The sequence below is a fragment of the Embleya sp. NPDC025285 genome (assembly GCF_055558835.1).
Window position 1 is genome coordinate 1 of record NZ_JBVHLU010000046.1, and the last position, 57,671, is coordinate 57,671.

Consider the following 57,671-nt stretch of genomic DNA (forward strand, 5'->3'; position numbering starts at 1 on the left):
GCTTTTTTTTGTGAAGCTCGCCCCTCCCCCCCCACCCCCGGCACCCCCCCCCCCCCCCCCCGCCGGATCGGGCACCGGGCGGGCCTGGTGCCCGGGCCCGGTCACGCCCCGCGAATCAGCATCACCAGTACTGCCGCGCCGAGCAGGAACGGGCCGAACGGGACTACGCTGCCCCGACCCGCGCGCCGGGTCGCGGCGAGGGCGATCGCGTACAGGCCCACGCAGACGTACGCCAGGACCAGCCCCTGGACGAGCGCGGCCCAGGACAGCCAGCCGAGCACCAGGCCGACCAGGCCGGCCGCCTTGGCGTCGCCGAGGCCGATGCCCAGACCGCAGAGCGCGAGCACGAGGTGCAGGGCGTACGCCGCGGCCATCGCGAACAGCGCGCGCAGGTAGGCGTCCCCGTCGAGCGGGGCGAGCAACAGCGCGGCGAGCACGGGATAGCCGGGCAGGGTCAGCGGATCGGGGAGCCGCATCAGCCTGGCGTCGCACACCACGAGTGCCGAGGCGAGCAACACGAAGGCCAGAAAGGCGGGCAGCACCGCCTGGATGCCCACCCGCCACGACAACGCGCCGGCGGTGAGCACGAACGCGCCCGCGATCACGAGTCGGTCGCGACGCAGCACGCCGGCGGTGTCCGCGTCGAGATGAATCGGAGATATCCGCACGGCATCGGATCCTGTCAGACAGACGACGGACTCGGCACCGGGCCCGCGGGACTCGGACGCCGCCGCAGTGCCATCCGGGTGGACTCCCCACGCCGTCCCCGCACCGGATCGACCGGCGCGCCGGGACGGATCGGGCCGGATCGGGGTCGAATCCGGATCGAACCGGGAGCCAACCGCGATCGGGTCGCACCCGCTTGTGCCGGAATCCGTACCGAGGCAGCCGGTCGGGCGGCACACTGGGGACGTGTCCAAAACCATGGCGTTCGACCCGTTCCGGCAGCCTCCTCTCGCGTCCGCACCGGAGTTCGGAGCCGGCGGTACGACGTCGGACGACGGCGTGTACGTGTTCGACGACGAGCGCATCGTGCTGGCGGTCAACGTGGCGCTGGCGACTCGGCGGCCGTTGCTGGTCTTCGGGCCTCCGGGGTCGGGCAAGTCCACGCTCGCGCCGAACGTCGCGCGTCACCTGGGGCGGGTCTGCCACACCGAGGTGATCACCGCGCGCACCGAACCCGAGGACCTGCTGTGGCGGTTCGACGCGCTCCGTCGGCTCAACGACGCGCAGGTCCGCGAGGTCGCGCCGACCATCGGCGCGTACTGCGCGCAGGGCGTGTTGTGGAAGGCATTCGATCCATATCGCACCATGTCCGGTCGGGCCGCGCAGGCGCCGGAGGACGGGCCGGTGTACGGCCGGCACACCGGTCCCGCTCCGCTGTCCGTGGTGCTGATCGACGAGATCGACAAGGCCGATCCGGACCTGCCGAACAGCCTGCTGGTACCGCTCGACACGCTGCGCTTCACCGGCCCGGACGGCGAGGAGGTGCGCGCGCGCCCGGGGGCCGAGCCGCTGGTGGTGATCACCAGCAACAACGAACGGGAGTTGCCCGCGCCCTTCGTGCGCCGCTGCATCCTGCTCTCCCTCGAAGCCCCGGATCGCACACATCTGTTGAAGGTGGCGAGCGGTCATCTCGGGGCCGCCTACGACGAATCCATGGCCGAGCAGGTCGCCGACCATCTGCTGAAGATCGCCAACGAATCCGAGTCGGCTCCGGGGCCGAGCACGGCCGAGTTCCTCGACACGCTGCGCGCGTGCCACGAACTGGGCGTCACCGCGGGCAGCCGCACCTGGGACCTGGTCGTGGAGGTCGCACTGAGCAAGGGACGAGGGAGCGCGAGGCCACGCGGGTGAGCGCCGGACGGGGACAGGTCCATCTCGGCGACCTGGTCCGGGCGATCGTCGCGCTGGAGGTCACCGAGGTCGATACGGCGATGGAGATCGCCCGGGTGCTGGGCTTGTCCACGGCGGCCGACTCGGGCCAGCCGGAGGGCACTTCGGCCCGGACTCCGCCGGCGGCGGACCCCGACGAGCCGGGCGGGACGCGGGACGAGTCGCCTGCCGTCGTGAGCGCGCCCGTGCCGCCGCCGCGGGAGGCAGACGGGGGCTGCTCGTTGCTGGTGCTGCGTGAACCGAGCCCGGGTTCCGGCCTGGTCGTGGCGGCCGAATCGGATGGGGTCGACGTACAACGGTTGCTGGACTCCGGTTCGCGCGATGGCGCGCCCGAGCCGGTGTGGCCGGAGCGCTGGGCGCCGGGGGTGATGTTCGCGGCGACGTCGACCGACGTGATCGGCCGCGTATTGGACGAACGTGCGCTGGTGCGCGGGGTGGCCGATCGCGGGCTGGTCCGAACGCTGCCCTTCCGAGCGCGGCCGACCACCCGGCTGGGCATACAACTCCTGTTGGATGGGGGCGAGTCCATGCGGCCGTTCCGGTTCGACCAGCGGTGGTTGCGCCAACTCGCGGATGCGGTGGTCGGGCGGGACCGGGTCGAGGTGCTGCGCTTTCAGGGCACCCCGTGGCGCGGCGTGCGTGCGGTCGGGCGCCGTGTGCCGGTGGCCTACCGGGCGCCGGCGGCGGGTACGCCTGTGGTGCTGGTGTCGGATCTGGGGCTGCGCAGACTGCCGTTCAGTGCCGCCGCCGCGGCCGGTTCGACCGAGTGGCGGGATTGGATCGACGCGGTACGCCGTGCCGGATGTCCGGTGGTGTGCCTGACGCCGTACGAGGCGCGGGCGCATCCGTGGGCGCTGCGCCGGCGCGTGGCGATGGTGCCGCTGGATCGGCGGACCTCGATTCGCGCGGCGCGGCGGGAGACTCGGCGGGCGGGGGAGGGGGTGCGGCGATGACAGGTCCACGCGAGCCCCTCGACGCGCGCCCGGCACCCGCCCGCGACGCGCGGCCGGACGAGGATGCCCCGCCGGACCTCGACAGCCCGCCGGACGGCGTCGAACCCGACGGATCGGCGGAGCTGCGCTATCTGCGGTGGCTGGCCGAGACTGATCCGCCGTTGTACACGCTGGCCCGGGCCCTGTGCCTGGCCCCGCACGCCGCGCCGGCGTTCGTTCGGCGGGCGCGCCTGACATTCGTCCCGGACAGTGCGGCGGGGCTGGAGGCGGACCTCTGGTTCTCGCCGCTGATCGAGTCCGCCGACGCGCGGGCCGTGGTGCTCGATCCGCTGATCGCGGCCGGGTTGCGGCACGATTTGTCGCGGGACCGGCGGCAGTGGAAGGCGGTGCTCTCCCTGACCGAGGACATGCAGCGCGAGGCACCGGAGTTGGTCCGGCGCTACACGCGACTCGCGCTGGCCGACGCCGGTGAGCGGTGGGTGGACACAGAGGCCGAACTGGCGGGCTTTGCCGCCGGGATCTCAGCCGGTGCTCCCGACGGCGCGTCGGCCGACGATCTCTCCCGTTGGCTCGTGCACTTCCTGCCCAGGCTGCCCCGAGTGCTCGAGGACGCCGCACCGGCCCGCACGCTGCTGATCTCGGCGGCGGCCCGGCTGGCGGTCGATCCGCCGGGCTGGGTGGTCGATCGGCACGGAACGGCCCGGGTCGCGGCGGCACGGGCGGCCGCGACCCGGATGCCGGTGCGGGGCCGCGCGGAACTCGGGGTGCGGCTGGACGATGCCGGCCTGACCCTCAGCCGCCCGCCGGCACCGGGGTCGCGGGTGCTGGAAGTCCCGGACGGGGAACGGGTACGGGTCGAGTTGGCGGGACCGGGGGAGGCTACGACCCAGGGCCACGTGGTGGAGCTGGGGACCGACGAGTCGGTGCGGGTGCCGGTCGCGGTGTTCGCCGAACTCGGCGTGAAGTCCACCGATCGGGACCCGCTGACGGGCCGCCGCCTCATGAACACGGAGACGGTCTTCGGGGCCACGGGCGCGTCGGCGGACGGCCGGCTCCGAGCGGCGCTGCGTTCGGCGGGTGAGGGGACGGAATTGCTGCTGTGGCAGGGAAAGCTGCGCCGGACCGTACCGCTCCAGGGAACTCCGCGCCTGCTGCGGGTAGATGACCGGACCGGGACGGTTCTGCTGGTGGCCGAGGATCGGTTGCTCGTCGTGCGGACCGAAGGGGCCGAGACGGTGTCCATCGGCGGCCTGGGGGAGATCCGTGACGCGGTCGTCGCCACGCCCGACCGCTTGTCGCCGACGCGGTGGGTGGTCGTGGCCAACGAGCATGGCGTGTGTATGGTCCGGCCGGACGCACCGATGGATCCGCCGACGTACCTGTCCCGGTCGGCCGAAGTGGGTCTGCGGATCTGGGTCGGGGCCGAGTCGTCGGAGCTGGTGATCGTGCGTGGTGGTGTGGAACCGGAGTTCGTCGACCTCGCGGGAGGCGGTGCGATCCGGTCCGAGGCACGCGCCGACGTGCTGCCGGTGACCGCGATCACCAGCGCGCACGGCGGCCGTCCGCTGCTCTTCGCGCAGACCGGCCCGCAACTCGTGCTGATGCCGACCCCCGACACGACCCATGTCGTCCGGGGCGGCGGCCTGAGCACGGACATCGTGTCCGTCGCGATCAGCCGCGGCGGAGCCGGGACCGCGGCCGTGGACCGGGCGGGCCGGTTGCTGAGATGGGACGGTACGACGATGTCGGGTCGCATGCGCGAAGCGCCGCTGCCGTTCCCGGCGGTGAGCATCTCGGCGGCGAGTCCGCGGGAGTTCACCGTGGTCGGCCGAGGCGGCCCGGTCGAACTGCGGGCCGAGGACGGCCGGACCGTGCTGCTCACGCCGGCCCGGAACGCGGACCCGGAAACGGGTTGGCTGCTGGACACCCTGGTCGCCACGATGCCCGTGCGTGCCGCAGACCTGGAGTCCGTCGTGCGCTCGGGCATCGGCTGCGTATGCCTACCCGTGCCGATACGGGAATCGACCCCCGGGCGTCCCGGCTCGGTGGCCGCCGGGGAGATCCTGCGCGCGGCCGGGGCGGCCGGCATCAGGATGCTGGTCGATGTGCAGGTCGCGCCCGGTTCGGACGCGGTCCGGAGCGGCCGCGGACCCCGATTGTTGCGCTACTGCGCCGAGTTGCTGGCGGCGGGCGCCGCAGGCGTACGGGTGTTGCCGTCGCGTCCGGTTTCCGGCGGCGACACCTCGACCGGCCGGGGCGACCCGACGGTGGAATTCCTGCGGGCGCTGCGGCGGTTGGTGGACGAGCATCCGGGGCGGGTGCTCGTGCTCGATCGCGGCGCGGTCGGCGAGTCGGCGCCGCGTGCGGGTGACGAGTGTTGCCATCTCGTGCTCGCCCAGGGCACCCGATCGGTGCCGCAGGCGCTGGCGCTCATGGAGACCGGGCAACCGTTCGCGGGCGCCGTACCGGATTGGACCCTGTCGCTGTCGACCGGGATCGGGAGGGAACCGACGCGTGCGGGGGCGATGGCCTCGGTCGCGCTCGCGCTACCGGGACTTCGGGCCGTGGCCGGGCTGCCTGTCGGTCCCCCGGACGACGCCGTCGCGGCGCTGCTGCGGGTGCGCGGACGGGAGCGGGCACTTGCCCGGGGCACCGCGACCCGACTGGGCTCCGGCGACTCGGACGTGGTTGTGCTGTCGCGGCGCTACGAGGACGACATCGTGGTCTGCGTGGCGAACCTCGGTACACGGCGAGGCACCGTCGCGCTGACCACGCCCAGTCTGCCGCCCGGCAGGCTCGTGGACCTGCTGGACCTCTCGGGGCCGCAACCGACGCGCACGCTCGGCGACAGGTCGCCGGCGATGGTCACCCTCGCCGCCCACGAATACCGCTGGTTCCGGCTGCTGACGTCCAACGAGCTCTACGCGAGCCGCTCGTGACGGCCCATCACGCCTTCGACCGGCCGGGTGCCGCCCCGACACCTCGTCCGCGGATCTTCGTCAGCCACAGCACGCGGGCGAAGCCGGGACAGGTCTGTTGTCGATGCCTGGAAGCGCGCGACGCGTTGGTCGAACGGTTGAGCGCCGAGGGCTTCGAGGCCGTGTACGACAAGGACTTCCTGCGCAGCGGCGACGGATGGCAGCAGGAGATCGCGCTGGAACTGCACGGCAGTCAGGCCACCGTGCTGCTGCTGTCCCGGCACGCGCTGGAGTCGGCGAACGTCGGCTACGAGGCCGGCATCGCGGACGGCAGGCGGCGGGTCGACGCCCGATATCGCTTCATCGCGCTGAAGTTGCCGGACGTGCGCCGCGTCGATCTCGCCGCGAGCGCGCTCAAGGCGATCCATCTCGGCGAGGTGGACATGTGCGACTGGGCCGACGACGAGATCGCCGGCGGTCGGCTGCCCGCCAAGCTGTGTGCGGATCTGGCGCAGATCCGGCTTTGGCACCTGGACCGCTCCTCGCCCACGCGCAACGCGGTGACCTCCGCGCTGGGCGAGGCGTACGAGGGACCGCTTCGGGCCGCCGCGGAGGTGCTGGGGGTGCGTGAGCGACTCGACCGCGAAGTGCTCCGTGAACGGCTCAGCGAGGCGTTGTTGACCGAGCGCGCTCCTGCGCCCCGGCGCGAACCCGACCCGCTGGTGCGGGCGCTGGGCGAGGTGCTGCCGGTGCTGCGGTCGGAGCCGGCGGGCACGGTGGCCGACCTCAGTGTGGTGTACGCGCGGGTGCCCACGCTGGCCGCCGCGCAACTGGGCGAGTTGCGCGGGCGCGAGGACGGGCGGGTCGCCGTGCTCACCGCGACGCGCGACGGGACCCTGCGGGCGTACCTGCTCCGGGCCAGCGGACATCCGCGTCCGTGGCCGCATGTGGAGGTCACGGTGCCGGCCGGCGCCCGGATGGCGGCGGGTCTGGTCGCCGCGATCCGGGACGCGGTGGCGGGGTACATGGACTACGACGGCTACGACGACCCGGAGTTGGAGGGCGAGGTCGGGTTCCGTGAGGTGATCGAGGCGCACGCACTGGAGACCGGACCGATCGTGGTGGTCATCCGGCACCTGCCGGACGCGGCGTTGGTGCGTGAGCTGCGGGTGGCCTTCCCGTGCCTGCTGTTGTTGTTCCTCACCGACCGGGTCGGCGCGTGCGGACCGGTGGAGGCGATCGAACTGGCGCCGTTGACACCTTCCGGTGAAGGGGAGTTGAGGCGTACGCACGGCCGGGCGATGCATCTGGCCGGACTTCCGGAACGACCCGATCCGCCCAGGAGGCCCGCGTGACCGTCGGTACGGATCCGGTGCTCGAACAGACCTGGCACGCGCAGCGTCGCTGGTCGCTCGCCGCGTCGGCGGCCAAGGCGTCGGTGCAGCGATGGCGGCTGGTCCGGCTGATGTTGGGGGTTGCCGGCGCGGTATCGGTCACGGCGAGTACGCAGGTGTCCGGTGATCCGGGCAAGGTGCTGTCGCTGATCGGCGCGCTGTGTGTGGGACTGGTTCCGCTGGTGACTTCGCTGCGGCTGCCACCGGCCCGGATCGAGGCCTGGACGCGGCTGCGTTCGGTCAGCGAGGGGCTCAAGAGCGAGGTCTACCTCTACCTGACGGTGAGTGATCCGTACGCGGGCGCGGTGGCCGAGCGTCGGGCGCGATTGTCCGCACGGCGTGCCTCTTTCGAGGACGAGGCGGGCGAACTGCTCGGCCTGCTACCGGTGTTGGCTCCGGCGGAACAGCCGGCGCCGCCGGCCGTGCACGATGTGGACGGCTATGTGCGCGAGCGGATCGACGTCCAGGCGGACGGCTACTACCGGACGCAGGTGTCGCGGATGCGGCGGGGGTTGGCCCGGATCCAGTTCGCCGAGTTCGTGTTGGCGCTCACCGGCATGGCGCTCGCGGCGGTGGCGGGCACGGTGGGTGGCGGTCGGCTCGGGGCATGGGTGCCGGTGGTTACGACGGTCTCGGCGTCGGTGATGTTGTACGGATACGGCGTTCGGTACCAAGAGAACCTCATCTCGTTCGCCCGGACCGCCGAGCAGTTACGCCGGTTGCGCGACGATCGGGTGGCGCGGATGCCGCTGGATCCGGCCGAGGAGGCGCGGTTCGTGGAGCGGTGCGAGAACGTCATCTCGATCGAGACGCAGGGGTGGATGGCGCGGGCGGCGCACGCGGATCCGGGGCCGCCGCAGTAGGCGCCGCGGACGCGGGGGTTGGTCGACCGCGTCGCGAAGTGGCCATCTGTGTGTGGTACTTCCGACGCGCAGTCAGGCCGTCCGCGTGCGCAGGTGGGTGGCGGCCGGGTTGTGCGGGTCGTCGGCGTAGCCGTGCGCGGGTTCGTCCGGGACGACGTCGGGCACGGTGTAGGGGGCGGATCGCAGGCCCCAGTCGTAGTAGCCGCGGATCCAGTTGCGCATCCCCTCGACGCTCATCTCGACGGCGATGCGTTCGGTCGTGCCCAGACCGAGTTCGCCGCAGATCTGCGGCATGTACGCCTGGAGCGTCATGAACGTGTCGAGCTGCTCGTACGTCATCCTGGTCGCCTCGCGCAGGGCGACGTCGTGTGAGCAGTCCAGCCGGTCGCGCAGGACCATGACCAGGTTGTGCGACGCGACCCGGCGGCCGCGGCGGCCCGGTGACTGGATGTCGTTGATGTAGGCGATCGTGTCGGTCGCGGCCTCGCGCAGCCTGCGCATGAGCGGGTGGGCCTGGATCTGGGCGGGCACCTCGAACCTGCGGCTGCGTTCTATCGCGTCGAGCGAGTGCGGTATGCCGGCGGTGTTGCGGCGCATCACGCGATAGCTGTCCAGATCGGGTACCGCCCGGGAGGCGCTCATCCGCAGCTCGGACGCGTGCGAGGCGAGGAATCGGGCCCAGCTTGCCGCGAACCGGTTCTGCCAGGTCACCGAGGTGCCGTCGGACATCGAGGCCCAGACCTCGGACCAGGCCAGGGTGATCGGGGAGACCAGGTCGGGCGGGGTGCCGGGTTCGCGGAACGGGATGGTGATCAGTTCGCGGGCGATCTCGGCGACGCGGTCCGGGCGTTCGGGGGACCGCGGGCGGGCGGCGGGGCTGCCGAGAGGGGTGCTGTCGGTGCCGGACCGGGCCCTGGTGCGGGCGTCGGCGTCCGGGTCGGCGTCGCAGTCGTCGTCGAACAGGAAGGCGAGCGCGAACCAGTTCATCAACATGAACTGGTCGTCGGGCGACGCGTGCGGGTAGGTGCGGCCGACGGCTTCCGGCAGGTCCCACGAGGTGTATTCGCGCAGACCCGCGTCGGTGCGGATCAGGCCGCGGTTGCGGACCCAGTCGAGGTGGCGGCTCCGGGCTTGGTCCAGGTACGGACTGATCGGGGCCTCGAACGGAATCGAGAACAGCACATCCTGCGGCACCTGGTCTCCCACCCGTTGCGTGATCATTGTTATGCCGCATCGGCGTCGCCGGCGCAAGATCCTTTGCGTGTGCGGAGAGTGACGTCGACGGGCGCTTCGGCACGTGCGGTGATGCTTGTGCGGGCACGTGCGGTGATGCGTGTGCGGGCCGTGTCGTGGTGCTGCGTGCACGAGGCTCTCGCGGACGGGCTCGGGGGTCAGGCCGCGATGTGAGCGGTGCTCTCGGTGGAGAGCAGTGCTTTCAGATCGTGCACGGCGGCGCGGCCGGCCCGGTTGGCACCGATCGTGCTTGCCGAAGGACCGTACCCCACAAGGTGGATGCGCGGGTCGCGCGCGGTGTGCGTACCGTCCATCCTGATGCCGCCGCCGGGCTCGCGCAGGTCCAGCGGCGCCAAATGCCGCAGTGCAGCGCGGAATCCGGTCGCCCACACGATGGCGTCGGCGCGCACCGACGAGCCGTCGGCCCATTCCACTCCGAGAGCGGTGATCCGATCGAAGATCGGCAGTCGCGTCAGCACTCCGTGCTCTCGCGCGGCGCGCACCGCGGCCGTCGGCGGCAGCCCCGTCACCGCCACCACACTCTCCGGCGGCAGCCCCGCACGAACACGCTCCTCCACCCGGGCGACCACGGACCGACCGACCTCGGCACTGAACTCCCCGTCGCGGAACACCGGCGGCCGACGGGTCACCCACGTGGTGGTGCCGACCTCGGCGATCTCGGCGAGCGCGTGGATGGCGGACGTACCGCCACCGACCACGACCACATGCCGTCCGGCGAACTCGGCCGGCCCGCGATAGTCCGCCATGTGCAACTGCCGACCGCGGAACTCGCCGGCGCCCGGGTAGTACGGGATGAACGGGTGGCGCCACGTCCCGGTCGCATTGACCAGGGCTCGGGCGGTCCAGGTGCCCCGGTCGGTCTCGATGGTCAACAGGTCGGCGGAGGCGCGGGGTTGCGTCGTGGTGATCGCGTTGGGCGAGTGTGCGGCGTGCGAGTCGGTGGCGTGCGAGTCGGTGGTGTGCGGGCCGTTGTCGAGGGGAGGCGTGCCGGGGGTGGGAGTCGGGCGGGACGCCGTGCCGGGGCCGGGCGTCGCGTCCGGGGCAGGCGTCGACCGCACCGCCGTCACGGCTACGGGGCGCACGATGTGCAGGTCGAAGGTGCGCTCGTAGGTCGCGAAGTATTCGGGCAGTGCCTCGAAGGCGGGCCGGGCCGGCTCGATCTGCGGTACCGGCAGGCCGGGAAGCTCGTGGATCCCGTGTACGGCTTCCATCCGCAGCGTGGGCCACCGGTGCCGCCAGGCTCCACCCGGGCCCTCGTCGGCGTCGAGTACGACGAACGACAGTCCGGAGCGGCGCAGATGGTAGGCGGCGGACAGCCCGGCCTGCCCGGCGCCGATGACCACGACGTCGAGGACGCCTTCGTGGGCGGGGGAGTCGGAAGTTGTCCCGGGCCGGCGGGCGCCTCCCGGCTCGATGCCTTCGGTGGTCCGCGGGTCGCGTCCGGCTTCGGGGCGTGTGCGGGGCGGACCGGTGCTCGCGGCCGTGGTCGACGTCCCGGTCCCTGTCGTCGTCACGCTCACCATCTCGCTCACACGAGCGAGAACAGGTGGACCCGGGAGATCCTTCCCGATCACCCCGTGGCGTCGACCACCGTCGCGACGCCGATCAGTTGGCCCGCCACGGTGACCAGGCCGAGCCATCGCCGTACGCCGCGCAGCCCCGCTCTCGGCAACGCCGTCGAGACCGCGACCAGGAAGAGCGCGAGCAGGCTCGTCCCGAAGGCGAGCAGCGAACCGTCGGCCGGGCCGACCGCCGGTTCGCGGCAACCCCATCGCTCCAGACAGTCGCCGGTGGCGTTCCAGTAGCCGGCGAGTACGACGGTGCAGTCCACCATGACCAGCACGACCGCGCCGAGGAACAGCCCCCAGCCCACCAGCAGCGCACGCGGGCCCGGTGCGTCCTCGCGGGCGCTCATGGGCGGGAACTCATCCCGGGTTCGCCGGGTTCGCCGGGTTCGCTGGGGGCCGGGCTCGCCGGACTCATGGAACCCACGGGATGCATGGGGCCCACGGGTCGGGCGGGACTCAAAGGACGGACAGGACCCACGGGACGGACAGGACCGACCGGATGCACGGGAACCATGGGACCCACAGGGCCCAGAGGGTGCTCACGCCTCACAGGAGCCCCACGACCTACGGCTCTCACGCAGTGTGCAGCGCCCGCCCGCCTCATCGGACCAACCGGCCTCACGGCCCCACGGCCCCAGGGCCCCACCGGACTCATTCGCGGCGGCTCCTTCACGGATCCGATCCGAGCAGCCGACCAAGTTGCTCCTGACAGCGGTCGAGCCGGGCCTGGAGCAGGGTGACCTCGGCGACCAGTTGCGGCACGATCTCGTACTCGCCGCGCACGTACGGACTGGCGTCGGCGGCCACCGGTACCCCGGCGAGGCGGGCGTACGACCCGAACGACAACCCCGCTCGCCCGGACGCACACCCGGTACAACTGCCGACCAGGCCGCGCCGGCCCACCACCCCCGTACCCGCGTCGACCAGCAACTCGGCCGGACTGCCGCACCCGCAGGCCCCGACCCACACCGAGGTGACCCGCTGCCGGCTGTACCGGAAGCCGCGCTCGAAGCGGATATAGCCGCCCAGCACGTCCACCCGCAGCAGCGCGGCGTGCCGATACTCCGTGACGCACATCAGGTCGCGCGCGTCCGATTCGGCATTCAGGCAATAGAACCCGCAGTCGCAGCGCGCCGCCGGCGGCCGATGCCGTCGCCCGTACGCGCAGCGCGCCTCGGCCTCGACCTCGTACGGCTGACCGCGCCCGATCGACACGCCGGCGAAGCTCGCCCGATCACCGTCCACCGACAACAACAGCGCCGCGACCTTGTACCCCACGGGCGCGACGCTCGCCCGCTCCTCGGGCAGCCGCCGCCGGCCGATCATCGCCCGGCGACCACCGGCGGCACCTCCACCGCAGGCACCGCCGGGGCCCGCCCATCCGCCCCCCGACCCTCCTTCGGTTCGGACGCCACCACGTCCCGCTCCCGCTCCTCCTCCCGCGTCACCCGCTCCACGACCACACCCGTCGCCACCGGCCTGCCGAGCTGCATGGGATTCCCCTCCCGATCGACTCCTCCCAGGAATGTTCACCCGCCACGCCCCCACCCACACCCACCACCTGATCCCCACAAAACGCCCACCGGGGCCGGCCAAACCGACCAACAGGTAACCGTGTCGCAAAGCCCTCCCGAACCTTGCTATCCTTGCCAAGCACGCAGGGCACCACCCCTGCGCCCACTCGTCCGGGTGGCGGAATTGGCAGACGCGCTAGCTTGAGGTGCTAGTGCCCGAAAGGGCTTGGGGGTTCAAGTCCCCCCTCGGACACACCTGGGGCCGTTCTTGAGATGGCCTGAGTTCGATTGACGAGATCCCGTTCAGCCCGTGAGGGTGGGCGGGATTTCGGCGTTCAGGGGCTTGTTGAGGGCTCCGAGACCGGCTGGGGCGGGTGCGCGTGGGTGCTGGCGGTGCTCGTGCCGCTGTCGCGGGCATGCGTGTGGGCCTCGGGGCCGGTGGGTGTCGGGGCTGGTTGCCGATGTGTGGTTCGCGGGGCGGATCAGTCGATGTGTGGCGGTGGTCTGCAGTCGGCGAGTGGGGCCCAGTCGGCTCGTCCCGTGTCCATCACATCGTGGTGGTGGTCGAGGTCCGTCGAATCGGTGTTCCGGTCGAGCCGGCGGCCGAGTGTGTCGAGTTGGCGATCATCAGCAGGATCGCGACCAACAGGTGTTGGGCGACGTGTCCGCGCACGGGTCGGTGTTTCTTGTCCCGATGTCGATGGGGATGCCTTTGAGCCAGCCGTTCATGCCTTCCGTGTGGCTGCGGATCGGTTTGTAGGTGGCGTCCCAGGCCGGCGAGAGGGGGGGAAGTCCTGCCGGTATTTCGGGATGGCGGCGTCCGCGTGGACCGTCATCGTGGTCTGCCGGCAGATCGCCGGCAGGCCCTCGACCGCGGGCGGCCTCGCGACTTCGCCCTCGGGGAGGACCACGGTGGGGCGGGCGGCCGGGTGGGCCGCCCGTTGCCGTCGGTCGCTCAGGTCCAGGGCCGCCGACGGGCGAGAGCCCGGGTCGCGAACGGTGGGGTGCAGGCGCTCGCGGCGCCCGCAGTTGACCGTGGGCGAGGGCCCGCAGCGGGGCATTGAAGCCGGATCGCGCCTCGTTCGTCGGCTCCTTCCTTGCGGTGCAGGTAGGAGGGCTCGCACACGGTGATCGACGCCTGGAGCTCGTTGCTGCGGATCCGGATCTGTTTGTCCTTCAAACCAGTTGTGGCTTCGCGCAACGGTTCCGGCATTTGCGGGCAGGCCAGGCATCCATCGATCAGCGGTGCCCCGCGGAAGCTGCCCTGGCGGCCGCGTCCGCCTTCCTTGAAGTCCAGGGCGAGGCGGTAGCCCAGGCGCCTGACGGGCGTCTGAAACACCGTCGCTTTCTGGTCGGTGTAGGCGCGGTCGGCCGCGCATACCCGTGTGGGCAGGCCGAGTTCGGCCAAGGCATCGAGGAGGAGGACGGCGTCGGATCCGATACGTTGCTCAAGGATCGGCCTCTCCGCCCCCGCGACGAAGAGCCGCCGGAGACGACGAAATAGGCCACGCGGCCCCCAAGGCGAGAGTGTTTCCTCTAACCTCGAAGGCACGCGTGAGCCACTGATTGGGGACCACGTCGAAGGCACCGGCGAGGCGGCAATCCTCTAATCGGCGCCGCGGCCCCTCCCTCGGGAGGGGTCGACTTCATATGAGGGCGACTACGTCGGGCGACCCCCTCCTCGTCACGCCCCTGCCAGGCGATCCGGTAGAGCCCGGGCTCGACTTCCACGACCTCACCGCGTGGCGCCAGGCGCTTGCATGTCGTTCGCATGGTCTCGCGGCGGGACCGCGTCTCCTCCCGCCCGAGCGCCTCGTTGAGTTCACGTGCCCGCATCGGGCGGCCCGACCCCGCGAGCACCCGCAGGATTCCCTGGGTAAGCGAACCCCGCCATGTCGTGCGACGCACCGCCGAGACCTCGTCGGACTCCGAAACGCCCGCGTCATCGACAACAGTCGGCTCCTCGACTGCGTCATCGTCCACCCGGTCCTCGGGATCGATCGCTTGGTTGGTCGCGCGAGCATCCAGGACTCTGGTCAGGTCCTCGGAAAGACGCTCGTGCACCTCCCACGCGCGGGACCGCTCGGCCTAGACCCGCTCGATCTCCGCCCGCAGGAACCCGAGCCGCTCGTCGAGTTCTTCGACTCGGTCGTAGTAGAAACCGACAGCCTTCCGGAGCATGGGAACCACGTCCGTGTCCTCCATGACGAACACCTCCAGCACCGCCGGTCACACACGTCCCTGATGTGTCGCCAGTCATCGTCAACAGGGGGGGCACACATCCATCCGGGGAACGGCCAAGTTGCCTCGTGTGCCGTTGCGACACAGCCGCGCACGGGCGAACTCGATGTCTGGACAGGGGAGTTGACCATAATGTGTGTGCCCCGCTTGAGAACGTGAGCGGCCGTCCACAAACGGGGCCGCAGGCAGTCCGACGCGCCTGGAACCGGCCCGCGTGACCGGCCAGTCGCCATCGAAAAGTGCATTGGCCGTGGAGAGTCGGCGGGACAACCGGCCGGCAACGGGAGGTGCACCGCCTGCGCGAGAAATCACTTGCGCGTTCGTTGATTCTTCGCAGGTCAAGCCCGGCTCGTGACGGGCCGTCGACCGCCTCCGCCGGCTGTCGCCGCGGCGATATACGATCTCCGGCGTTCTGACGATCACTCAGGAGAGGCCCCGTGCCCGAACACACAGACGCCCGTTCACGCGACTTTGGCGGTATTGCCGACATCATCTACGACGACTTCGACTACGGGGCCCACCGCGTCACGGGCTCGGCCTCCGAGGCCCTCGACTGGATCGGCCGATCGTCGTTGCCCGAGGAGGACAAGGCCGCGCTGCGCGTCTTCGTGGCCAGGTTCCCCGGGATCGTATTCCACCGCGACGAAGCGGCACTGCTCGATCATCTGGAGCGGCGCAACGCGGTCGTATTGCCCTCGTGGCTCCGCGAGGTCCGGCAAGTACTGTCCGGGCCGGGACCCGAAGTGCAGGTCCGCCTCGACTTCGACCGCCACAACCCGCCCGCGGACCATGACGGCAACGACTACGACGAGAGCGACAGCGACGACCTGTGGTACGAGGACAATTTCTTCGGTTATCGACAGGACGAGGAACGCGACCTGTTGAAGAACGGAGCCGAGTGCTACCCGATCCTGTCCGCGACGACCAGCGTGAACTACCTGCTGGCCGCCGACCTGGGAAATCCTGACAACCGCCACATCGTCGACGTGTGCGACGAGGATGTCATGGACGACCTTCACGACGGCAGGCCGGGCACGGATTCGGTCTCCTCGGCATTCGTGTCCTACGCGAGCATGCTTACGTATGTCATCGAGTGCCGCACAGAAGACGGCACGGTGGTCCGAGCCCTGGACCTTGCCTGACACTGCCCGCCACGACGGTGTCCCATCGAGTACCTCCAGACGCGGACACCTTGGGATCGACACCCGAGACGGGCACACGTCGCTCGTGCGGGGCCGGGCCGTGCGTCTTCAGCCACCACGCGAGAGGCCTCTCCCGGGAAACGATCATCCACTGCACGGGAAACCGAGCATGCGTTCGATGTCACTTTCCAGGTCAGCCCCCACTCGTGAACGCCCCACACCTTCAGTACATGCGGTTCGGTCTCCGAGCAGCACCGATCGGCACCCGTGCTTGGCTTCGGCCGAGACGGGTGTTTGTCGTTTCTCGGGTCTCGCTGTTGCTCATCACCTCCATGGGGTCGCAGAGCGGCGGGTGCCGACCGGCCGGCCGGTGCCGGTCGTCGAGCCGGCCTGGAACGCGAACTCGCCCCCTGCCGCCGGGGCTGCACCGTGTTCACCCGGCGCATCGGCTCGGAGGGTGCGGTATGGGAGCATCGGGCCGTTGCGTTGACAGCGGGGATTGGGAATATGCTCATTTGGGGTTTCAAGACCATATTCAAGACGCTTTCCGAGGGCGTTTTTCACTGTCCGAGGTGCGGGGGTGATCGGCAGTATCACCTGAAGTTGGCTCGGCGCTGGTTCACGCTGTTCTTCATTCCGATTTTCCCGTTCAAGGACCAGGGCACGCACGTCGAGTGTGCGACCTGTGGTGGTACGTACGAGGACACGGTGTTGCAGGGCGCGACCAGCGCGCAGATCTCCGAGCTGTTGGGCCAGGGGATGCGGGCGCTTGCGGTGACCATGCTGCGAGTTGCCGGTACGCCGTCCACGGCGGCGCGGACGGTGGCCACCGAAGCGGTGGTCGAGGCGGGCGTGTCCTGGTACTCGGTGGCCCAGTTGGATGCGGATCTCGCGGGTGCGGGCTTCGAGTTGCCTCCGGTGCTGGTGCCGCTCGGCGACCAACTCCAGCCGCAGGGGCGGGAATGGCTGCTCACCCGGGCGGCGTTGATCGCCGCCGCGGAGGGCGGGATCGGTTCGGCCGAGCGGGCGCTGCTCGATCAGGTCGGCGGCTTGCTGCAGATGACCCCGGCGCATGTCACTGGTGTCGTCGAGACGGCCCAGCGCAGCGTGCGGCGCGGCTGACACGTCGTGACGCGGGGCTGTAGGCCCCGCCGAGATCCCGCCCACCCGCAAGGGTGGGCGGGATCTCGGCGTTTCGACCGGAGCGACGCGGCCGCGACGGTCAGGAGCCGGCAGACGACGGAGCCACCGAGGCGGGCGAGGCGGGCGTGTCTGCGGGCGCGGAGTCGGGCAGGACCCGGCGGGCCTGGCGGCCGAGGGCGAGGAGGCGGCCGTCCGGCGTCCAGACCGCGCTGTCGTCCATGGCCCAGCCGCTGCCGGCGTGTTCGGTGCGGATCCGGACGAGGGCCCACCCGGGCGCCGGGCCTTCGTCCAAGGCGTCGCCGAAGTGCACCGTCAACTCCGCCGACGGGACCGGCCTGGGCCTGGTCCAGCGCGCGAACAGTGCCGGCGGCAGGGCATCGGCCAGTACGACCACGGCCGCCGCATCCAACGGCCTGCCGTCGGCGAACCGTATCCAAGCCGTCAATTCGGCGTCCGCGGCACCCGACAACGGCAGCGTCGCGGTCGCCGGCCGGATCTCCAAACGCCTTGCGAACGGCACGAGTTCGACCGGAAGCTCCAGCGGGGCGCAAGCCTCCACCGGCGCCACCGTCGGCGCCGGGCCGCCGTTCTGATCGGGACCGGGACGCCGGGCACCGAACACCGCCGAGCCCAGCAGCACCGGATCGCCGGCCTGTTCGGCACGGAACGAGGCCACCGAGGTACCTCGTCCGGCGTGTTCGACCGTGGTCGCCAGGACGAACGGCCGATCGTCGACCGGCCTGAGGAAGTGCGCGTTGACGGTCCGCACCGACCGCCCAGCGTCGGACCGCTCGAACAACGTGTCCCGCATCGCATCGAGCGCGAGCGCCGCGAGATGCCCACCATGTGCACCGGCCCACGCCCACCAGGACCGATCCACAGCAATCTCACGTACGGACTCGACCCGCCCTCGCCCCGCCCCCACCCGCACCACTCCCGCATGATCCATACCATCGCCTCCGCGAGTAAGTTGGAAAATCATACTTACTATAGTCGCGGTGAGGATGACCACCGTGAGGTGCGGCGCCTCGGTGATCTGGTGGCGCGGTGATCCGGTGGTGCGGTGATCCGATGTTGCGGTGAGGCGGTTGTGGTGCGGCGAGGCCCTGGCGCGACGGGCCGAGCCCGATGGGGCGGGGCGGTGGCGCGGCGCGTCGATCGGACCGTGCCCCGGGGTGCGCACCTCCCCCTGGCGTCGTTCCGGAGGTGGTGGGTCGGGAAGCCCCGCGAGGACCGCGATCAGCGCGGGTGTACGCGTGGACACCCGCGATGGGCGCGGCAACTGCACTGGGGTGCCGTCGAGTTGGGCGTGGCTCTGCGCGGACTGCCCAAGGTGGTGTGTTCGGCGTCGGGCGACACGGCGCGGCCCGGTGTCGAAAGGTGTTCAAGTGCCCGTTGATAAGGGCGATTCGGGGTGGTGAGGCGGGAAAATCGGGAATCGGCCGGCGGAATGAGGCGGTTGTTCGTCGGAGGTGGGGTTCGGCGCGTCCCGGTGGGTATCGAAGGAGCAGATAGTGCGCGGCGCGCGCACGACGGCGATTGTGCCGGTGACCGGAACGACCAGGAGGACGTGGCCATGACGCGGATCAGGATCGTCAAACGCCCCGTTTCCCCGCGGCCGCAGCCGCCGGCGGATTTGCGTACACCTTCCGGGCGCCCGTTGCCCTATTGATGTCGATGTGGAGTCGCCGAGGGCCGCCGGGGGGCGGTGTCGGCCGCCTGTGCGGTGGTCGACGGTTCGTCGGTGCCGTGTGCGGCGGGTCCGTGTGTCGTGGGTCGCGCGATCGCGGGGCCGCGAAGGTGGTGGTTCGTTCGTGGTCGGCGGGCGGGCCCGGGGCGCCGCTTTGTGGTGGGGATCATGACTTGGTGGATGCCGAGGCGGCGGCCTTTGAGGACAGCCGCAGGCGGCTGTCGGATGGCATGACGAACCCGGCGCGCGGGGAGCCCGCACGCCGGGCCGCCGATCGACCGTCGCCCGACCGCCCGATCGGGGTGGGCCCGACTCGGCTCGCGCTTCACGCACCCTGCGGACAGGCGTTGATCGAATGTGCATCGGACGTTGATTGACGCGCGTGACACTGACGCGTCCACGCGGCCTCGGCCGCGCCACGCGTTGGCCGGACGCCCGCGCCGTCGCCGTTCGCAAAAGGAACCGCCCCATGCCCGCCGCCACCCAGGCCGCCTCCTCCCCGCTCCTGCGCTTCACCGGGATCCGGCTCGTACACACCGCGCTGCGCCGCGACCTAGCTCCTATGGCGGGGCGGATCCGGGTGCCGCACACCGACGAGGGCGCGCCCGTCGCCGACGTCCTGGCCCAATGGCGGCTGCTCGCCCGGATCCTGATGGCCCATCATGACTACGAGGACGCGTGCCTGTGGCCGGTGTTGCGGGTGGCCCGTCCGGAACTGCGATTGCTGCTCAACCGCTTGGAGGCGGATCACCACCGGATCGACCACGACCTGACCGTGGTCACCGCGATGATCGGCAGCCTGGCCCGTGACCCGGAGCGTGCGTGGATGGTGGCCGCCGCCGTCGAGGCCGTGGTGGAGACGATCGACGCGCACCTGCGAGTGGAGGAGGTGCAGGTACTGCCCGAACTGGCCGCGGTGGTCGCGGCCGGCGAGCACATCGGCACCCTCGGCGCCTCGCTCGCGGCGATCGACGCGGCCGAGGTGTTCGACGTCCCGGCGCCGGTGCGCGGCGCGCCGATCGACGCGATCACGTGGCTGCTGGATGGGATCGCCGGAATCACCGGCGTCGCCGGCGCGTCCGATCTCCCCGCCGGGCCGACCCCCGGCCGGCACCCGGGGCCACACTCGGCGTGAGCGGCCCGCTCCCGCTCCCGCTCCCGGTCCCGGTCCCCGACGCGGGCTGTCTCCATCCCCCAGGCCCCGTCCCGCCCTCGTCCCGTCCTCGTTCCGTCCCCGGTACGGCCGTCGCCGTTCGTCCACGGGGCACGGCCGCCGCCGTCGCGCACCCGCTTACCCCGCCCCCGCTTTGACCCCGCCCACGTCGCGCCCACCCGGCCCCGCGCACGCCCCGTCACCTGGTACGCCCCGCCCCGCCTCGCCCCGCCTCGCCCCGTCTCGCCCGTGCCGCGCCCGCCCGACCCACCCCGCCTGCCCCCGACCCACCCCCGCGTCCCCCGATCCACTCCCCGTACCCCGCGCCGCACCTCCGCGTACGCCTTGACCTGCTCTATGCCGGGCGTCCGAGCGGAGCACCCGATTCCTCTCTACTCTTGACTGATGACGAATCACCCCCCAAATGGCCCATGATGGTGGTCACCCGTGGAGTTTGGTGGGGTGTGTGCCGGTCGTCCACGGCGCGCGTGGCATGCTGTGCCGTCAATGTTCTGCCGGATGGGGGAACGGCGGCCGTCCCGGGGGGATATCGATGAAACTGGCATTCCTCGTTGAGGAGCACTACCGCCACGACGGCATGCCGCTCGACGTGGTCCGACAGCTCGACGCGTGGGGGCATCACGTCGACATCGTGCGGCCCGGCAGTTCGTTGATCGAGTTGTCCGACCTGATCCGGGCCGGTTCGCACGATGCGTGGGTGCTCAAGACGGTTTCCGGCGGTCCGGGGCTGAGCATGTTGGAGGCCGCGGCGGCGCTCGGGCTGACCACGATCAACGACGCGCGCGCGATTCGATCGGTGCGCGACAAGGCGGTGGCCGCGGTGATCGCGCGTGCCCACGGGTTGCCGATGCCGGTCACCTATTTCGCCGCCGTTCCCGAGTTGCTCTCCTCGATTCCCGCCGATCGCTACCCGCTCGTGGTCAAGCCGGTCGGCGGCAGTTCCGGGCGTTCGGTGCACCTGGTGTCCACGCCCGCGGAACTGGCCCGGTTGGGCGGCGAACTCGTCGATGAAGGGCCGTTGTTGGCTCAAGCGTACGTGCGCAATTCGGGCCAGGACCTGAAGGTGTACTCGATTTCGGGGGAACTCCACGCGACCGTGCGGCGCTCACCGCTGCATCCGGAGCATCCCGTCCGCGAGAGTCGGGTACCGCTACCGAGCGGAACGGCCGCGCTCATGCACCGAATCGGCGCGGCTTTCGGGCTCGACCTGTTCGGCGTGGACATCATCGAGGGGCCGGACGGGCCGATGGTGGTGGACATCAACGACTTCCCGAGCTTCCGCTGCGTGCCCGACGGGGTGGCCCGGGTGGCCCGCGCGGTGCTCGACCTCGCGAGCGGCGCCGGCGCCGGCATCGGTGCCGCGGTCGGTACGAGTGTCGCCGCGAACGGCGTCGCCCGCACGCAGCTGCGCGCCAGGCCCGTGATCACCCCCGCCCGCGCCGGTACCACTCCGATCGTCGACGCCGCGCCGCCCGCGTACGTCGGCTGACGGGGCGCGTGCACACGTGCGGATCTGCCTTGTCACCGATCGGCCCGACCACCCCCTCCTGGCGGAAGCCCGCGCCCTGCTGACACCTCGTCACGAGGTGGTCGCGCTCGATCCGGACACCGTCACCGACCGACACCCGATCACCGCCGACGTCTACCTGCTCAAGGCCCGTACCGCGAAGGCGCTCGCCTTCGCGGAGCGGGCCGAGCGGCACGGCGCCCGGGTGCTCAACTCCGCGGCGGCCACGCGGGCATGCCAGGACCGGGTACGCATGGCCGAACTCGCCTGGGCGGCCCGGCTGCCGTTCCCGGATACCACGGCGTTCGCCTCTCCCGCCGGGCTGCTCGCGACCGGCCCGGCGTTCCCGCTCATGGTCAAGAGCCGGCACAGCCGCCGACACGACCTGGTCGCCCGGGTCGACGACCCGGACGCACTGGGCGCGCTCGCCCGGGAGTGGCCCGACGAGCCGATCGTGGCCCAGGAGTTCGTCGACAACGGCGGCTGGGACCACAAGCTGTGGGTGGTCGACGGCCACGTCTTCGCCGGCCTGCGTCGTACCGCCCTCGACGGCCCCGCCGAAACCAAGCCGATCGCGCCCGAGGACCTCCCCACCGGCTGGTCCACACTCGCCCGCCGGGTCGGCATCGCCTTCGGGCTGGACGTGTACGGCGTCGACATCCTGGAGGTCGACGGCTCCCCGTCGATCATCGACGTCAACGCCTTCCCCGGCATGCGCGAGATGCGCGGAGCACCCGAGGCGCTGGCCGAATTGGTGGATCCGCCCGAAAGGGCGGATCGGGCGGAAAGAATAAGCCGGGCGCAGGTATCCGCGACCTCCTCGATCCGCATCAATCGAGGCAATCGTACAAAACCGATCCGTTGATCGAGGCCTTCGGGAAACGTGTCGAAGAACCATGATCACCGAACGTGGTGACGGGGATGCGGAGAACGCAATTTCCCTGCTACGGTTCTGCTGCCGACCGGATTAATTGTCGGCCTTAATCGCACGTTGAAAGGTTCGAACCAACCATGCTCGAGAGCCTCTACTTTTTGCCTGCCACTTTCATGATGGGCGCGGCCGACTTCTGGTCGACGTTCGCGTTCTGGGTCTGAGTCAGCCCGCCGCGTCGTCGATGCGGCCCAGTGCGGTGCGTGCCTCGTCCGCCTCGGCGGCGCCCAGACGCTCATAGCAGGCCAGCGCGGACGACCAGTACGGACGGGCGGCGAGCGCGCCGTCGATTGCCTCGGTCGTCCGTGCCAAACCGGCCAGTGCGTGCGCTTCCTCGAGTTCGATGCCCATTCGACGGGCCAGTTCCGCGCTCGTCCGATATTCCGTACGGGCGCCGATGAGGTCGCCCAAGTCGCGGCGGGCCCGGGCGAAGCCGGCGGCGGCCCGCTGCCGGTGCAGGTCGTCGTCGATGCGCTCGGCGATCTCGCGGCCCCGGGCGAAGTGTTCGAGGGCCTCGTCCGGAGCGTTCATCGCCAGGTGCGCGAGGCCGACGTTGATCCGGGTGTCCGCCTCGCAGCGCAGGTCGTTGATCTGTGCGTAGACGCGGAGCGCCTGCGCGTAGCGCGCCAAGGCGCCGGTCGGATTACCGCGCGCGAGATCGACCTGACCCAGATTGTTCATCAGTACCGCGTATTCGGCCCGAGCATTGCTTCGCCGGACCACGTCGAGCGATTCCAGGTAGTAGCGCTCGGCGTTGTCGAAATCATCCTGGAGAAAATAGAGCTCGCCGATGTTGTTGAGGATCTTCGCCAGTTCGCGCCATTCGCCGAGCGATTCATAGATGTCTCGCGCGGCGAATAAGTGGGTGGCCGCCCGATCGAATTTCCGCAGATGGCCGAACGTCACGGCGAGGTGCAGCAGAATTCCGGCCCGTCCGTGTGGATTGTCCATACCGCCGTGCATCGCCAACGCCCGTTCCAGATGTTCCCGGGCGGCCGTGAGCCGACCCGCGCGCACGTGGGTCGCGCCGATCTCGGCGAGGGCCTCGACCCGGCCGCGCAGGTCCTTCGCGTCCTCGGCGAGCGCGAGTGCCTCGGCGGCGTCGCGGAACGCGGCGTCGTGCGCGCCCAGGCGCCACTGGATCGAGGCGCGCTCGATCAGCAAGTGCGTTTGTGCCCGGGGATTCGGCGTGCCGTCGCGGCGCCACGCTTCGAGCGAGGCGCTGTACAGGTCGCGGGCAACCTCCCACGAGCCCCATTTCAACAAGGACCGGGCCAGCACCTCGGGCAGGAAGCGAATGTGCTCGGGCGACTCGACGCCCGCCGACCGCGTCGCGGCCACCAGATTGAGCCGTTCACCGCCGAGCCATTCCTCCGCCTCCTCGGCCGTCGCGAACGGCGGAGTCGTCCGACGCGCCGGCACCGGCACCAGGCCCGAGCGCCGCCCGTGCGGGTAGGCCAGCCGATCGGCCTGATCGGCCAGGTCCAGGTACAGATCCAGTAGCCGTCCCAGCGCGTCCGCGCGCTCTCGATCCGGCTCCTCGTGGTGGGCCGAGTGGATCGCGAAGTCGTGCACCAGGTCGTGGAAGCGATAGCGGTCGTGGGCGGGCTCGTCCAGCAGGTGGGTCTCCACCAACTCGTCGATGGCCCGCCGGGTTTCGTCCGGTCCGACGCCGCACAGCGCCACCGCCGCCGGCCACGCGAGGTCGGGACCGGGGTGCAGGGCGAGGCGGCGGAAAACCGATCGCGCGGCGGGGCCCAGTTCCGCGTAGGAGAGGTCAAACGCCATCGAGATTCCCGGGGGAGCGTCGATCACGTCCAGTCGCCGGGTCGCCTGGGCCAGGCGTGCGGCCAGATCGCGGACCCGCCAGGCGCGGTGTCGAAAGCGATTCGCCGTCAGTTGCACCGCCAACGGGTGGTTGCCGCACCGATTCACGATCTCGTCGACCAGCGCGCGGTCCGCGTCGTCCAGCTTCCGGGACTCTTCCGCGATCCGGGTGAACAGGGCCGCCGCGTCCGCCGTGTCGGGCACCTCCAAGGAGAGCGAACCGGCGCCTTCGAGATCGGTGAGTCGCCGCCTGCTGGTCACCAGGACCCGGCAACTGGGGCTCCCCGGCAGCAATAATCGCACCTGCGCGGCGTCTCGCACGTCGTCCAGCACGATCAGCGCGCGCCGGTCGGACATCTCCCGTCGCCACTGGGCCGCGCGCAGATCGAGTGTGGGGGCCAAGTGTTGTGCCGGCGTGCCCGTCGAGATCAGCAGCGACCCCAGTGCTTCGGTCGGCTCCACGGGCGCCTCGTGCGGATCGTGCGCGTGCAGGTTCAGATACAGCCGGCCGTCCGGATAGCTCGCCCGCATGCGGTGCGCGGCGTGGATCGCCAGGCAGGTCTTGCCGACCCCGGCCAGGCCGGAGATCACCGTGATCGGCAGCGCGTTCCCGACATCGTCCTTGCGCAACAGCGCGGCCACCTCGGCGCGTCGGCCGATGAAGTGCCGGGTGTCCCGCAGCAGCGTGTCGGGCGCCGTTACGGCCGGTTCGGCGGACAACGCCCGCACCGGCGGCTCCGTGCGCAACCGGGCGGGCACCGACAGGGCCGGATCCCGATGCAGCAGCCGGGTGTGCAGCCGTTCCAGGTCCGGTCCGGGATCCGCGCCCAGTTCGGAGTTCAGCCGGGCGCGGGTCCGCCGGTAGGTCTCCAACGCCTCGCTGTATCGCCCGCAGCGGTACAGCGCGAGCATCAAATCGGCCACCACCGGTTCGGCGACGGGGTGACGCGCGGCCAGATCCCGTAACTCGCCCACGACCTCCGCGTGTCGACCCAGGACGAGCTCCAGGTGGATGCGACGTTCGCGGATCTGCCGGCGCTGCTCCTTGAGCTTGTCCCGCATGGACTCCACCCACAGCCCGGGCAGCCCGGCGAACGGCTGTCCGCGCCACAGTTGTTCGGCCGTGCGCAGGAGTTCGGCGGCCGAGGCCGGATCCTCGGTGGCGTTGGCCTGTTCGTGCAGTCGGCGAAAGCGACGGAAGTCGACCGACTCGGGATCCACGAGCAGTCGGTACGTTCGCGAATCCGAGGACAATCGCGCGGCGTCGCCCGTGGCGCGCAGCCGGTTGCGCAGTCGGGATATGTAGCTGCGCAGCGTCTCGACCGAGGTGATCGGCGGCTCGTCGTCCCACACCCGACTGATCACCGAGTCCGTGGAGACCGCGGCTCCTTCGGCACCCAGGAGAACGGCCAGCACGCACCGCTCCTTCAGCGATCCCAACGGCTGCCGCGTACCGTCCACCCACAATTCCATCGGTCCCAGCACGTGGATCGATAGCACCGCGTTATCCCCCCGCCCCAGTCCTCCCTGGCCAACGCGCCCGGTGCCGAGGTGTCGTCCAACCACTGTGGCACGTCCCGCCACAGCGCCACCAGAACGCCGGCACCCGCAATCGACCGGAAATCGCCTATGCGTGACGGCGCGTTCCGGTTGGCCGCGTTCCTGCAGGCGCATTGCAGGCGACCTGCAATGAATTCATCCGCTTCATCGGGGATGTCCGAGTCGGCGGCAGTGCTTCGCCGCAACGACCGAACCGACCGCCCGGCCACGGGGGAACGGGGCCCGTCCGGTGGTGACGACGCTCATGGAGGCATGGATGACGATCATGGCGAACAACGATTGGAGACCCGTACCCGTCCGACCGGACGCGGCACGGTGGACGACCCGATCGGCGGTGCGGGGGGTGCTCGTCGTGGTGCACAACGTCACGTCGGGGCAGCGCCTGATCGACGCCGTTCGGCTCCTGGAGGGGGATCTGCGAGTACACGTGTTCTTCACCATGGCGCCCACGGTCTTCGCCTCGGGGGTCGCGGAATTCCTGGATCGGCTCGGTGCCACCACGCTGCCGTGGCAGCGCGCGGTCGACATGCGCTTCGACCTCGCGTTGGCGGCCGGGCACGAGGGACTGCACGAACTGGACGCGCCGGTGCTCGTGATGGCACACGGTGCCGGGCACAACAAGCTGGTGTCCGCTCCGCGTGGCGGCCGCATGGTGGCCCCGCGCGGAACCTACGGACTGGCCGCGCAATGGCTGATCAGGGACGGGCGGTTGGTGCCGGCCGGCATCCTGCTCGCGCACGCAGAGGAGTTGGCCCGGCTCGGTGTCGCCTGCCCGGAGGCGGTATCGGCGGCAGTGGTCGCCGGCGACCCCAACTACGACTGCCTGGTGGCGAGTCGCCCCGATCGTGCGCGCTATCGCGACGCACTGCGCATCGGCGCCCGACAACGACACGTCGTGGTCACCTCGACCTGGGGTGGCAACTCGCTGCTCGGCCGAACACCCGAGTTGCTGCATCGGATGACCACGGAACTGCCACGCGACGCCTACCGGGTGACCGCGTTGATGCACCCGAACGTGTGGAGCGGGCACGGCGCCTGGCAGGTGCGGTCCTGGCTGGCCGAGTCGCTGCGCGAGGGCCTGGTGCTGATCCCGCCGGAGGACGACTGGCGTGGCGTGCTGGTCTCGGCGGACTGTGTGGTCGGTGATCACGGCTCGCTCAGCCTGTACGGCACCGCCACCGGGGCTCCGGTGGCGCTGGCGACCTACCCGGAACAGGACATCGATCCCGCGTCCCCGCTGGGCGATCTGGCGGCCTTCGCGCCGCGGATCCGCCATCGCCGGTCGATGGTGGGGCAACTGTCCCGGATCCCGACGGAATTCCGACAGTCGGACTACGCCCGGGTGGCCGCGCGGATCACCTCCGAACCCGGCAGGTTCGCCCGCAACACCCGCGCCCTGATGTACCGGCACCTCAAACTGAAGGTGCCCCCGGGGCGACCGTTCGTCCGGGTCGCGGACCTGCCGGGACCGATCCGATGACGGGGGCTCGGGCCTGCCCGAACTCGGGACCGACCGATCGCGGCGCCGTCTCGGTCGCCGTGCTGATCCGCTCCGAGGACGGGCGGGTCGTCGTCGACCGGCATCTGCGCGCGGAACTGTGCTGCGATCAAGCAGAGTTGGCTGATGTCCTGGTGGTGGACGAGCCCGGCCTGCCGTCGTGGTCCCGGGTCGGGGCTCGCGACCGCGAGTTGGCCACGAGCCATCCCGGCGCTCTCGTCACGATGATCGTCTGCGGACCGACGCTGGCCCTGGTCCGCATCGGCGGTGCGACGGCCGGCCCGGCGCGGCGGTCGAGCGGTGATCCCTCGTGGCCGGTGTACGCCTCGATCCTGCACGCGCTGGCCGTCCGGGAGGCCGCGCCGCGCTGAGTCGCGGATCACCCCGGCGGCCCGAGGTCGCGCAGCCGCGCGCGAACATCCTCGGCCGCCGGGGCCCGAGCGGCGTCGTACAGGTCCAGCGCCTCGGTGTACAACTGCCGCGCGTGCTCGGGACGACCCCGGAGCGCGGCCGTTTCGCCGAGCGCGGTGAGCACATGCGCGACCTCCACCCGCGCGTTGTGGTCTCTGAGCACATCCAGTGCCGCGGCCAGATGTGCCTCGGCCTGATCGTGCCGGGCCGAGGCCGACAACGCGCGGCCGATCAGGGCCCGGGCACGGGCGGCGTTGTACTCGTCGCCCACCCGGGCCAGTTCGGCCCGGGCCGCCTCGGCGTGTTCGAGAGCCCGGTCCAGCCGGCCCGAACGCAGCGCCACGTCGGCCCGATTGAAGCGGGCCAGCGCAGCCGGACGATCGTCACCCAACGCCCGACACCGGGTCTCGGCCTCGCGAAACGCCTCGGCCGCCTCGTCCAGTCGACCCAGGCGAAGCAGCGCCAGACCGGTGTAGTTGCGAGCTCGAGCGGCGCCGACCGCGTCTGCGGAATCCACACACACCCGGATCGCGTCGGTGAACATCCGCAGCGCCTCGGCATGGCCGCCCGCGCTCGACTCGCACAACCCGCCCGAGGTCAACATCCGTGACTCCGCCGCCGAATCGGCGCAGGCGCGTGCCGCGCGCAATCCGATCACGTGGGCGGTACGCGCGTCCGCCAGATATTTGCCGCGCAGGAACAGCGGCCACAGCGCGTCGGTCAACTGCCACGCCACGGAGTGGAGTCCGGCTTCGTCGGCGGTGCGAACCGCGGCCACCAGGGTGACCCGGTGCGCCTCCAGCCAGGCCAGCGCTTCCTTCTCGTCGGCGAACTCCACATACGGGACGCCGTCGTCGGCGTAGTCGCGGGCCAATGAGCGATGTTGGGGTTCGAGGATCTCCTCGGCCCGGGTCGCCGTGGCCAGGTAGTGGTCGAGCATCGCGCGCACCGCGTCGTCTTGTTCCTGGCTCGGGCGATCGGACAATTTGGCCACCGCGTGGAGTCGGATCAGGTCGTGGAACCGGTAGCGGCCATCCGTTGCCTCGGTGATCAGGTTCCGATCCAGGAGGGATTCGAGAACGGATCGTGCCGCCTCCTCGGGGTCCGGGACCGCACGGGCGCCGAGCACGGCTGCCCCGACGATCGGCCCGAAGTCGGGCCCCGGATGCACGCCGAGACTGCGATAGAGCAGGGCCGAGAGCTCGGGCAGGTCGCGATAGGAGACGTCCAGCGCGGCTCGTACGGTGTGGTCGCCGTCGAGCGCGAGCGCGTTCAGGCGGCCGCGCTCGTCGGCCATCGCGCGCACCATCGTGGTGATGGGCCGGGTGGGTCGCGCCGCCAGTCGTGCCGCGGCCACCTGCACCGCCAGCGGGAGGCGTGCGCACAGGTCGACCAACTCGCCCGCCTGTAACGGCTCTTCGTCGACTCTCCGGTCGTTCATGGTGGCCGCGAGCAGGTCCACCGCGGCCTGCCGATCCAGCGGTTCGAGGTGGATCGGCACGCCGCCGTCGACCAGCAGCCCGGAGAGTCTGCTGCGGCTGGTCACCACCGTGACGTTGGGACCGGCCGGCAGCAGCGGTCTGACCTGGGCAGCGGTGGCCGCGTCGTCGAGCAGCACGGCCAACCGGCGACGCGCGGTCAACGACCGGTACAGGCCCAGCTGTTCGGCGGGCGCGTGTGGCACCTGATCGGCCGGCACACCGAACGCGCGCAGGAAGCCTCCGACGATCTCACTCGCCAGGGCCGGCCGGTCACCGCCGTGCCCGCGCAGGTCTGCGTACAACCGGCCGTCGGGGAACGCCTCGCCCAACTCGCGCAGCCAGGCCAGGGCGAGCGTCGTCTTGCCCACCCCGGGTAACCCGCTGAGCAGCGCGATCGTGCCGTTGTCGTGGCGCAGCCGGCTCAGCGCGTCCAGTTCGCGATGCCGGTTGACCATCGGCGGGCCCGGTGGCAACTGCCACGGCACGACGGTGTTGTCCGCCTGCCGCATCGAGAAGTGGATGCCGCCGTGCACGGTCCCCGCCTGCACGCTGGGGCCGTGTACGGTGCCGCCGAGTTCGTTGCGGCTCGCGGCGGGCCCGTCGGCGCGCTCGTGGTCGACCCCCGACACGTGCCGCCCCCGTTCGTCGCGGTCGAAGCTGCCCTCGCGCGTGGCCGAACCCGGCCCGGTGGGCGGGAAGGGCATTTTGGATGTTTGTCGCTTGGACGGCCCGCGAAACCTTTCCGGCCATATCGCCCGGCACCGGGTAACGGGCATCGGTGCCCGCCTCGGGCAGCGGAGACGGATCGACGCCGGATTCGGTGGCCGGGGACCGCGGATTCCGCCGCTCAGACCCGCTTCGGCAGGTACCGTTCCAGGTCGGTGAGCACGTGGCCGGCGGCGGAGTAGCCGGTGCCGACCATCCAGTACTCGTCGTCGACCTCGTGGGCCCGGTCGGCCCGGACCGCCTTCAGGGTCTTCCACAGCGGCCCGCCGAAGACCTTGTCGTGGTCGGTCTTGTCCTTGGGACCGTACGTGGCCACGAAGATCACGTCGCCGTCGGCCTTCTCGATCTGCTCCGCGCCGACCTCGACCATGAAGGTGTCGACGTTCTGCACTGCGGGGCGGCCGAGGCCGACCTCGGACAGGATGCTGCCGACGAAGGTGTCCTTGCCGTACAGGCGGTTCTGGCCCGCGACGAAGCGCAACACGCTGACCTTCACCGCGGCCGGATCGCTCTGGGCGGCGCCCAGCGCCTTCGCCCGCGCGGTGAACTCGGCCACCACCCGATCACCTTCCGCCTTCTTGTTCAGCGCGTCGGCGGCCGACAGGAAGTTCTGCCGCCATCGGGTGCCGGCCTGCTCGGAGAAGACCACCGGGGCGATCCTGCTCAACGCGTCGTATCGGTCGGCGTCGCGCACCAGGTTGCCCAGGATCAGGTCCGGCCGGAGCGCCTCGATCGTCTCCAGGTTGGGCGCGCCGATCGCGCCGACGTCCTTGATCCCCGCCGTCTTGTCGCCGTGGTACTTGGGGAATCCGGCGCCGGGGCTGCCCACGACCGACCCCACCGGCTTGACGCCCAGGGTCAGCGCGGTGTCCAACTCGCCCAGGTCGAGGGTGACCACACGTTTGGGCGCGACCGGAACCTTGACCGAGCCCTTGGCGGTACGCACCTCGCGGGTGTCCGCGGACGCCTTGGTGTCCTTGTCCCCATCGGCGCCCTCGGCGGAGCACCCGGTCAGGCCGAGGGCGAGGGCCACACCGAGGGCGGCCGTGACGCGGAGCAGGGACACGGAAGGCATGGAGGCTCCTTGCGGAAGGTGACGGGAACGTCGCCAACGGGAACGAGACGGGCCGAAGCGGCAGCACGGATGCGCGACGGCACCGTGGTTGCCACCCGCCCAGTGTGCCTACCCCGCCTTGCGCGGCTGTCCCGGCACCACCATCGGCGCGCCCGTGACCGGGCACGGGATGACCACGCAGTCGAGTCCGAAGACGTCGCGCACCAGGTCGGCCGTGACGATCCCGGCGGGCGTGCCCTGCGCGACGATCGAGCCGTCGCGCATCGCGATCAGGTGGTCCGCGTAGCGGCACGCCTGGTTGAGGTCGTGCAGCACCGCGACCACGGTGCGTTCCCGGGTGGCGTTCAACTCGCGCACCAGGTCGAGCACTTCGACCTGGTGCGCGATGTCCAGGAAGGTGGTCGGCTCGTCCAGGAGCAGGATGCCGGTGCCCTGGGCGAGCGCCATCGCGATCCACACCCGCTGTCGCTGGCCGCCGGAGAGTTCGTCCACGTAGCGGTCGGCGAGTTCGAGCACGTCGGTGCGTCGCATCGCGTCCGCCACCACGTCCTCGTCCTCGTCGGACCACTGCTGCCACCAGCGCTGGTACGGCTGCCGGCCGCGCGCGATCAGGTCGGCGACGGTGATGCCCTCGGGCGGCACCGGGCTCTGCGGCAACACGCCGATCCGCCGGGCGATCTCGCGGGTGGGCAGGTCGCGCAGCGCCGCGCCGTCGAGCAGCACGCTGCCGGAGACCGGCTTGAGCAGCCGGCCCAGCGACCGCAACAGGGTGGACTTGCCGCACGCGTTCGGGCCGACCACGACGGTGACCTTCCCGGCCGGCACGTCCAGATCGAGGTCGCGCACCACGATCCGGTCCTCGTAACCGAGCGTCAGATCGCGCGCGCCGAGCTGATGGGTGGTCATGAGGCGCCTCCGGCACGGGAACGGGTCAACATCCACAACAGGTACGGGCCGCCGACGGCGGCGGTGAGCACACCCACCGGCAACTCGGCGTCGGGGATCAGCATCCGCGCGCCGATGTCCGCGAGGACCACGATCAGCGCGCCGAGCAGCGCCGAACACACCAGCGGCACCTGTGGGGTTCGGGTCAGCCGGCGGGCCAGTTGGGGCGCCACCAGGGCGACGAAGTCCACCGGACCGGCGGCCCCCGTGGCCACCGACGCGAGCAACACGCCGACCACGACCAGGCCGAGCCGGATCCGGCCGAGCCGCACGCCCAGGGCGATCGCGGTGTCGTCGTCGAAACCGGCCGAGCGGGACGCCCGCGCCGCCCACACGATCGCCGGCGTGAGCGCGACCAGTACCCAGAACAGCGGCTCGGCCTGGGACCAGCCACGCCCGTTCAGGCTGCCCGACATCCACACCTTGGCCTGCTGGGCCAAGGTGATGTCGGCCTTGGTGAGCAGCAGGTTGGTGACCGAGTACAGCGCCACCGAGATGCCGACGCCGATCAGCACGAAGCGCTGCGCGTTCAGACCACGGCGCCAGGCCAGCAGGTAGACCAGGAAGGCCGCGACGGTGCCGCCCGCGACCGCGGTGAGCGGGGTCGCGGTGGGCCCGCCGAAACCGAAGACCAGGCCGAACACCACGGCCGCCGCCGCTCCGTGCGAGACACCGATGACGTCGGGACTGGCCAGCGGGTTGCGCGCCACGGTCTGGATCAGCGCGCCGGCGATGCCGAAGGACAGGCCGACCAACAGCCCGGCCGTCGTGCGCGGCAGCCGCAGCGTCTCGACGACGATACTGTCGTCGACGCCGAACACCACCTTGAGCACGTCGCCGGGCAGGATGAACCGCACCCCCACGCACAGGCTGAGCAGGAACGCGGCCGCGAGCAGCACGGCCAGCACGCTCGCGACCATCGTGGAGCGGCGGTGCAGCAGGAACGACAAGCGCGGGCGACGGACCAGGACATGGCCGTACGGGCGGTAGCTCATCCGGCCACCACCGGCTTGCGGCGCACCAGCGCGACCAGGATCGGTACGCCGATCAGCGCGGTCATCGCCCCCACCTCGACTTCTGCGGGCGGGAAGATGATCCGGCCGAGCACGTCGGCGACCAGCAACAGGATCGGCGCGAGCAGCGCCGACATGGTCAGCACCCAGCGGTGGTCGGTACCCACCAGGGCCCGCGCGGCGTGCGGGACGGCCAACCCGACGAACGAGATCGGGCCGGTCGCGGCCACCGCGACGCCGGTCAGCACGGTCGCGCCCAGGCCACCGACGATCCGGATGCGGTTCACCTTGTGGCCCAGCCCCTTGGCCACGTCGTCACCCAGCGCGAGCGCGTCCAGGCCCCGGGCGACCGAGGCCATCAAGAGCAGGCCCGCGGCGACGAACGGCAACATCTGCCAGGCCACGTCGTCGGTGCGCCCGGACAGCGAGCCGACCAGCCAGAACCGGTACTGGTCCAGCGTGCCCTGGTCGGTGGTCAGCACCAGGGTGATCACCGCGCCGAGGGTGGCCGCCAGGGCCTGCCCGGACAGCGCGAGCTTGACTGGGGTGGCGCCGCCGCGCCCACGCGCGGCGACCGCGTACACCAGCACCCCCGTGCACAGCGCGCCGGCGAAGCCGAACCACACGTATCCGGTCAGGCTGGTCACGCCGAACACCGCGATCGCGGTCACCACGCCGGTGGCCGCGCCGGTGCTGATGCCCAGGATGCCGGGCTCGGCGATCGGGTTGCGGGTCAGCCCCTGCATGCAGGCGCCGGCGATGCCGAGCGACGCGCCGACCAGGAGCGCGACCACGGTACGCGGCACGCGCATCGAATTGACCACGATCGCGTCCGTGGAGTCGCCGCCGTGCACGAGCGCGTCCAGGACGACACTCGGTGCGATGGCTCGACTGCCCACGGCGAGGCTGAGCAGACAGGCGGCGGCCAGCACGAACAGGACCGAGACCAGGTAGAGGACTCGGCGCTTGGTCGCACGACCCCGCGTCGGGAGGACATTCACTGGAGAAGGCTAGGCTTACCTGATATGTCCGAGTGGGCCGGGGGCCCGAGTTCACGCAGGGTCGCCGGACGATTTCGCCGGCTGTGCCCGCAGCTCGCGCACGATCGCCTCCGGGGCGACCGAGCTCGCGCACGAGCGCGTCCGGGTCGACCGTGAACGCCGCCTCGGCACCGATCGCCTTGCCGACGGCCCCGTTCTCCGACCCTTCGACCTTCGATACTTGGTCCCTCGACCCCTCGACAGAGACGGTCGAGCGGATCCGATCCGTGCAGTGGTGGGATCCGTATCGGCCGAGACACCCGAGCGGAACCGAATCACCTTGATCTATGGAGTGAGCACCATGACCACCACCCTGTTCCGGGGCGCCGTGCGCACCGGCGCGGGCGACACCGACGCGCTCGCCGTACGCGACGGCCGGGTCGTCGCGCTCGGGGCGGCCGCGCTCGCGCTCGACGCGGACGAGGTCGTCGAACTGGGTGCGGGCCTGCTGCTGCCGGCCTTCGGTGACGGACACGCCCACCCCCTGTTCGGCGGTCTCGAACACTTCGGGCCGCAGGTCAAGGGTCTGAGCAGCGTCGAGGCCATCGCCGCCGAGGTCGGGCGCTGGGCGGCCGAACATCCGGACGAGGAATGGATCGTCGGTGCGAGCTACGACCCGACCCTGGTCCCGGACGGCGAGTTCGACGCCCGCTGGCTGGACGCGGCGGTGGCCGACCGACCCGTGGTGTTGCGGGCGTACGACTATCACACCGTGTGGTGCAACACCGAGGCGCTGCGCCGGGCCGGGGTCACCGCCGCCACCCCCGACCCTCGGCTCGGCTGGATCGTCCGCCGCCCGGACGGTTCGGCGCTGGGCACGCTGCGCGAATGGCACGCGTGCGATCTGGTGCTGGACCGGGTGCCGGGACGACCGCTGGACGAACTGGTCGACGCGTTGCGGGTGGCCGGTGCGGCGTACGCGAGCGCGGGGCTGACCTGGGTTCAGGATGCCTGGGTGGAGCCGGAGATGGTGCCGGCGTACGTCGAGGCGGCGCGGCGCGGGGCGTTGGCCTTCCGGGCCAATCTGGCCTTCCGCGCCGACCCGGACCGGTGGCGGGAGCAGCGTGCCGAGTTCGTCGCCGCGCGGGCGTCGGTGGCGGCCGAGGGCGGGCCGTTGTTGTCCGCGCGGACGGTGAAGTTCTTCGCGGACGGCGTGATCGAGGGCGGTACGGCCGCGATGCTCGAACCCTATTGCGACGCGCCGCACAGCTGTGGGATGCCGGTATGGCCGCCGGCCGCGCTGGCCGAGGCGGTCACCGCGTTCGACGCGGACGGGTTCCAGGTGCACATCCACGCGATCGGCGACGCGGGGGTACGGACCGCGCTGGACGCGATCGAGGCCGCCGCGTCGGCCAACCCGACATGGGATCGGCGGCCGGTGATCGCGCACGTGCAAATCGTCGACCCGGCCGACCTGGATCGTTTCGCACGGCTCGGGGTGATCGCCAACTTCGAGCCGCTGTGGGCCCAACTCGACCCGCTCCAGACCGAGTTGTCGATTCCCCGGGTGGGCCCGGAGCGGGCTGACCGGCAGTACCCGATGCGCGGTCTGGTCGACTCGGGCGCGCCGGTGTCGTTCGGCAGCGATTGGCCGGTGAGTTCGCATCAGCCGTTGGAGGGCATACAAGTCGCGGTCACCCGAAGGACGTTCGAGGGCACGCCGAGTCGGGGCTGGACGCCGCGCGAGCGGTTGACGGTGGATCAGGCGTTGGACGCGTACACGGGTGGGGTCGCCCATCAGGCATTCGCGGACGACCGGCGGGTGTTGGAGGTGGGCGGTGCGGCCGATCTGGTGTGGCTGAGCGCGGATCCGCGCGTGGTCGACCCGATGAGGCTGCGGCGGATCGCGGTGCTGGGGACGTGGTTGGCGGGGACACGCACGCACTGAATCGATGGGCGGGGCAGGGCGACGCGGGGCAAGTGCCTCGCGCGGCGTGCGGGGCTGCCGCGCGAGAGCAGTCTTCGAGCTTGCCGACCGATTGTTGGGCAAATCAGCCGTGGGTGGCCACATTTTCCAGCCCTATGACCCTTACGAGTGAATCTGAAGGTTATTCGGACTAAAGCTGACGGTTGTGCCGGAAGATCGATCCCATGAGCGCATGGGGTCGGGCGCGCCGGTGGGGGTGCGTGGTCGGGGCGGGGGCCTTGTTGGCTGCTCCGGCAGGTGTGGCGTGGGCGGGGTCGGGTACCGGGAGTGGTCATGCGCCGGGCACGAACGTGGATGTGTGTGTCTCGATCGGCCGTTCGCCCGGAGCGGTGGTCAAAGTCGATGTGACCGCGGCGACCGGGCCGCCGACCCATGGGATCGGGCTCACCGTCGACTTCCGGTTGGTGCGGGACGGCTCGTGTCGGCCGACGCCCAAACCGTCGCCGACACCCACGAAGCCCAAGCCCACGCCGCCACCGAAGCCCACGCCGGTGCGGACCACTCCGCCGCCCGAGGTGCGACCCACGCCGGTGGCGATCGTCGTGCCCAAACCGACTCCGCCGCGGCCGACCCCACCGGTCTCGAAGCCCCCCAGCCCACCGCCCACTCCGCCGCCCACCACTCCTCCGGTGATGACACCGCCGCCGCTGCAACCGATCGCGGTCCGGCGGCCGGTGCTTCGGCCTCCTGCGGCGCCGCCGCCGGCGCGTGGGACGTCGATCGTCACGACGACGCTGCTGATCACCGCGCCGGCGATCCTGGCCGGCGCCGCGCTCAAGCCCCGAGGGCGAGCGGGCGTGCGTGGGTCGAGCGGTGGATCCGGCTGAGCCGACTCGTTTCGCCCGGGACGACCGGGCCGCGCCGGCCGTACCCGATTCCGCCTGCTGCGACGGACGTTCCGAACCCGTCGTGTGGACCGCTGTTCCGGCTTCCCGCCGGGCGGCGGCCGGCCTCCTCGGGGGCCTTCCACCCGTGTCCCTCGCTCCACTCCACCCGACTCCATCGGACTCTTCGATCCGGAGGTCACCCATGACGCATTGGGTTGTACTGGCACTCGCGATGGTCGCGGTGTGCACGGTCGTCCTGGCGGTCGTCGTGCTCAAGCAGCGCCGGTTGCCGGACGACGACGACCCGTCGGCCACCCCGGACGTGCTCGAATACATGACGATGATGATCGGCGTCGTCTACGCGATCGTGCTCGGTCTCGCGATCGCCGGCGTGTGGGAGGGGCGGGGCGCGGCCGAGGACGAGGTCCGGCGCGAGGCACAGGCGTTGCACGAGGTCAGTGAGCGGGTTCGGGTTTATCCGGAGCCGGTGCGCGATCGCCTGCGGGCGGACGTCGACGCCTACGTGAAGTACGTGGTCCGGAAGGAATGGTCCTATATGGCCGACCATGGCGAACTGTCCGACCGGGGCTCGAAGTTGTTCGAAACGATCCGGCACGGCGCCACCGACTACGTGCCGCAGGGCGACCAGGAAATGCAGATGTACCAACCGATCCTGGACCAAGTCGCGATCGCGGACGACGCGCGGCAGGCACGAGGCGGACAGGCCGGCTCGTCGATGCCGGGACTGGTGTGGTTCGGCCTGATCATCGGGGCCATGGTCACAGTGGGCATGATCTTCACGCTGCAGATCCGCAGATCGGCGCCGGAGTTGATCGTGGCCGGGTTGTTCAGCGCGTTGATCGCCTTTCTGTTGTTCCTGATCTGGGATCTGGACGCCCCTTTCGGGCGGGGGATGACGGCGGCGTCGGACGCCTTCGTCACGCTGTTCCCCGGCTCCGGATAGCGGCCCGGGAATGCCGGAGCAGTGGATCACTGATAACGGGCCTTGGAGGCAACACACCGACAACACCGCGCAATCGCATCGGGTCGGCATGCCCGGCGGGTAGCGGGACACGGTCCGGGCACGCCGACCCGGAGCAGGTGGTGCGGGGGGTCAGTGCACCTCCGTGCGGATGACCCGAATCGTGCCGATCAACAGCGGAAGTACCAACCAGATGGCCATCGCGGTGCCGAGTCTGGCCCACTCGGTACCGGTGATGCCGGTGGTGTAGAGCGGTTCCAGGACCGAACCCGGGTTGATCCAGCGGTTGGTGGATTCCATGGCGGAGACGAGGCCGGAGAGGATGCCCAACAGGCTCGGGATCATGAAATAGGCCACGATGGCGAGCGGCGCGTTCAACAACACCGTGCCGAATGCCAGGCCGATGGTGATGGCGAGGACCGCGGCGAGCAATGTCGACGCGATCACCGAGGGCGGTATGGACCAGGTGCCCGCGCTGCGATCGGTGATCGTGGCGACCAGGTGCCCGAGCGTCGCGCACACCAGGCCCACCACGAGCCCGATCACGCACAACACTCCTCCCGCCGCGACCTTCGCGGTCACCACCCGGCGGCGGTCCGGTACGAGGGCGAAGGTGGTCAGCGCGGTGCGCTGGGACCATTCGCCGGTCACCGCGAGGATGCCGATCACCGGGAAGAGCACGGCGACGCCCGCTTGGGAGGAGCTGAGGAAGTCCTGCACGGTGCGGTCCTCGCGCGGTGCGGCGGTCAGGTTCACGATCACCAGGGCCACGGCGGCGAGCCCGACCACGCCCAGCAGCCATCTGCCCGCGCGAGTGTCGGTCATCTTGCGCAGTTCGACCTCGGTCAGTCGGCCGAGCGTGGGGGCGGCGACCGTCATGACCCGATCTCCTGGGGCACGGAGTTGATCAGGCTCAGGAACATCTCTTCGAGTCCTTCGTGTTCGGCGGGCCGCAGGTCCACCAGGACCACCCCCGCGTGCGCGGCGGCTCGTCCGACCGCCTCGGCCGGGGCATCCACCAGGTAGGCGCCGGCCGGGTCGGCCGGGCGATGCGGCAGCGCTGCCGCGACCAGGGCGGTACGCAGGGCGACCGGGTCGAGGCCGACGACGCGAGTGCCGCCGGATGTGGTGAGCAGGTCACCCTTCGCGCCGTCGGCCACGACGCGGCCCTTGGCGATCATCACGATCCGGTCGGCCACCGCCTCGATCTCGCGCAGTTGGTGCGACGACAACAGCACGGTGCCGCCCCGGTCGGCGAAGTCGCGCAGGAGCGTGCGCATTTGGTAGACCCCTTCGGGGTCGAGGCCGCTGGTGGGCTCGTCCAGGATCAGCACGGCGGGATCGCCGAGCAGCGCCTGCGCGACGCCCAGCCGTTGGCGCATCCCGAACGAGTAGCCGCCGACGCGACGCTTGGCCGCCGGGCCGGACAGGCCGACCAGGGTCAGGAGTTCCTCGACCCGGGCCCGGTCCACGTCGAGCACGCGGGCACACAGCGCCAACGTCTCGCGCCCACTGCGGCCCGCGTGCTGGGCGGCCGCGTCGAGCAGCACGCCGACGTGGCGCCCGGGGTTGCCCAGTTGCCGGTAGGGCACGCCCTGGATCGCGGAGCTGCCGCGGGTGGGTGGGGTGAGGCCGCAGATCATCCGCATCGTGGTGGACTTGCCCGCGCCGTTGGGCCCGAGGAACCCGGTGACGGTGCCTGGCTCGCAGCGGAACGAGACGTCGTCGACGGCGACGTGCTCCCCGTAGCGCTTGGTCAGGTGCTCGACTGTGATCATGGCTCCAGCGTGGCCGCGCCGGGTGCTCGTGCGCAGCGGCCGAGGGGCCAGGATCCGCGGCCTTGGTCTATATCCGCCGCGACCAAGGACTGGGGACCGACGATCGACAGTCGCGGGTGGCTCAGGAATCGCACGCGTCGTGGACCAGCAGGGCGATCTGCACTCGGTTGTTGAGGTCGAGTTTGGTCAGCAACCGGGAGACGTACGCCTTGACGGTCGCGATGCTGATGGACAGTTCCCTGCCGATCTCGGCGTTGGTGCGGCCCTTGCCGACGAGTGCGGCCACCGCGCGTTCACCCTCGCTGAGTCGGTCGAGGGCGGCCCGGGCCCGGGTTCGGCGCGGATCGACACCGGCTGCCGCGACGTAGGACATCATCCGGCGCATCACGTCGGGGGAGAGCATCGGTTCGCCGCCCGCGACCCGGCGGATGGCGTCGATGATGTCCGGCGGCGGGGTGTGTTTGAGCAGGAAGCCGCTCGCGCCCGCGCGCATCGCCTTGAGGATGTGGTCGTCGGTGTCGAAGGTGGTCATCACGATCACCTCCGGGGCCTCGGGCCTGGCCCGCAACGTCGCGGTGGCGGCCAGTCCGTCCACCCGGGGCATCCGGATGTCCATCAGCACCACGTCCGGGCGGTGCTCGTCGACCGCGACCAGGACGTCGGCACCGTCGGACACCTCCGCCACCACGCGCACGTCGGGCAGTCCGGAGAGCATCATCGAGAGTCCGGCGCGGACGAGAGCGTCGTCGTCGACGACCAGGACCCGTACGCAGCCGTCGGCAGTAGTCACTTGGCCAACGGTAGCCAGACCCGGAGCCGGAAGTCACCGTCACCGGTGCGACCGTGCTCGAGTCGGCCGCCGATCAGCGCCACCCGTTCGCGCAGCCCGATCAGCCCGGCCCCCGCGCCGGGGATGCCGCTGCCGGCGCGACCGCGCGGCAGCCGGTTGACCACCTCGATCGCGAGGCCGTCCTCGGGAGCGGGCGCGACCAGCACGCGTACGTGTGCGCCGGGGGCGTGCTTGCGGGCGTTGGTCAGGCCCTCCTGGACGATCCGGTAGGCGTGCCGCCCGGTGCGCCCCGACACCGACGGCAGTTCGGCCAGGTCGAGGTGCACGGTCGCGCCCGCCTGCCGGGACTCCTCGATCAGCGCCGGCAGGTCGCCGAGCACCGGTTGCGGGCGCTCGGGTTCGTCGCCGTCGCCGTCGGTCTCGTCGGGATGGGCGCGCAGTACGCCGATGACCTCGCGCAGGTCTTCCAGGGCCTCGAACGCGCACTGGCGGATGACCTCGGCGGCGCGGGCCTCCTGCGGTGACGCGCCGGCCCGGTATTCCAGGGCGCCGGCGTGGATCGCCAGCAACGAGATCCGGTGCGCGAGCACGTCGTGCATCTCCCGGGCGAGTCGCTCGCGTTCGAGGTGGCGGGCCTCCTCCACGCGCAGCCGCTGGCCCTCCTCGGCCTGCCGGGCGCGCTCGCGCCAGCTCGCGGTCAGCTGCCGCTGGGATCGGATGAGCATGCCGGTGACCACGGAGGTGGTGATCAGCAGGAACATGGCCAGGAGCGAGGTCCAGTAGCTGCGTGCGGAGTCGGCGCCGACCCAGAACGTGCCCGCGATCAGCGCGACCTGGAACGCGGCGACCGAGACGCTGGTCCGCCAGGGTCGGTGGATCGCCAGGTTGAGCAGGACGACCGGGGCCGAGCCGGTGACGGCGGCCGAGAAGAAGCCGACGGTCACCCACACCACGGCGAGTCGGGTGGGCCGGGCCCGGCGGAACAGCAGCATGCCCGCGAACATGATGCCGCCGAGGACGGCCTCGACCCATACGTTCGGCGGCTTGTCGTCCTCCTGGAGCGCGGTGACGAGGATCATCGAGCCGAGCACGAACGCGCTCAGGGCGTAACCGAGATCGGCGGCCCATTCGCGGTGGGTCCGGGCGCGGCGGGTCACGGCCGGCGCGGGGGTGGTCGGCTCCTGTGCCGGGTCGGTGCGACGGGCTCGGGTCTTGATCACATCTCAGCGTAGGCAGCGGTTCGGCGGGTCCGGCAGTGGTCGTGGGTCGACGCGGGCATCGACTTTGGTCGACGTATCGCGGCCGGGCGGCGGCCGTTCCCGGCCCGATGCGCACATCGAGCCGGGTCCACCGGGGTTCAGCCGATCTCGGAGAGGCAGTACGTGCTGCCGTAGGTCGGGACTCCGTTGCGGGTCCAGTAGCTGGAGTACGTGTAGTCCGCGCCGCTCACGTTGTCGCACGGGCGACCGGACATCGTGTACGGGAACACGCGCAGGACCTTGAAGTTGGCCTTGGGGTCGGAGCAGCGGACCGAGGTCAGCTCCTCCTGGCTGCCGCCCGTGGTGATGCTGCCGCTGAGGCACTCGCCCTTGTCGTACGCGGTCTTCGTGCTCTCCGGCGTCGCCGAGGTCTCGGCGGTCCGCGTGCTCCGGCTCGTGGCGGACGGCGACTGGCCCGTCGTGCCGCGGGTCGAGACGGGGTACGTGGCCGGTGCCGTGCGCGGCGTGAACATCGAGGACGCGGAGGGCGTTCCCGTGCTCGAGGTGCCGACGTGCGCCGTCTTCTTGTCGTTCCCGTCGCAGGCTCCCACCAGCAGGAACGTGGCCGACACGGCCGCGATCACCGCGAATGGCGTGCGTGCGCCGAACGACCCGATCCGATTGGTCATGAGGATGCCCCTTTTCCGTACCGCGTCGTTTACCGGCGGCACCGGTAAACCATGACGGTCCCCATTCCGCTCGGGCAACCGAAATCCGGGCAATCAAGGGGACTCCCTCAGCCCACCACCCGCCAGGCGCGTCGACTGTGCGGCGCATGCGTGGCGGAGCGGGGTCGAGAGGTCAGGAGGTGCCCGGGTCGACCGATTCGGCGGAAAGTTCGGCGTTGCACGCGTTGCAGGTCCAGCGGGGGCGGAGCGGGTCGCCGCAGGTGACGTGGGTGATCCGGACGCCGGCCAGGCCGTCGGCGCTGAAGCGTTGTTCGGACCAGGCGATCAGGAAGGCGAAGGTGGGGAAGAAGTCGTGGCCCTTGGGGGTCAGCCGGTAGCCGGTGCGGCGTGCGCCCTCCTGGAGCGGTACCCGGGTCAGGATGCCCTCGTCGGTGAGTAGGCCCAATCGGGTGGTCAGGGTGTGCGGGGCGGTGTCGTGCATGAGGCGTTGGAAGTCGCCGAAGCGGTGCACGCCCAGGAACGCGGCGGCCAGGATCGCGGTGGAGGTGCGATCGGCCAGGACGGCGGCCGCGGCGATCGGGGAGTGCTCGCCGGTCGCCGCGGCCGAGCGGTGGTAGCGCCGCCTGGGGTTGGCGGCCTCGGCCGGGACGGCGGGGTCGCGGACCGCGGCGGTGTCGCGCGCGCTCACGCCGATCGCCCCGCACGCGCCGCAGCCGAAGATCGGATCGAAGCCGTGTCCGCAGGTCAGGTGTCGGGGGCGGGCCCGGATCCGAAGCGGTGAGGTGGGTGCCCAGCGCCGGTCCCACGCGTTGATCGCCACGAACGCCGGCCACAGGTCCCGGCCCGCGTCGGTCAGCCGGTACTCCTGGCGCGGTCCGGTCGCGGCCAGTACGCCGTCGGCCAGCAGGTCGCGCAGTCGCCGGGTGAGGACCGGGTCGGAGATGGCCAGCGCCGACTTGAGGTCGCCGTATCGCACCGGACCGGCCAGTGCGGCCCGCACGATCAGCAGGTTCCACAGGTCGCCCATCACCAGCAGGCCGTGCCCCAGTGAGGTGTGGGCGGGGGTCGGGGCGGGGGCAGTCTCCATGGGCGAAGTATTCCTTCGGTCGTTCCCCCGGTCGTGGCGAGCCCTCCATACGAGTGGGAAGTGCCTGATCCGGTTACTTCCACTCTAGAAGTATTCGACGCCTCGGGTTAGCCTCCCGGCATACCTGGTTCCCTGCCGGCGAGTCTCCATCGACCTCGGAGTGGCCATGAACGACGAAGCCCACGTAGTGCTCAAGCCGGTCGAAGACGGAGAGGAGAATCCCTATCTGCTCGGCGTGTACGCGCCGGTCGTGGATGAGATCTCCGCAGACGATCTGGAAGTAATCGGCTCCATTCCGGCCGATCTCAACGGGGTGTACGTGCGCAACGGCCCGAACCGCCGGTTCCCGGCGACCGGCCGGCACCACTGGTTCGACGGCGACGGCATGGTGCACGCGGTGCACTTCGAGAACGGCCGGGCGCGGTACGCGAACCGCTGGGTGCGCACCGAGGCGTTCGAGGCGGAGAGCCGGGCCGGACGCGGGTTGTGGACGGGCGTGATGGAGGATCCCAAGGGCAATCCGTTCGGCAACGGACACGGCCTGGGCCTGAAGGACTCCGCGAACACCGACGTCACGTTCTTCGCCGGCAGGCTGCTGGCGAGTTGGTATCTGTGCGGTACGCCGCGCGCACTGGACCCGCTGTCGCTGGCGACGCTGGGTCCCGAGACCTTCCTGGGCACCCTCACCGGCGACTTCATGGCGCACCCCAAGGTGGACGAGGCCACCGGTGAACTGTTCTGGTTCGACTACGGACCCGAACCGCCCTACCTGCGCTACGGCGTGGTGGGCGCGGACGGAAGGGTCGCGCACACCACGCACGTCGACCTGCCCGGCCCGCGCCTGCCGCACGACATGGCGATCACCGAGAACCACGCGATCCTGATGGACCTGCCGCTGATCCAGGACCAGGAGGCGCGTCGACAGGGCCGGTACAAGCTGCACTTCGAGCGATCGTTGCCGTCCCGGTTCGCGGTCCTGCCCCGATACGGCGACGGTTCGCGGGTGCGCTGGTTCGAGGCCGCGCCCGGGTACATCTACCACGTCGTCAATTCCTGGGAGGAGGACGGCGAGATCGTGCTGGACGTGTGCCGGGTCAAGGACCCGCAGCACCAGCCGAGGATCTCCCACCCGCTCGCCCGGATGCTCGCCTACCTGCGCCTGGATGCCCAACTGTGGCGCTACCGCTTCGACTTGACCACCGGACGCACCGTCGAGGGGCCGCGCGACGAGGACAACACCGAGTTCCCCTCCATCGACTCGCGCATGGTGGGCCGGCGCAACCGTTTCGCCTACAACGTGCACATCGCGCGCGAGGACACCCTGCTCTTCGACGGCATCGTGCGCTACGACCTGCACACCGGCGAACGCCAGGACCATCGCTTCGGTGCCGGGCGTTGGGGGTCCGAGGCGCCGTTCGCCCCGCGCGACGGGGGCACCGGCGAGGACGACGGCTACCTGGTGTCGTTCGTGACCGACGAACGCGAGAACCGCTCGGAGGTGGTGGTTCTGCACGCCGCCGACCTGGCGGCCGGGCCGGTGTGCCGGATCCTGCTTCCGGTGCGGGTGCCGGTCGGCTTCCACGCCACATGGGTGCGCGCCGATCAGCTCGGAGGCCGAGGATGAGACTGCACACCGCCGAGCGGGCCGCGCGCTACGCGCCGTGGTGGGGCGGCCCGACCTGGGACCGGATGTTCCGCGATCGGGTGGCCGAACACCCGGACCGCACCGCGATCGTCGACCCGCCCAACCGCATCGCGTCGATGGACGGTCCGCCCAAGCGGCTGACCTGGTCCGAACTCGACTTCTACGTGGATACGTTGGCCGCGGTACTGCTCGATCACGGGGTGGTGCGCGACACCGTGGTGGGCGTGCTCCTGCCCAACTCGGTCGAACTCGCCGCCGTCTACCTGGCGATCACCCGGCTCGGCGCGATCGCGACGCCGTTCCCGGTGCAGTACCGCGAGTACGAACTGACGGAGTTGGCAGGGTTGGCCGACGTCCGGGTGTTCGTCACCGCCACCCGGGCGGCCTCGTGGCCCGCGGCGCGGGTGATCGCGGGACTGCCGCTCTCCGGCACGCGTGCGGTACTGGCCTTCGGCGACGACGTCCCCGAGGGCGTCACCGCGCTCGACGCCGCGTGCGCCAGGGTCTCGACACTGCCGCTCGGCCGCTACCTGGCGGGTCTGGAGAGCGACTCCGGCGACTGTGTGACGATCTGCTGGACGTCGGGAACCGAGGCCATGCCCAAGGGGGTTCCGCGCTGCGCCGACGACTGGACGCCGATGGCGCTGGGCAGTGTCGACGCCGCCTCGCTGACCGGCGCGGACGTGCTGCTCAATCCGTTCCCGATGGTCAACATGGCGGGCATCGCCGGGATGTTCCTGCCGTGGTTGATCACCGGTGCCGTCCTGGTGCAGCACCACCCGTTCGACGCGGGCGTGTTCCTCGGCCAACTGGCCGCCGAGCGGGTCACCTACACGGTGGTGCCGCCCGCGCTGTTGGCGATGCTGTTGCGCCAGGACGCCCTGCCGGACGGGGTTCTCGCGTCGCTGCGCGTGGTGGGTTCGGGATCGGCGCCGCTGACCGAGGAGATGACGGTCGGCTGGGCCGAGCGGTTCGGCATCGAGGTGATCAACTACTTCGGCTCCAACGAGGGCGCGAGCCTGGCGGCGGATCCGAGCAGCGTGCCCGACCACCGCGACCGCGCGCACTACTTCCCGCGTTTCGGCTCGCCCGACCACACCTGGTCCAACCGTGCCTCGCACGGCCTGCGCAGCCGGTTGGTGGATCCGGCCACCGAGGTCGAGATCACCGAGGTGGGTGTACCGGGGGAGTTGCGGCTCCAGGGACCGGGGGTGTTCGCCGGGTATGTCACGCGCGATCCGCGGGCGCGGCGGGAAGCGTTCGACGACGACGGCTGGTTTCGGACCGGGGACATGTTCGCGTACGCGGCCGACGCGTCGGGGGATCCGTGCCGGCTGCGCTACGTCGACCGGGCCAAGGACATCGTGGTGCGCGGTGGGATGAACATCTCCGCGGCCGAGGTGGAGAACCATCTGGGCGCGCATCCGGCGGTCGCCGAGGTCGCGATCGTCGCGGTGCCCGACCCGGTGATGGGCGAACGGGCCTGCGCGGTCGTGGTGGTCGCGCCGGGTGAGCGCGCACCGTCCCTGACCGAACTGGGCGCGTTCCTGAGGGAACGTCACATCGCGGTGTACAAGCTGCCCGAGCGGCTCGAACTGGTCGAGGAACTGCCGCGCAACCCGGTCGGCAAGGTGCGCAAGGCCGAACTGCGCACCCGCTTGGTGGACTTCGGGGCCGGTTCGGCGTCGGCGGCGGGCGCCGGTTCGGTATCGGGGCCCGGCTGGTCCGTGGCTCCGGTGGAGGACCATCCGGAAGGAGCCGACTCGTGACCTTGACCCCCCTCTACATCCTCGGCGGCGCGCAGACCGACTTCGCCCGCAACTGGACCAAGGAGGGCCTAGGCCTGGTCGACCCGATGCGTGAGGTCGCCCTGGCCGCGGCGGCGGACGCGAAGGTGGATTTGGACGCGATCGAGGTCGTGCACGTGGGCAACCTGGCGGGCGAACTGTTCGCCGGGCAGGCGCACCTGGGCGGCCTGATGGTGACCGCTGTACGGGAGCTGGCGGGCCGGCCGAGCATGCGGCACGAGGCGGCGTGCGCGTCCGGGAGTTGCGCGGTGCTCGCGGCCGGCGCCGATCTCGGGGCGGGGCACTACGACCTCGCGCTCGTGGTCGGCGTCGAACTGATGCGCAATGTGCCCGCGGACGAGGGTGCGGCCCATCTGGGCACGGCCGCGTGGGCCGGACACGAGGCGTCGCACGCGCGGTTCCCGTGGCCGGCGCTGTTCGCCGAGATAGCCGACGCCTACGACGCCCGATACGGCCTGGACCCCGCACACCTGGGCGCGTTCGCGGCGGGCGCGTTCGCGAACGCCGCGCGCAACCCGCTCGCGCAGGCCCGGGACTGGGACTTCCCGGCTGCGGCCTTCACCGCCGACGACACGGCCAATCCGCCGGTCGCCGGGCGACTGCGGCGTACCGACTGCGGCCGGATCACCGACGGCGCCGCCGCACTGGTCCTGGCCTCTCCCGCCTGGGTCGCCGAACATGGACTCGACCCGGCGGAGTTGGCCTGCGTACGCGGCTTCGGGCATCGCACCGACACGTTGTCCCTGGCCGCCAAGCTGAGTCGGGCCGAAGAGGCGGTGATGTTCCCGCACTTGGCCGGCGCGGTTGCGGACGCCTACCGGCGGGCCGGGTTGCGCGGGGCCACCGAGGTGCACGTGGCCGAACTGCACGACTGCTTCACTATCACCGGCCTGGTGGCTCTCGAACACCTGGGTTTGTGCGGTCCGGGTGAGGCGGGTCGTCTGGTTGCCGACGGGGTGTTCGGGCCGGGCGGGCGACTGCCGGTCAATCCCGGCGGTGGACTGCTGGGCCTGGGGCATCCGGTGGGCGCGACCGGTGTGCGGATGGTGCTCGACGCGGCGCGGCAGGTGACCGGTCGGGCCGGGCCGATCCAGGTCGAGGACGCGCGTACGGCGTTGACGGTCAACGTGGGCGGTTCCTTCACGACGATCGTGACCACGGTCGTGGGCCGGGGGGCGGACGCGTGAGCGGCGATGTGTACATCCTCGACTCGGTGCGCACGCCGCGCGGGAAGGCCTCGCCGCGCGGCGGGCTGGCCGGGCTGCCCGCGCGGGCTCTGGTCGAGCACGTGCCGGCGGCGCTGGTGGCGCGTACCGGAGTGGATCCGGCGCGGGTGGACGACGTGGTGCTGGGCTGCGCGGGGCAGGTGGACGAGCAGGGCGCCAACCCGGCGCGTACGGCCGTGCTCACGCTGGGCTGGCCGGACAACGTTCCGGGCCAGATGATCAACCGGTTCTGCGCGTCCGGGATCGACGCGGTCGCCTCGGCCGCGGCGCTGGTCCGGGCCGGACAGGCCGACCTGGTGATCGCGGGCGGGGTCGAATCCTCATCCCGGGTACCGATGTTCGCGGATCGGGGGCCGCTGTGGACCGACGCGGCGGTGATCGAGCGGGTGGGCGGTGTGCACATGGGCATCGCGGCGGACGTGGTGGCGACCGAGGAGGGGTACGACCGGGCCGAGTTGGACGCGTACGGGGCGCACACCCAGGAACGCGCCGCGCGGGCCTGGGCCCAGGGCCGGTTCGCCGACGCGGTGGCGGCGCTGCCGGGCGGGTTGGCGCACGACGAACACGTGCGTCCCGGCACGCGTGTCGAGGAACTCGCGGAACTGGAACCGGCGTTCGCCGAGTTGGGCGCGAGTGGTCAGGACGCGCTCGCGCTTCGGCACCTGCCGCATCTGCGCGAGGTCCGACACCTGCACACTCGGGGAACCTCGCCGTCGGTGGCCGACGGGGCGTGCGTACTGCTGCTGGGCACGCTCGGCTGGGCCGAGCGGCTGGGATTGCCACCGGTGGCGCGGGTGGTGTCCTCGGCCTCGGCGGGTGTGGATCCGGTCCGGATGTTGACGGCCGGTCAGCGGGCCGTCGGCAAGGCGCTGGCCCGGGCCGGGATCGGACCGGGGGATGTGGACGTGGTCGAGTTCGCCGAGGCGTTCGCCGCGCTGTGTCTGAAGATCCGGCGCGAACTGGGTTTCGGTGACGACCGGTTCAACGTGAATGGCGGCACGATCGCGATGGGACACGCGTTCGGTGCCACCGGGGCGATCCTGACCGGTGCGTGTGCGAACGAACTCGCGCGCTCGGGAGGTCGGTTCGGCGTGGCCGCGGTGAGTGGGGCGGCGGGACTGGGGACGGCAGTGGTATTGGAGAGGATGCCGTGAGCGAGGACGTGCGATCCCGCGGGTCGAGGCTGTCGGTCTCCCTCGGGTTGTGGCAGGACCGGCCGGCGGAGGAGGCGCTGACGACGGCGCGGCTGGCGGACGAACTCGGCTACGCCGAACTGTGGATCGGCGAGATGGCCACCTATGACGCGTTCGCGCTGGCCACCGCGGTGGCCGGGGGCACCGAGCGGATCCCGCTGACCGTGGGGCCGTTGGCGGTGACCGTGCGTGATCCGGCGACGATCGCGATGGGGGCGGCCTCGGTTCGGGCACTGACCGGGCGGCGGGTGACGGTGGCGCTGGGCACCTCCTCGACGGTCGTGGTGGAGGGATGGCATGGGCGCTCGCGGGCCCGTGCGGGCGTCGCGCTGGCCGAATCGGCGCGGCAGACGAGGGAGTTGCTGGACGGGGCTCGGTCGGATGGGCACGGGGAGGTGGTCCGTTCCGAGGGCTACCGGCTGCGGTTGCCGGCACCGGGCGGGTCGGGGCTGACCGTGGCCGCGTTCGGGCCGGCGGCGATCCGGACGGCGGCGCGGTACGCGGATCGGCTGGTGTTGAACCTGGTCGCGCCGGAGACCGCGGTGGAGCTGATCGTCTCCCTGTCGCGAGCCGCGAAGGAGGCCGGGCGGCCTCGGCCTCGGGTCGCCGCGTGGGTGTGCGCGGCGGTGGGGGCGGGCGCGGTCGAGGGGGCGGAGCAACTGCGGCGCGGGCTGGTGGGGTATCTGGCCGCACCCGGGTATGGCGAGATGTTCGCGCGTGCGGGCTTCGGGGAGTTGGTCGCGTACGCGCGGACGGGGCCGCATCCGCGGGAATTGCTGGCGGCGATTCCGGAGGCGGCGGTGTCGGTGGTGGGGTTGGTGGGGTCGGTGGCGCACGCGCGCTCGCGGATCGCGGCGTATCGGGCGGCGGGGGTGGACGAGGTCGTCCTTGTGCCTTCGGCTACCGCTGGGGATCCGGGTGGCTCTGCGACGTTGTCGGCGTTGGTGGGTTGTTGACGCTGTTGTCCTCGAGCGCCGGACGGGCTGGAATCGGCCCGGTCCCGCCTTGTCCTCAAGCGCCGGACGGGCTGGGGGGGGTTGGCTCGGTGGGTCGGCGGGCTGGGGTGGGCCCGACCTCGCTTTGTCCTCGAGCGCCGGACGGGTTGCGGGGGAGTTGGCTTGGGGCGGCGGGTTGTTCAGGGGTGGGTGGCGTCCAGGTCGGTTGCGTAGAGGGTCAGGGCTTTGCGGTAGGGGGTCAGGTGGGGGTGGGTGCTGGTGGTGGCGATGACGTGGAGGAGGGATTCGACCGCGGTTTTGGGGTCACCGGCGTTGTAGAGCGCCATGGCCAGGAACGTGGTCAGGCCCGGGTCGTCGGGGAATTCGGTGAGACCTCGTTGCAGGATCGCCACCGCCTTGTCGTGCGCGCCGAACGCGCGGTACGTGCTGCCCAGGCCCAGGAACGCGCCCAGGCGGTCCTCGGCCGGCAGCCCGTCCCCGATCAGGGCCCATTCGTAGAACGGCACGGCCTCGCGTTCCAGGCCGAGCACGTCGTGTGCCCAGGCCGCCTGATAGGCGACCTGCGCGTCGCCCGGATACCGCTCGACCAGCGGCACCAGCCGCGCCCGCGCCTCCTCCACCAAGCCCGCCTCGCGCAGCGCGATGGCCTCGGCCAGGGCCGTGTCCCGTTCGTTGTCGATCATCCGGGCAGTGTTCCCTATCGGGCGGCCCGCACACGGTCGGGCTCGGGAACCACCCGAACCGGCCGCCCGGTTCGGTGCGTGGCCGGGATCGACCACGCGAGCAGCGCCGCGAGCAGGCAGCCGGTGCCCAGCATGCCGAAGCAGATCAGGTAGCCGGTCAGCTCCGGTGCCTGGGCCACGCCCGCCGCCCGCGCGGTGCCCGAGTCGACCAGGGTCGCGCTCAGGATCGCGCCCAGCACGGCCGTACCGGTCGCCCCGCCCACCGTGCGCAGCACCGCGTTCATCCCGTTGGCCACGCCGGTCATGTCCGCGGGCACGTTGTCGTTGATCAGCGCGGGCATCGCGGAGAACGCGAGCCCGAGGCCGAAGCCGAACAGCACACCGACCATCGAGAACGCCCACCAGTGCCCGTGCAGCGGCAGCAGCAGGGCGAACGCCGCGCCGCTGAGCAGCGGTCCGAGCACCAGGGCGGGCTTGGGGCCGTACCGATTGGTCATCCGGGCCGCCACCGGCGCCGCCACCAGGTTGCCGATCGTGCCCGGGAGCATGATCAGGCCCGCGATCAGCACCGACTTGCCGAAGCCGTAGCCGAGCGCGGACGGCGCCTGGATGAACGGCGGGAACAGCAGCGAGGAGCCGTACATCGCCATGCCGGTGAATACCCCGGACAGGTTGGCCAGCAGTACCGGCCGGCGGGCCATCACCCGCAGGTCGACCAGGGGTTCGGGGTGGTGCAGCGCCCAGGCGATCCACGCGGCGAACATCAGCGCGGCCAGGATCAGCCCGCCGAGCACCAGCGGATCGCCCCATCCGGACCGGCTGCCCATGCTCACCGCGGCCAGCAGCGCGGCCAGCCACGCGGACAGGGTCAGCGCGCCGATCAGGTCGACGTGCCCCTGGCGCCGTTCGGCGGTGTCCGGCACCACCCGCCACACCATCAGCATGGACAGCGCCGCCACCAGCGCGGAGAGCCAGAACAGCAGGTGGTAGTCCCAGCGGTCGGCGATCAGGCCGGTCATCACCGAGCCGAACGTGGCGCCGACGCTGATCGTGGCGCCGATGGTGGCGATGCTGCCCGCCGAGCGCTCCTTGGGGAACTCGTCGCGCACCACGCTCAGCGCGAGGGGGACCACGCCGCCGCCCATGCCCTGGAGCACCCGGCCGGCGATCAGCATCACGTAGGACGTGGTGCACGCGGCCAGCACCGAGCCGACCGCGACCGCCGCGAGCGCGAGCAGCAGGAAACGTTTACGACCGCGCAGGTCTCCGAGCCTGCCCAGCAGCGGGGTGGCCACCGCGGCGGCGAGCAGGTTGCCGGTGAGCACCCACGCGATGGCCGAGCTGGAGACGCCGAGACGGTTCTGTAGTTGCGGCAGGATCGGCGAGACCACGGTCTGCATGACCGCCATCGTGGTCGCGGCGAAGGACAGGGCGACCAGGATCATCGTCGGGCCGTGGCGCTTGGTCGGTGTGCGCGCGGCCCCCTTGGTGCCCGTGCTCATGCCGTCAGCGGCCGGTCCTCGACCCAGTCGCAGTGCAGCGTGCGGGTCTCGATGCGCCAGCCCTCGTCGGTGCGCGCGAACGTGTCGAGGTAGCGGATCGACATCACCCGGTCGCGGCGTACTCCGCACGACTCGTAGATGTGGTGCGCCATGCAGTACGTCTCGGCGTTCGCCCGATCGCCGCCCGGCTCGAAGGCGACGAGCTGATTGGCGATCAGGTGGGTGGTGGCCAGGTATCGGTCCAGGCTCGTCAGCGCCTTGGCGATCTCGGCCCGGCCGGTGCGTACCGCCGGCGGCTCGGTGGATCCGGGGTCGCGGTGGATCACCAGGCGGCCCTCGGGGGTGAACATCGAGGCGACGAGGTCGGGCTTGCGGCGATCCGCGCCGTGTGCGTAGGTCTGCGCCACGTCCCGGATCTCGCTGCGATCGCGCAGTTCCCCCGAATCGTGCAGAGCGGGCGAATCCGCCTCGTCGTCGTGCATGTCCACCCTTTCACCAGCCGTCGATCGCATGCTGACAGCAGTTGGATGACACACGCAAGTTTCTCTGACGTCGCGTCAGTTACATCTTCCGCGCAACGAACCACCTGTTCGGGAGGTCCGAACCGGGCGCCCGGGGTCGACCCGACCGGGCGCCCGGGTCGGTGCGTACGAAGCGCCCGAGTCCCGGTCGCGGCCGACCCGCGCCGCGGCCGGCCGGCTACCCCCGTGCCACGAACACCACGTCCGGTTCCCCGCGCGGCACCGGCACCTGATGCACGGTCACCTGTGCGAACCGGGCCCGCAGTCGGTCCGCGAAGGCCGGACTCGCGGTCGCGCTCCACACCGTCAGCACTCCGCCCGGCAACAACCTGGCCCGCAGCGCGGCCAGTCCCGCGTCGTCGTACAGCGACGCGTTGCCGTCGGTGACCGTCCAATCCGGCCCGTTGTCGATGTCCAGGCACAACGCGTGAAAGCGCTCGTCCGACCCCTCGCGCGACATGTGGGGGCGCTCGTCCGACCCCTTGCCCGACCGGGCCGCCGCCTCGCGGTCCGCCCGCTCCGACACCCCGTCGGCGGGCGCGATGGAAGGGGAGCGCACCCAGGCCACCAGATCCGATGTGATCACCCTCACCCGCGAATCCGCCAGCGCGTGCCCCGAGAAGGGGGCGAGCGGCCCTCGACCCCACCGCACCACGGCGGGTTCACGTTCGACCACGGTCACCTGCTCGACCCGGGGATCGGTCAGTGCCTCGCGCAGGGTGAATCCGACACCCAGTCCGCCGACCAGGATTCGCAGCCCTCCGGCGACGCCGAGCGTCTCGGGTGCGTCGGGTGCCTCGGGAGTGGCGAGCGCGCCGCGCGCTTCGACCCCCTCCAGCGCGTCCAACGCCGTGCGTACCAGCAGCCGCTCCGACGCGCCCGCGCGCGTGTCCATCAGGAAGCAGCCGTTGCTGATGATCTCGTAGTGCTCGCCCACTTGCCGCAGGACGAGTTCGCCGTCCGCCGCCGGGACGCGTTCGATCTCGTGTGCGTCGGTGGTCGGATCGATCGTGTACATCGGTTCACTGACTCCTTGTCGCTTTATGGAGAACGGGTGTCGCCGTGTCGCCTTCTCGCCTCCCGGGCGCCTTCACATGCCGTGTGCGGCGGATCGCGAGCACCTCATAACAGTGCCATCACGAAGCCGGGGAAGTCCGATCCCGAGGGGCCGAACGGTGACACGTGTGCAGTGCTGCGCCCCACCTCGCACAGGGCCGGGCATGGGCTGCCGGCCAGCGGTTTTCGCCGGTTCGGTGACTCTTGCACCCTGTAGGACACCCCGTTAAGGTCCCGGCCATTGCTTCATGGCCCATTGACTGATGGCATGTCAGATCCAGTCGCAGGGACGCCTCGCAGGCGGAGCCCGGGGCAGGGCAAGCACAAGACGAGAACGACGCGAGCACAGCGCAGGAGAAGTACGTGAGAGCGCACCGGGCACATCGGCCCGGCCTGCGGAAACGAAGTGTCGGGAGGGCTGATGGCATCAACTTCCGCCGGGCGGCGTGGGACGCGCCGCCGAGCGGCGGCCGGCTTGCTGGTCGTGCCGCTCCTGTTGGCGGTCGGCTGTAGCCGCTCGGGTGACGACGCGGTGGCCAAGGGTCCGGGATCGGGGGGCTCCGGCACCGCGGGATCCCAGAACCCGAAGGCTCCCGTCGGCACCGGCGCGCCCGGTGACTTCGGCACGCTCAAGGACGTCTGCGGCAAGGGCGACGGCAAGCCGCTCACCAAGAAGGCCGACCGAGGCGTCACCGAGAAGCAGATCTCGGTCAGCGTGACCGGCGACCCCGGCGCCCCCGCACAACCGGGCCTGGGCAAAGAGTTCTTCGAGATGGCCGACGGCTTCACCAAGTGGTGCAACGGCCTCGGCGGGATCAACGGCCGCACGATCAAGCTGACCCAGCGCGACGCCGCGCTCAGCAACGTCGGCACCGTGATGACGGCGGCCTGCCAGAGCGACTTCATGGTGGTCGGCGGCGGCAACCCGTTCGACAACGACGGCGTCAAGGCGCGTACCGGGTGCAAGCTCGGCGCCTTCCCGGCCTACGTGGTCGGCGAGGAATCGGCCAAGGCCGACCTCCAGGACCTCGCGGTCGGCCTGCCGGTGTCCACCACGGTCGTGGGCGCGTACAAGGCGGTCTTCGCCGCGCACCCCGAGGTCAAGGCCAAGGTCGGCCTGCTCGGCCAGAACATGGCCTCGCTGCGGCCCTCGATGGCCCGCTACAAGGCGGGTGTGGAGGCGGCCGGCGGCACGATCGTCTACAAGGAGGACGTCCCCGTCATGCCGCCCCCCGGGCGCACGACGCTGGAGAAGATGAAGAACGCCGGGGTCGAGATGCTGATCACCACGTGGCTCGCGGTGGACTCGTCGTCGATGTTCCGCGAGATGGACGCGATGAACTGGCACCCCAAGGTCATCGTCAGCGACGCCTCGGCCTACAACCGCTACACCCTCGCCGCCGCCAAGAACTCCAAGATCCCCGACACCTACATCTACCCGACGTTCGTGCCGCAGTCGCTCGGCGACAAGAACCCGGCCGTGCAGAAGGCGCTGGAGATCCTGCACCTGGCCGAGCCGAGCAAGGACCTGGAGTTCTTCCACATGTCCGGGATCAACTCCTGGCTGCTGTGGGCGAGCGCGGTCAAGGAGTGCGGTACGGAGCTCACCACGGAGTGCGTGCTCGCCAAGGGCAAGCGCGCCAACTGGGACGCGGGCGGCCTGTTCGCGCCCGGTCCGATCGTGGAGACCAAGGACGTGCGCGCCGCCGACTGCTTCACCATGGTCAAGGCGACCGCCAAGGGCTTCGAGTACGACGCCGCGCTGACCAAGCCGAACAAGGCCGAGTTCTTCAACTGCGACCCGGCCAACGTGGTGGCGGTCGCGCCAGGTGCGCCGAGCGCGCCGCCGGCCTCGACGCCGCCGACCACTCCGGGAGCCGGTACGCCGCCACCCGCGGAGACTTCCGGTGGGGGCAGCCCGCCGCCCGCCGACTCGGGCGAGCCGCCGCCGGCCGCGCCGCCGGAGGAGAACGCCTGAGTCGCCCGCACACCCGAGCGACACCGCGCCACCCGCGACACCGCACCACCAGGCAACCGCACGACCCGCACCACCGCTGCACCCGTCGGCCGCTCACTCCGGTCGGTCCGACCCAGCGACACCCGTCGCCCTCTCGCCCCGCACCGGGCGGGAGGGCGGCCCAGCGGCCCTGACGACCTGTCAGGAGCCGTGCCGCACCAGTCTCCGAGACCGATCGCCCCGCGACACGGCCCGGCCCGAACGGAGGGCGCGTGCACGAGTTCATCATCCTCACCATCAGCGGCCTGGTCACCGGCGGCATCTATGCCATCACCGCCGGCGGCCTGACCCTGACCTACACCACCACGGGCATCTTCAACTTCGCCCACGGTGTCACCGGCGCGCTCGCCGCCTTCACCTACTGGCAGTTGCACTTCGACTGGGGCTGGCCGGTATGGCTGTCCATCGTCGTGGTGCTGGGCATCCTGGCCCCCGCGTTCGGGGTCTTCCTGCACTTCGCCATCATGCGACGGCTGGAGGGTACGTCGGAGACGACGCGCCTGATGGTCACCGTCGCGGTGCTGCTGAGCCTGCTCGCCGCGGTGATGTGGATCTGGGATCCGCAGACCCCGCGCAACGTGGTCAACTTCTTCCCCGGCGAGTCCGTGGACATCGGCGGCACGCGCGTGTCCTACCACGACCTGATCACCCTGGCCGTGGCGCTGATCGTGGCGATCGGCCTGTGGGTGTTGCTGCGCTCGACCCGCGCGGGCGTGGCCATGCGCGCCACCGTCGACGACCGCAACCTCGCGGTGCTCAACGGCTCGCGCCCCGAGGTGCCCGGCATGCTGGCCTGGGCGACCGGCACCATGCTGGCCGCGGTCGCCGGCATCCTGATCGCGCCCAAGCTCTCCTTCGCCGCGCTGCCGCTGACCCTGTTGATCGTCAACGCCTACGCCGCGGCGGTGATCGGCCGGCTCAAGAGCCTGCCGTGGACCTTCGTCGGCGCGATGATCATCGGGTTGGTCACCGAGTACGGCAAGGGCTACCTCACCGAGACCAGGTTCCCCACCGCGGGCCCCTACCTGTCCGGCCTCACCGACTCGATGCCGGTGCTGGTGCTGTTCGTGGCGATCCTGCTGCTGCCCACCTCCCGGCTGCGCGGCCACGCCTCCTCCCGCACCCGCGAGATCGCGCACCGCCCGACCTGGACCGGCTCGCTCGTCTTCGCCGGCCTGGTGATCGCGGGCGCGGTGGTCGCCGCCAACACCCTCGGTGCCGCCGACCTGTTCGCCAGCACCAAGATGTGGGGCTTCGCGATCATCGGCCTGTCGGTGATTCCGCTGGTCGGCTACGCCGGGAAGATGTCGCTGGCCCAACTGGGCTTCGCGGGCATCGGCGCGATCTGCGTGTCGCACCTGGGCTCCGGCGGCAACCCGCTGGGCCTGCTGTGGGCCGCGCTGATCTGCGCGGGCATCGGCGTACTGGTCGCGCTGCCCGCACTGCGCCTGTCCGGGATCTACCTGGCCCTGGCCACCGCCGCGTTCGCGGTCATGCTGGACCGCTGGATCTTCCAACTGCCCGCGTTCACCTGGGGCGACACGAAGATCGACCTGTTCAACAGCGGCACGCTCAACTTCGAGCGCTTCGACTGGCCGGGCATCGACATCTCCTCCGACCGGGCCTACTTCATCTTCGGCGCGGTCTTCTTCGCGCTGTCCTCGCTGGTGGTGGTGTGGATCCGGCGCGGCGAGTTCGGCCGCAGGCTGCTGGCGATGAAGGACAGCCCGGCGGCGTGCGCGACGATCGGGATGAACCACAAGCTGACCACGCTCACCGTCTTCGGCCTGTCCGCCGCGATGGCGGGCGTCGGTGGCGGCATCATGGGCGGCGCGCTGGGCACCCTGTCGCCGGTCAACTTCGACTTCACCGCCGGGCTTTCGGTGCTGATGCTGATGGTGATCGCCGGTCTGACCTCGCCGGGCGCGGCGCTGTTCGCGGGCATCTTCCTGGGCACCCCGCTGATGACCAACCTCTTCCCCGACTACGCCCAGCTCACCACCATCCTGATCGGCCTCAAC

47 protein-coding genes and 1 tRNA gene (1 of these 48 running past the window's edge) are annotated in these 57,671 nt (G+C 71.2%); 22 read left to right on the forward strand and 26 right to left on the reverse strand.

The genetic code is table 11. The features are described from left to right. Positions 1-101: 101 nt before the first annotated feature. On the reverse strand, positions 102-668 hold the full coding sequence (locus ACZ4FV_RS27775; RefSeq protein WP_402228997.1) for a prepilin peptidase: 567 nt from the start codon (positions 666-668) through the stop codon (positions 102-104). A 244-nt stretch (positions 669-912) separates the two neighbouring features. On the opposite strand from ACZ4FV_RS27775, the gene ACZ4FV_RS27780 reads away from it, so the two are divergent. Genes ACZ4FV_RS27780 through ACZ4FV_RS27800 form a run of 5 tightly spaced genes read left to right on the forward strand, consistent with a single transcriptional unit; the run spans position 913 to position 8,024 of the window. Beyond that, complete coding sequence (locus ACZ4FV_RS27780; RefSeq protein WP_402228995.1) at positions 913-1,857, forward strand: AAA family ATPase; 945 nt, start codon at positions 913-915, stop codon at positions 1,855-1,857. Then, the gene (locus ACZ4FV_RS27785; RefSeq protein WP_465323534.1) at positions 1,854-2,849 is read left to right on the forward strand and encodes a hypothetical protein; all 996 of its coding nucleotides are present in this window, start codon (positions 1,854-1,856) and stop codon (positions 2,847-2,849) included. The genes ACZ4FV_RS27780 and ACZ4FV_RS27785 overlap by 4 nt, the downstream gene beginning before the upstream one ends. After that, positions 2,846-5,788, forward strand: coding sequence for a hypothetical protein (locus ACZ4FV_RS27790; protein WP_465323535.1), 2,943 nt, complete (start codon positions 2,846-2,848; stop codon positions 5,786-5,788). The genes ACZ4FV_RS27785 and ACZ4FV_RS27790 overlap by 4 nt, the downstream gene beginning before the upstream one ends. Beyond that, the gene (locus ACZ4FV_RS27795) at positions 5,785-7,122 is read left to right on the forward strand and encodes a toll/interleukin-1 receptor domain-containing protein (protein ID WP_465323536.1); all 1,338 of its coding nucleotides are present in this window, start codon (positions 5,785-5,787) and stop codon (positions 7,120-7,122) included. Before ACZ4FV_RS27790 ends, ACZ4FV_RS27795 begins: the two co-directional genes overlap by 4 nt. After that, the gene (locus ACZ4FV_RS27800) at positions 7,119-8,024 is read left to right on the forward strand and encodes a DUF4231 domain-containing protein (protein ID WP_402228986.1); all 906 of its coding nucleotides are present in this window, start codon (positions 7,119-7,121) and stop codon (positions 8,022-8,024) included. The genes ACZ4FV_RS27795 and ACZ4FV_RS27800 overlap by 4 nt, the downstream gene beginning before the upstream one ends. Before the next feature lie 72 nt (positions 8,025-8,096). Here ACZ4FV_RS27800 and ACZ4FV_RS27805 read toward each other — a convergent pair whose 3' ends face one another. The 5 genes from ACZ4FV_RS27805 to ACZ4FV_RS27825 form a co-directional block, all read right to left on the reverse strand. Further along, positions 8,097-9,230: a terpene synthase family protein gene (locus ACZ4FV_RS27805; protein ID WP_465323537.1), complete on the reverse strand. Its 1,134-nt coding sequence runs from the start codon at positions 9,228-9,230 to the stop codon at positions 8,097-8,099. A gap of 185 nt (positions 9,231-9,415) precedes the next feature. Further along, entirely contained in the window at positions 9,416-10,621 is a 1,206-nt protein-coding gene (locus ACZ4FV_RS27810) for an FAD-dependent oxidoreductase (protein ID WP_465323538.1), read from the reverse strand. A gap of 227 nt (positions 10,622-10,848) precedes the next feature. After that, positions 10,849-11,193 (reverse strand): hypothetical protein, encoded by a 345-nt coding sequence (locus ACZ4FV_RS27815; protein WP_395859582.1) that lies wholly within the window; start codon positions 11,191-11,193, stop codon positions 10,849-10,851. A gap of 322 nt (positions 11,194-11,515) precedes the next feature. Beyond that, positions 11,516-12,172, reverse strand: coding sequence for a hypothetical protein (locus ACZ4FV_RS27820; RefSeq protein ID WP_395859581.1), 657 nt, complete (start codon positions 12,170-12,172; stop codon positions 11,516-11,518). Beyond that, complete coding sequence (locus tag ACZ4FV_RS27825; protein WP_395859580.1) at positions 12,169-12,339, reverse strand: hypothetical protein; 171 nt, start codon at positions 12,337-12,339, stop codon at positions 12,169-12,171. Before ACZ4FV_RS27825 ends, ACZ4FV_RS27820 begins: the two co-directional genes overlap by 4 nt. A 190-nt stretch (positions 12,340-12,529) precedes the next feature. On the opposite strand from ACZ4FV_RS27825, the gene ACZ4FV_RS27830 reads away from it, so the two are divergent. After that, positions 12,530-12,613, forward strand: a tRNA-Leu gene (locus ACZ4FV_RS27830). Between the two features lie 294 nt (positions 12,614-12,907). On the opposite strand, the gene ACZ4FV_RS27835 is transcribed toward ACZ4FV_RS27830, so the two are convergent. Next, the gene (locus tag ACZ4FV_RS27835) at positions 12,908-13,033 is read right to left on the reverse strand and encodes a hypothetical protein (RefSeq protein ID WP_465323539.1); all 126 of its coding nucleotides are present in this window, start codon (positions 13,031-13,033) and stop codon (positions 12,908-12,910) included. Positions 13,034-13,315: 282 nt separating this feature from the next. After that, positions 13,316-13,768 carry a hypothetical protein gene (locus ACZ4FV_RS27840; RefSeq protein ID WP_465323540.1) on the reverse strand — a complete coding sequence of 151 codons (453 nt, stop codon included), beginning with the start codon at positions 13,766-13,768 and terminating at the stop codon, positions 13,316-13,318. 1,270 nt (positions 13,769-15,038) lie between these two features. Between ACZ4FV_RS27840 and ACZ4FV_RS27845 the strand changes: the two genes are divergently transcribed. Together ACZ4FV_RS27845 and ACZ4FV_RS27850 are read left to right on the forward strand one after the other, a co-directional pair. Beyond that, positions 15,039-15,743, forward strand: coding sequence for a hypothetical protein (locus ACZ4FV_RS27845; protein WP_402238668.1), 705 nt, complete (start codon positions 15,039-15,041; stop codon positions 15,741-15,743). A gap of 507 nt (positions 15,744-16,250) precedes the next feature. After that, on the forward strand, positions 16,251-16,865 hold the full coding sequence (locus ACZ4FV_RS27850) for a zinc ribbon domain-containing protein (protein WP_402238665.1): 615 nt from the start codon (positions 16,251-16,253) through the stop codon (positions 16,863-16,865). 100 nt (positions 16,866-16,965) lie between these two features. On the opposite strand, the gene ACZ4FV_RS27855 is transcribed toward ACZ4FV_RS27850, so the two are convergent. Further along, positions 16,966-17,835: an acyl-CoA thioesterase gene (locus ACZ4FV_RS27855; protein WP_402238663.1), complete on the reverse strand. Its 870-nt coding sequence runs from the start codon at positions 17,833-17,835 to the stop codon at positions 16,966-16,968. Between the two features lie 1,210 nt (positions 17,836-19,045). Here ACZ4FV_RS27855 and ACZ4FV_RS27860 point away from each other — a divergent pair. The 3 genes from ACZ4FV_RS27860 to ACZ4FV_RS27870 all read left to right on the forward strand — a co-directional run bounded on the left by ACZ4FV_RS27860 (position 19,046) and on the right by ACZ4FV_RS27870 (position 22,122). Beyond that, positions 19,046-19,711 (forward strand): hemerythrin domain-containing protein, encoded by a 666-nt coding sequence (locus ACZ4FV_RS27860; RefSeq protein WP_465323541.1) that lies wholly within the window; start codon positions 19,046-19,048, stop codon positions 19,709-19,711. A 571-nt stretch (positions 19,712-20,282) separates the two neighbouring features. Then, positions 20,283-21,239: an ATP-grasp domain-containing protein gene (locus ACZ4FV_RS27865; RefSeq protein ID WP_465323542.1), complete on the forward strand. Its 957-nt coding sequence runs from the start codon at positions 20,283-20,285 to the stop codon at positions 21,237-21,239. Positions 21,240-21,255: 16 nt separating this feature from the next. Next, positions 21,256-22,122, forward strand: coding sequence for an ATP-grasp domain-containing protein (locus ACZ4FV_RS27870; RefSeq protein WP_465323543.1), 867 nt, complete (start codon positions 21,256-21,258; stop codon positions 22,120-22,122). Between the two features lie 231 nt (positions 22,123-22,353). On the opposite strand, the gene ACZ4FV_RS27875 is transcribed toward ACZ4FV_RS27870, so the two are convergent. Continuing rightward, positions 22,354-25,689 carry an AfsR/SARP family transcriptional regulator gene (locus ACZ4FV_RS27875; RefSeq protein WP_465323544.1) on the reverse strand — a complete coding sequence of 1,112 codons (3,336 nt, stop codon included), beginning with the start codon at positions 25,687-25,689 and terminating at the stop codon, positions 22,354-22,356. 142 nt (positions 25,690-25,831) lie between these two features. On the opposite strand from ACZ4FV_RS27875, the gene ACZ4FV_RS27880 reads away from it, so the two are divergent. Further along, positions 25,832-27,055, forward strand: coding sequence for a hypothetical protein (locus tag ACZ4FV_RS27880; RefSeq protein WP_395859568.1), 1,224 nt, complete (start codon positions 25,832-25,834; stop codon positions 27,053-27,055). Further along, the gene (locus tag ACZ4FV_RS27885; protein ID WP_395859566.1) at positions 27,052-27,444 is read left to right on the forward strand and encodes a hypothetical protein; all 393 of its coding nucleotides are present in this window, start codon (positions 27,052-27,054) and stop codon (positions 27,442-27,444) included. Before ACZ4FV_RS27880 ends, ACZ4FV_RS27885 begins: the two co-directional genes overlap by 4 nt. Before the next feature lie 8 nt (positions 27,445-27,452). Here ACZ4FV_RS27885 and ACZ4FV_RS27890 read toward each other — a convergent pair whose 3' ends face one another. The 5 genes from ACZ4FV_RS27890 to ACZ4FV_RS27910 all read right to left on the reverse strand — a co-directional run bounded on the left by ACZ4FV_RS27890 (position 27,453) and on the right by ACZ4FV_RS27910 (position 33,725). Continuing rightward, the gene (locus ACZ4FV_RS27890; protein WP_465323546.1) at positions 27,453-29,669 is read right to left on the reverse strand and encodes an ATP-binding protein; all 2,217 of its coding nucleotides are present in this window, start codon (positions 29,667-29,669) and stop codon (positions 27,453-27,455) included. Positions 29,670-29,812: 143 nt separating this feature from the next. Then, complete coding sequence (locus ACZ4FV_RS27895; protein ID WP_395859564.1) at positions 29,813-30,766, reverse strand: ABC transporter substrate-binding protein; 954 nt, start codon at positions 30,764-30,766, stop codon at positions 29,813-29,815. Positions 30,767-30,874: 108 nt separating this feature from the next. Then, positions 30,875-31,672: an ABC transporter ATP-binding protein gene (locus ACZ4FV_RS27900; RefSeq protein WP_395859563.1), complete on the reverse strand. Its 798-nt coding sequence runs from the start codon at positions 31,670-31,672 to the stop codon at positions 30,875-30,877. Further along, positions 31,669-32,706 carry a FecCD family ABC transporter permease gene (locus ACZ4FV_RS27905; RefSeq protein WP_395859562.1) on the reverse strand — a complete coding sequence of 346 codons (1,038 nt, stop codon included), beginning with the start codon at positions 32,704-32,706 and terminating at the stop codon, positions 31,669-31,671. Before ACZ4FV_RS27905 ends, ACZ4FV_RS27900 begins: the two co-directional genes overlap by 4 nt. Then, positions 32,703-33,725 (reverse strand): FecCD family ABC transporter permease, encoded by a 1,023-nt coding sequence (locus tag ACZ4FV_RS27910; RefSeq protein ID WP_395859561.1) that lies wholly within the window; start codon positions 33,723-33,725, stop codon positions 32,703-32,705. The genes ACZ4FV_RS27905 and ACZ4FV_RS27910 overlap by 4 nt, the downstream gene beginning before the upstream one ends. 340 nt (positions 33,726-34,065) lie before the next feature. Here ACZ4FV_RS27910 and ACZ4FV_RS27915 point away from each other — a divergent pair, with 340 nt between their 5' ends. Then, on the forward strand, positions 34,066-35,652 hold the full coding sequence (locus ACZ4FV_RS27915; protein ID WP_395859560.1) for an amidohydrolase: 1,587 nt from the start codon (positions 34,066-34,068) through the stop codon (positions 35,650-35,652). 310 nt (positions 35,653-35,962) lie between these two features. On the opposite strand, the gene ACZ4FV_RS27920 is transcribed toward ACZ4FV_RS27915, so the two are convergent. After that, positions 35,963-36,469: a hypothetical protein gene (locus tag ACZ4FV_RS27920; RefSeq protein WP_465323548.1), complete on the reverse strand. Its 507-nt coding sequence runs from the start codon at positions 36,467-36,469 to the stop codon at positions 35,963-35,965. Positions 36,470-36,720: 251 nt separating this feature from the next. On the opposite strand from ACZ4FV_RS27920, the gene ACZ4FV_RS27925 reads away from it, so the two are divergent. Then, the gene (locus ACZ4FV_RS27925) at positions 36,721-37,482 is read left to right on the forward strand and encodes a bestrophin-like domain (protein WP_395859557.1); all 762 of its coding nucleotides are present in this window, start codon (positions 36,721-36,723) and stop codon (positions 37,480-37,482) included. A gap of 150 nt (positions 37,483-37,632) precedes the next feature. Here the strand turns inward: ACZ4FV_RS27925 and ACZ4FV_RS27930 are convergent, their stop codons facing one another. The 6 genes from ACZ4FV_RS27930 to ACZ4FV_RS27955 form a co-directional block, all read right to left on the reverse strand. Further along, a complete protein-coding gene (locus ACZ4FV_RS27930) occupies positions 37,633-38,379 on the reverse strand; it encodes an ABC transporter permease (RefSeq protein WP_465323549.1) in 747 nt (248 codons plus the stop codon). Beyond that, a complete protein-coding gene (locus tag ACZ4FV_RS27935; protein WP_465323550.1) occupies positions 38,376-39,278 on the reverse strand; it encodes an ABC transporter ATP-binding protein in 903 nt (300 codons plus the stop codon). The genes ACZ4FV_RS27930 and ACZ4FV_RS27935 overlap by 4 nt, the downstream gene beginning before the upstream one ends. A 121-nt stretch (positions 39,279-39,399) precedes the next feature. Further along, positions 39,400-40,068 (reverse strand): response regulator, encoded by a 669-nt coding sequence (locus tag ACZ4FV_RS27940; RefSeq protein WP_395859554.1) that lies wholly within the window; start codon positions 40,066-40,068, stop codon positions 39,400-39,402. After that, the gene (locus tag ACZ4FV_RS27945) at positions 40,065-41,288 is read right to left on the reverse strand and encodes a sensor histidine kinase (protein ID WP_395859553.1); all 1,224 of its coding nucleotides are present in this window, start codon (positions 41,286-41,288) and stop codon (positions 40,065-40,067) included. The genes ACZ4FV_RS27940 and ACZ4FV_RS27945 overlap by 4 nt, the downstream gene beginning before the upstream one ends. A gap of 137 nt (positions 41,289-41,425) precedes the next feature. Continuing rightward, positions 41,426-41,956 (reverse strand): LppU/SCO3897 family protein, encoded by a 531-nt coding sequence (locus ACZ4FV_RS27950; protein WP_395859551.1) that lies wholly within the window; start codon positions 41,954-41,956, stop codon positions 41,426-41,428. Positions 41,957-42,128: 172 nt separating this feature from the next. After that, a complete protein-coding gene (locus ACZ4FV_RS27955; protein ID WP_395859550.1) occupies positions 42,129-43,043 on the reverse strand; it encodes a winged helix-turn-helix transcriptional regulator in 915 nt (304 codons plus the stop codon). Between the two features lie 166 nt (positions 43,044-43,209). Between ACZ4FV_RS27955 and ACZ4FV_RS27960 the strand changes: the two genes are divergently transcribed. The 5 genes from ACZ4FV_RS27960 to ACZ4FV_RS27980 are packed head-to-tail and all read left to right on the forward strand — an operon-like array spanning position 43,210 to position 49,871. Continuing rightward, positions 43,210-44,667, forward strand: a complete 1,458-nt coding sequence (locus ACZ4FV_RS27960) for a carotenoid oxygenase family protein (protein WP_465323551.1) — start codon at positions 43,210-43,212, stop codon at positions 44,665-44,667. Next, complete coding sequence (locus tag ACZ4FV_RS27965; protein WP_465323552.1) at positions 44,664-46,457, forward strand: class I adenylate-forming enzyme family protein; 1,794 nt, start codon at positions 44,664-44,666, stop codon at positions 46,455-46,457. Before ACZ4FV_RS27960 ends, ACZ4FV_RS27965 begins: the two co-directional genes overlap by 4 nt. Beyond that, positions 46,454-47,683, forward strand: coding sequence for an acetyl-CoA acetyltransferase (locus tag ACZ4FV_RS27970; protein ID WP_465323553.1), 1,230 nt, complete (start codon positions 46,454-46,456; stop codon positions 47,681-47,683). The genes ACZ4FV_RS27965 and ACZ4FV_RS27970 overlap by 4 nt, the downstream gene beginning before the upstream one ends. Continuing rightward, positions 47,680-48,876: an acetyl-CoA C-acyltransferase gene (locus ACZ4FV_RS27975; RefSeq protein WP_395859547.1), complete on the forward strand. Its 1,197-nt coding sequence runs from the start codon at positions 47,680-47,682 to the stop codon at positions 48,874-48,876. The genes ACZ4FV_RS27970 and ACZ4FV_RS27975 overlap by 4 nt, the downstream gene beginning before the upstream one ends. Next, a complete protein-coding gene (locus ACZ4FV_RS27980; protein ID WP_402238625.1) occupies positions 48,873-49,871 on the forward strand; it encodes an LLM class F420-dependent oxidoreductase in 999 nt (332 codons plus the stop codon). The genes ACZ4FV_RS27975 and ACZ4FV_RS27980 overlap by 4 nt, the downstream gene beginning before the upstream one ends. Positions 49,872-50,050: 179 nt before the next feature. On the opposite strand, the gene ACZ4FV_RS27985 is transcribed toward ACZ4FV_RS27980, so the two are convergent. The 4 genes from ACZ4FV_RS27985 to ACZ4FV_RS28000 all read right to left on the reverse strand — a co-directional run bounded on the left by ACZ4FV_RS27985 (position 50,051) and on the right by ACZ4FV_RS28000 (position 53,595). Next, positions 50,051-50,554, reverse strand: a complete 504-nt coding sequence (locus ACZ4FV_RS27985) for a tetratricopeptide repeat protein (protein ID WP_395859545.1) — start codon at positions 50,552-50,554, stop codon at positions 50,051-50,053. 14 nt (positions 50,555-50,568) lie between these two features. Beyond that, complete coding sequence (locus ACZ4FV_RS27990; protein ID WP_395859544.1) at positions 50,569-52,056, reverse strand: MFS transporter; 1,488 nt, start codon at positions 52,054-52,056, stop codon at positions 50,569-50,571. Beyond that, positions 52,053-52,538 (reverse strand): nuclear transport factor 2 family protein, encoded by a 486-nt coding sequence (locus tag ACZ4FV_RS27995; protein ID WP_395859543.1) that lies wholly within the window; start codon positions 52,536-52,538, stop codon positions 52,053-52,055. The genes ACZ4FV_RS27990 and ACZ4FV_RS27995 overlap by 4 nt, the downstream gene beginning before the upstream one ends. A gap of 217 nt (positions 52,539-52,755) precedes the next feature. Continuing rightward, complete coding sequence (locus ACZ4FV_RS28000; RefSeq protein WP_465323555.1) at positions 52,756-53,595, reverse strand: spermidine synthase; 840 nt, start codon at positions 53,593-53,595, stop codon at positions 52,756-52,758. 459 nt (positions 53,596-54,054) lie between these two features. Between ACZ4FV_RS28000 and ACZ4FV_RS28005 the strand changes: the two genes are divergently transcribed. Next, positions 54,055-55,611: an ABC transporter substrate-binding protein gene (locus ACZ4FV_RS28005; RefSeq protein ID WP_395859541.1), complete on the forward strand. Its 1,557-nt coding sequence runs from the start codon at positions 54,055-54,057 to the stop codon at positions 55,609-55,611. 251 nt (positions 55,612-55,862) lie between these two features. Continuing rightward, positions 55,863-57,671, forward strand: the 5' portion of a protein-coding gene (locus ACZ4FV_RS28010; protein ID WP_395859540.1) for a branched-chain amino acid ABC transporter permease. 420 nt of this gene lie beyond the right edge of the window; 1,809 of the gene's 2,229 nt are visible here — the first part of the coding sequence; the start codon lies at positions 55,863-55,865; the stop codon falls past the right edge of the window.

What these genes read in the sequence shown, in the direction of transcription:
- ACZ4FV_RS27990 (WP_395859544.1), bottom strand. Translation starts at nt 52,056, where the DNA reads ATGAGCACGGGCACCAAGGGGGCCGCGCGCACACCGACCAAGCGCCAC.
- ACZ4FV_RS27895 (WP_395859564.1), bottom strand. Translation starts at nt 30,766, where the DNA reads ATGCCTTCCGTGTCCCTGCTCCGCGTCACGGCCGCCCTCGGTGTGGCC.
- ACZ4FV_RS27985 (WP_395859545.1), bottom strand. Translation starts at nt 50,554, where the DNA reads ATGATCGACAACGAACGGGACACGGCCCTGGCCGAGGCCATCGCGCTG.
- ACZ4FV_RS27860 (WP_465323541.1), top strand. Translation starts at nt 19,046, where the DNA reads ATGCCCGCCGCCACCCAGGCCGCCTCCTCCCCGCTCCTGCGCTTCACC.
- ACZ4FV_RS27820 (WP_395859581.1), bottom strand. Translation starts at nt 12,172, where the DNA reads ATGATCGGCCGGCGGCGGCTGCCCGAGGAGCGGGCGAGCGTCGCGCCC.
- ACZ4FV_RS27885 (WP_395859566.1), top strand. Translation starts at nt 27,052, where the DNA reads ATGACGGGGGCTCGGGCCTGCCCGAACTCGGGACCGACCGATCGCGGC.
- ACZ4FV_RS27900 (WP_395859563.1), bottom strand. Translation starts at nt 31,672, where the DNA reads ATGACCACCCATCAGCTCGGCGCGCGCGATCTGACGCTCGGTTACGAG.
- ACZ4FV_RS27965 (WP_465323552.1), top strand. Translation starts at nt 44,664, where the DNA reads ATGAGACTGCACACCGCCGAGCGGGCCGCGCGCTACGCGCCGTGGTGG.
- ACZ4FV_RS27995 (WP_395859543.1), bottom strand. Translation starts at nt 52,538, where the DNA reads ATGCACGACGACGAGGCGGATTCGCCCGCTCTGCACGATTCGGGGGAA.
- ACZ4FV_RS27825 (WP_395859580.1), bottom strand. Translation starts at nt 12,339, where the DNA reads ATGCAGCTCGGCAGGCCGGTGGCGACGGGTGTGGTCGTGGAGCGGGTG.
- ACZ4FV_RS27880 (WP_395859568.1), top strand. Translation starts at nt 25,832, where the DNA reads ATGACGATCATGGCGAACAACGATTGGAGACCCGTACCCGTCCGACCG.
- ACZ4FV_RS27905 (WP_395859562.1), bottom strand. Translation starts at nt 32,706, where the DNA reads ATGAGCTACCGCCCGTACGGCCATGTCCTGGTCCGTCGCCCGCGCTTG.
- ACZ4FV_RS27950 (WP_395859551.1), bottom strand. Translation starts at nt 41,956, where the DNA reads ATGACCAATCGGATCGGGTCGTTCGGCGCACGCACGCCATTCGCGGTG.
- ACZ4FV_RS27855 (WP_402238663.1), bottom strand. Translation starts at nt 17,835, where the DNA reads ATGGATCATGCGGGAGTGGTGCGGGTGGGGGCGGGGCGAGGGCGGGTC.
- ACZ4FV_RS28005 (WP_395859541.1), top strand. Translation starts at nt 54,055, where the DNA reads ATGGCATCAACTTCCGCCGGGCGGCGTGGGACGCGCCGCCGAGCGGCG.
- ACZ4FV_RS27925 (WP_395859557.1), top strand. Translation starts at nt 36,721, where the DNA reads ATGACGCATTGGGTTGTACTGGCACTCGCGATGGTCGCGGTGTGCACG.
- ACZ4FV_RS27935 (WP_465323550.1), bottom strand. Translation starts at nt 39,278, where the DNA reads ATGATCACAGTCGAGCACCTGACCAAGCGCTACGGGGAGCACGTCGCC.
- ACZ4FV_RS27915 (WP_395859560.1), top strand. Translation starts at nt 34,066, where the DNA reads ATGACCACCACCCTGTTCCGGGGCGCCGTGCGCACCGGCGCGGGCGAC.
- ACZ4FV_RS27865 (WP_465323542.1), top strand. Translation starts at nt 20,283, where the DNA reads ATGAAACTGGCATTCCTCGTTGAGGAGCACTACCGCCACGACGGCATG.
- ACZ4FV_RS27790 (WP_465323535.1), top strand. Translation starts at nt 2,846, where the DNA reads ATGACAGGTCCACGCGAGCCCCTCGACGCGCGCCCGGCACCCGCCCGC.
- ACZ4FV_RS27930 (WP_465323549.1), bottom strand. Translation starts at nt 38,379, where the DNA reads ATGACGGTCGCCGCCCCCACGCTCGGCCGACTGACCGAGGTCGAACTG.
- ACZ4FV_RS27815 (WP_395859582.1), bottom strand. Translation starts at nt 11,193, where the DNA reads ATGAGCGCCCGCGAGGACGCACCGGGCCCGCGTGCGCTGCTGGTGGGC.
- ACZ4FV_RS27955 (WP_395859550.1), bottom strand. Translation starts at nt 43,043, where the DNA reads ATGGAGACTGCCCCCGCCCCGACCCCCGCCCACACCTCACTGGGGCAC.
- ACZ4FV_RS27890 (WP_465323546.1), bottom strand. Translation starts at nt 29,669, where the DNA reads ATGCCCTTCCCGCCCACCGGGCCGGGTTCGGCCACGCGCGAGGGCAGC.
- ACZ4FV_RS27960 (WP_465323551.1), top strand. Translation starts at nt 43,210, where the DNA reads ATGAACGACGAAGCCCACGTAGTGCTCAAGCCGGTCGAAGACGGAGAG.
- ACZ4FV_RS27850 (WP_402238665.1), top strand. Translation starts at nt 16,251, where the DNA reads ATGCTCATTTGGGGTTTCAAGACCATATTCAAGACGCTTTCCGAGGGC.
- ACZ4FV_RS28000 (WP_465323555.1), bottom strand. Translation starts at nt 53,595, where the DNA reads ATGTACACGATCGATCCGACCACCGACGCACACGAGATCGAACGCGTC.
- ACZ4FV_RS27875 (WP_465323544.1), bottom strand. Translation starts at nt 25,689, where the DNA reads ATGCGCCTGCAGGAACGCGGCCAACCGGAACGCGCCGTCACGCATAGG.